The organism is Pedobacter jeongneungensis, assembly GCF_000633455.1.
Taxonomy (GTDB): Bacteria; Bacteroidota; Bacteroidia; order Sphingobacteriales; family Sphingobacteriaceae; genus Pedobacter; species Pedobacter jeongneungensis_A.
On record NZ_AYMG01000007.1, the window covers coordinates 1 to 57,671 of the forward strand.

The 57,671-nt window shown below is 39.5% G+C and carries 39 protein-coding genes, 1 tRNA gene and 1 pseudogene (1 of these 41 running past the window's edge); 27 read left to right on the forward strand and 14 right to left on the reverse strand.

Translation table 11 applies throughout. From position 1 onward, the window contains the following. Nucleotides 1-72: 72 nt before the first annotated feature. From U859_RS0105800 to U859_RS0105810, 3 genes are all read right to left on the reverse strand, one after another. Nucleotides 73-1,257, reverse strand: coding sequence for an MFS transporter (locus U859_RS0105800; protein ID WP_025142481.1), 1,185 nt, complete (start codon nucleotides 1,255-1,257; stop codon nucleotides 73-75). A 350-nt stretch (nucleotides 1,258-1,607) separates the two neighbouring features. Beyond that, nucleotides 1,608-1,802 (reverse strand): hypothetical protein, encoded by a 195-nt coding sequence (locus U859_RS0105805; protein ID WP_025142482.1) that lies wholly within the window; start codon nucleotides 1,800-1,802, stop codon nucleotides 1,608-1,610. An 88-nt stretch (nucleotides 1,803-1,890) separates the two neighbouring features. Next, on the reverse strand, nucleotides 1,891-2,475 hold the full coding sequence (locus tag U859_RS0105810) for an RNA polymerase sigma factor (protein ID WP_025142483.1): 585 nt from the start codon (nucleotides 2,473-2,475) through the stop codon (nucleotides 1,891-1,893). Nucleotides 2,476-2,733: 258 nt separating this feature from the next. Between U859_RS0105810 and uvrA the strand changes: the two genes are divergently transcribed. Continuing rightward, nucleotides 2,734-5,547, forward strand: a complete 2,814-nt coding sequence (gene uvrA, locus U859_RS0105815) for an excinuclease ABC subunit UvrA (RefSeq protein WP_025142484.1) — start codon at nucleotides 2,734-2,736, stop codon at nucleotides 5,545-5,547. A gap of 8 nt (nucleotides 5,548-5,555) precedes the next feature. Then, a complete protein-coding gene (locus tag U859_RS0105820; RefSeq protein ID WP_025142485.1) occupies nucleotides 5,556-6,209 on the forward strand; it encodes a LysE family transporter in 654 nt (217 codons plus the stop codon). On the opposite strand, the gene U859_RS0105825 is transcribed toward U859_RS0105820, so the two are convergent. Together U859_RS0105825 and U859_RS0105830 are read right to left on the reverse strand one after the other, a co-directional pair. Beyond that, on the reverse strand, nucleotides 6,199-7,521 hold the full coding sequence (locus tag U859_RS0105825) for a peptidoglycan DD-metalloendopeptidase family protein (protein ID WP_025142486.1): 1,323 nt from the start codon (nucleotides 7,519-7,521) through the stop codon (nucleotides 6,199-6,201). The genes U859_RS0105820 and U859_RS0105825 overlap by 11 nt on opposite strands. A 4-nt stretch (nucleotides 7,522-7,525) precedes the next feature. Beyond that, nucleotides 7,526-7,966, reverse strand: a complete 441-nt coding sequence (locus U859_RS0105830; RefSeq protein ID WP_025142487.1) for a hypothetical protein — start codon at nucleotides 7,964-7,966, stop codon at nucleotides 7,526-7,528. 190 nt (nucleotides 7,967-8,156) lie between these two features. Here U859_RS0105830 and U859_RS0105835 point away from each other — a divergent pair, with 190 nt between their 5' ends. Beyond that, on the forward strand, nucleotides 8,157-9,002 hold the full coding sequence (locus tag U859_RS0105835; protein ID WP_025142488.1) for a metallophosphoesterase family protein: 846 nt from the start codon (nucleotides 8,157-8,159) through the stop codon (nucleotides 9,000-9,002). Between the two features lie 13 nt (nucleotides 9,003-9,015). After that, nucleotides 9,016-11,457 (forward strand): bifunctional YncE family protein/alkaline phosphatase family protein, encoded by a 2,442-nt coding sequence (locus U859_RS0105840; RefSeq protein ID WP_025142489.1) that lies wholly within the window; start codon nucleotides 9,016-9,018, stop codon nucleotides 11,455-11,457. A gap of 461 nt (nucleotides 11,458-11,918) precedes the next feature. Here the strand turns inward: U859_RS0105840 and msrA are convergent, their stop codons facing one another. Beyond that, the gene (gene msrA / locus U859_RS0105850; protein ID WP_025142491.1) at nucleotides 11,919-12,407 is read right to left on the reverse strand and encodes a peptide-methionine (S)-S-oxide reductase MsrA; all 489 of its coding nucleotides are present in this window, start codon (nucleotides 12,405-12,407) and stop codon (nucleotides 11,919-11,921) included. Between the two features lie 509 nt (nucleotides 12,408-12,916). After that, nucleotides 12,917-13,288, reverse strand: a complete 372-nt coding sequence (locus U859_RS0105855; RefSeq protein WP_025142492.1) for a hypothetical protein — start codon at nucleotides 13,286-13,288, stop codon at nucleotides 12,917-12,919. Nucleotides 13,289-13,613: 325 nt separating this feature from the next. Between U859_RS0105855 and U859_RS0105860 the strand changes: the two genes are divergently transcribed. Continuing rightward, on the forward strand, nucleotides 13,614-16,886 hold the full coding sequence (locus U859_RS0105860; RefSeq protein ID WP_025142493.1) for a SusC/RagA family TonB-linked outer membrane protein: 3,273 nt from the start codon (nucleotides 13,614-13,616) through the stop codon (nucleotides 16,884-16,886). Between the two features lie 32 nt (nucleotides 16,887-16,918). Beyond that, entirely contained in the window at nucleotides 16,919-18,442 is a 1,524-nt protein-coding gene (locus tag U859_RS0105865; RefSeq protein ID WP_025142494.1) for a RagB/SusD family nutrient uptake outer membrane protein, read from the forward strand. 111 nt (nucleotides 18,443-18,553) lie between these two features. Here U859_RS0105865 and U859_RS0105870 read toward each other — a convergent pair whose 3' ends face one another. After that, nucleotides 18,554-19,201, reverse strand: a complete 648-nt coding sequence (locus tag U859_RS0105870) for a helix-turn-helix transcriptional regulator (RefSeq protein ID WP_025142495.1) — start codon at nucleotides 19,199-19,201, stop codon at nucleotides 18,554-18,556. Nucleotides 19,202-19,299: 98 nt separating this feature from the next. On the opposite strand from U859_RS0105870, the gene U859_RS0105880 reads away from it, so the two are divergent. Beyond that, nucleotides 19,300-20,460: a hypothetical protein gene (locus tag U859_RS0105880; RefSeq protein WP_025142496.1), complete on the forward strand. Its 1,161-nt coding sequence runs from the start codon at nucleotides 19,300-19,302 to the stop codon at nucleotides 20,458-20,460. A 16-nt stretch (nucleotides 20,461-20,476) separates the two neighbouring features. Here U859_RS0105880 and U859_RS0105885 read toward each other — a convergent pair whose 3' ends face one another. Then, nucleotides 20,477-24,520, reverse strand: a complete 4,044-nt coding sequence (locus U859_RS0105885) for a hybrid sensor histidine kinase/response regulator transcription factor (protein WP_025142497.1) — start codon at nucleotides 24,518-24,520, stop codon at nucleotides 20,477-20,479. 351 nt (nucleotides 24,521-24,871) lie between these two features. Here U859_RS0105885 and U859_RS0105890 point away from each other — a divergent pair, with 351 nt between their 5' ends. The 7 genes from U859_RS0105890 to U859_RS0105920 all read left to right on the forward strand — a co-directional run bounded on the left by U859_RS0105890 (nucleotide 24,872) and on the right by U859_RS0105920 (nucleotide 36,472). Next, on the forward strand, nucleotides 24,872-28,189 hold the full coding sequence (locus U859_RS0105890; protein WP_025142498.1) for a SusC/RagA family TonB-linked outer membrane protein: 3,318 nt from the start codon (nucleotides 24,872-24,874) through the stop codon (nucleotides 28,187-28,189). A 10-nt stretch (nucleotides 28,190-28,199) separates the two neighbouring features. Continuing rightward, nucleotides 28,200-29,960: a RagB/SusD family nutrient uptake outer membrane protein gene (locus U859_RS0105895; protein WP_025142499.1), complete on the forward strand. Its 1,761-nt coding sequence runs from the start codon at nucleotides 28,200-28,202 to the stop codon at nucleotides 29,958-29,960. Nucleotides 29,961-30,086: 126 nt separating this feature from the next. Next, complete coding sequence (locus U859_RS0105900; protein ID WP_025142500.1) at nucleotides 30,087-32,033, forward strand: heparinase II/III family protein; 1,947 nt, start codon at nucleotides 30,087-30,089, stop codon at nucleotides 32,031-32,033. A gap of 132 nt (nucleotides 32,034-32,165) precedes the next feature. Further along, nucleotides 32,166-33,272, forward strand: coding sequence for a glycoside hydrolase family 88 protein (locus U859_RS0105905; RefSeq protein ID WP_240183018.1), 1,107 nt, complete (start codon nucleotides 32,166-32,168; stop codon nucleotides 33,270-33,272). Between the two features lie 210 nt (nucleotides 33,273-33,482). Continuing rightward, complete coding sequence (locus tag U859_RS0105910; RefSeq protein ID WP_029985502.1) at nucleotides 33,483-34,706, forward strand: DUF2264 domain-containing protein; 1,224 nt, start codon at nucleotides 33,483-33,485, stop codon at nucleotides 34,704-34,706. An 89-nt stretch (nucleotides 34,707-34,795) separates the two neighbouring features. Further along, nucleotides 34,796-35,635, forward strand: coding sequence for a 5-dehydro-4-deoxy-D-glucuronate isomerase (kduI, locus tag U859_RS0105915; RefSeq protein ID WP_025142502.1), 840 nt, complete (start codon nucleotides 34,796-34,798; stop codon nucleotides 35,633-35,635). Nucleotides 35,636-35,707: 72 nt separating this feature from the next. Then, nucleotides 35,708-36,472: an SDR family NAD(P)-dependent oxidoreductase gene (locus U859_RS0105920; protein ID WP_025142503.1), complete on the forward strand. Its 765-nt coding sequence runs from the start codon at nucleotides 35,708-35,710 to the stop codon at nucleotides 36,470-36,472. Nucleotides 36,473-36,728: 256 nt separating this feature from the next. Here U859_RS0105920 and U859_RS0105925 read toward each other — a convergent pair whose 3' ends face one another. From U859_RS0105925 to U859_RS0105940, 4 genes are all read right to left on the reverse strand, one after another. Continuing rightward, entirely contained in the window at nucleotides 36,729-37,355 is a 627-nt protein-coding gene (locus U859_RS0105925; protein ID WP_025142504.1) for a carbonic anhydrase, read from the reverse strand. Between the two features lie 59 nt (nucleotides 37,356-37,414). Beyond that, nucleotides 37,415-37,924: a flavodoxin family protein gene (locus tag U859_RS0105930; RefSeq protein ID WP_025142505.1), complete on the reverse strand. Its 510-nt coding sequence runs from the start codon at nucleotides 37,922-37,924 to the stop codon at nucleotides 37,415-37,417. A 164-nt stretch (nucleotides 37,925-38,088) separates the two neighbouring features. After that, the gene (locus U859_RS0105935; RefSeq protein ID WP_025142506.1) at nucleotides 38,089-38,697 is read right to left on the reverse strand and encodes a hypothetical protein; all 609 of its coding nucleotides are present in this window, start codon (nucleotides 38,695-38,697) and stop codon (nucleotides 38,089-38,091) included. A gap of 303 nt (nucleotides 38,698-39,000) precedes the next feature. Further along, on the reverse strand, nucleotides 39,001-39,645 hold the full coding sequence (locus U859_RS0105940; RefSeq protein ID WP_025142507.1) for a Crp/Fnr family transcriptional regulator: 645 nt from the start codon (nucleotides 39,643-39,645) through the stop codon (nucleotides 39,001-39,003). 78 nt (nucleotides 39,646-39,723) lie between these two features. On the opposite strand from U859_RS0105940, the gene U859_RS0105945 reads away from it, so the two are divergent. From U859_RS0105945 to katG, 8 genes are all read left to right on the forward strand, one after another. Then, nucleotides 39,724-40,419: an HAD family hydrolase gene (locus U859_RS0105945; RefSeq protein ID WP_025142508.1), complete on the forward strand. Its 696-nt coding sequence runs from the start codon at nucleotides 39,724-39,726 to the stop codon at nucleotides 40,417-40,419. Then, nucleotides 40,416-41,060, forward strand: coding sequence for a chloramphenicol acetyltransferase (locus tag U859_RS0105950; protein ID WP_025142509.1), 645 nt, complete (start codon nucleotides 40,416-40,418; stop codon nucleotides 41,058-41,060). The genes U859_RS0105945 and U859_RS0105950 overlap by 4 nt, the downstream gene beginning before the upstream one ends. A gap of 71 nt (nucleotides 41,061-41,131) precedes the next feature. Then, nucleotides 41,132-41,338 (forward strand): hypothetical protein, encoded by a 207-nt coding sequence (locus U859_RS0105955; RefSeq protein WP_025142510.1) that lies wholly within the window; start codon nucleotides 41,132-41,134, stop codon nucleotides 41,336-41,338. 125 nt (nucleotides 41,339-41,463) lie between these two features. After that, nucleotides 41,464-41,537 (forward strand) — tRNA-Ala (locus U859_RS0105960). Nucleotides 41,538-41,617: 80 nt separating this feature from the next. Further along, nucleotides 41,618-42,130 (forward strand): hypothetical protein, encoded by a 513-nt coding sequence (locus U859_RS0105965; RefSeq protein ID WP_025142511.1) that lies wholly within the window; start codon nucleotides 41,618-41,620, stop codon nucleotides 42,128-42,130. Nucleotides 42,131-42,572: 442 nt separating this feature from the next. Beyond that, on the forward strand, nucleotides 42,573-42,800 hold the full coding sequence (locus U859_RS0105970; RefSeq protein WP_025142512.1) for a hypothetical protein: 228 nt from the start codon (nucleotides 42,573-42,575) through the stop codon (nucleotides 42,798-42,800). A 28-nt stretch (nucleotides 42,801-42,828) separates the two neighbouring features. Then, a complete protein-coding gene (locus U859_RS30915; protein ID WP_025142513.1) occupies nucleotides 42,829-43,875 on the forward strand; it encodes a M12 family metallopeptidase in 1,047 nt (348 codons plus the stop codon). Nucleotides 43,876-44,119: 244 nt separating this feature from the next. Further along, on the forward strand, nucleotides 44,120-46,387 hold the full coding sequence (gene katG / locus U859_RS0105980) for a catalase/peroxidase HPI (RefSeq protein WP_025142514.1): 2,268 nt from the start codon (nucleotides 44,120-44,122) through the stop codon (nucleotides 46,385-46,387). Between the two features lie 296 nt (nucleotides 46,388-46,683). Here the strand turns inward: katG and U859_RS32350 are convergent. Then, a pseudogene (locus U859_RS32350) lies at nucleotides 46,684-48,162 on the reverse strand (serine hydrolase domain-containing protein). Nucleotides 48,163-48,632: 470 nt separating this feature from the next. On the opposite strand from U859_RS32350, the gene U859_RS0105995 reads away from it, so the two are divergent. The 5 genes from U859_RS0105995 to U859_RS0106015 all read left to right on the forward strand — a co-directional run. Beyond that, a complete protein-coding gene (locus U859_RS0105995) occupies nucleotides 48,633-49,226 on the forward strand; it encodes an RNA polymerase sigma factor (RefSeq protein WP_029985506.1) in 594 nt (197 codons plus the stop codon). A 68-nt stretch (nucleotides 49,227-49,294) separates the two neighbouring features. Then, on the forward strand, nucleotides 49,295-50,425 hold the full coding sequence (locus U859_RS0106000; RefSeq protein WP_025142518.1) for a FecR family protein: 1,131 nt from the start codon (nucleotides 49,295-49,297) through the stop codon (nucleotides 50,423-50,425). Between the two features lie 106 nt (nucleotides 50,426-50,531). Continuing rightward, the gene (locus U859_RS0106005) at nucleotides 50,532-53,879 is read left to right on the forward strand and encodes a TonB-dependent receptor (RefSeq protein WP_025142519.1); all 3,348 of its coding nucleotides are present in this window, start codon (nucleotides 50,532-50,534) and stop codon (nucleotides 53,877-53,879) included. Between the two features lie 12 nt (nucleotides 53,880-53,891). Continuing rightward, the gene (locus tag U859_RS0106010; protein ID WP_025142520.1) at nucleotides 53,892-55,307 is read left to right on the forward strand and encodes a RagB/SusD family nutrient uptake outer membrane protein; all 1,416 of its coding nucleotides are present in this window, start codon (nucleotides 53,892-53,894) and stop codon (nucleotides 55,305-55,307) included. Between the two features lie 8 nt (nucleotides 55,308-55,315). After that, nucleotides 55,316-57,671, forward strand: the 5' portion of a protein-coding gene (locus U859_RS0106015; RefSeq protein WP_051584659.1) for a zinc-dependent metalloprotease. The gene runs 200 nt beyond the window's last position; 2,356 of the gene's 2,556 nt are visible here — the first part of the coding sequence; its start codon is at nucleotides 55,316-55,318; its stop codon lies off the right edge, out of view.

Below are 57,671 nucleotides of genomic sequence, written 5' to 3' on the forward strand. Positions count from 1 at the left end.
ATATAAAGATATGAGCAGGACTGCACATTTTTACCTGCACTTACCTTGGTTTTTCAAAAAAATAAAAGGGAATTAATGAAAGGAAGTAACCGACACTTTAACTTCTTCCGTTACGCCTTGATTGCTTTTAATTAACCAAAATGCAAAGAAAGCACCAACCAATGCCATTGCTGCACCCACGTAAGCCGGAGAAGTATAATCAAAACCGTAAACCAATGGAAGTCCGCCGAAGAAAGCACCTAAAGCATTACCGATATTAAAACTCGCCTGACTTGCTGAGGCTGCCAGCATTTCGGAGCCTTTGGCACTCTGAATCATCAACATCTGGATAGGGGCAGCCAAAGAGAATGCGACCGCGCCGGTAATAAAAGTCATAATTAAAGCCAGCGGCTGACTTGCAGATACGAAGTGTACGATGGTTAGGGTAACTACCATGGTGAGCAATAATGCTGCAGATGCTTTTGCTGGTGAGAATTTATCTGCCAAACGTCCGCCGATGTAATTGCCGAACATCATGCCCATACCTGCCAACATTAAAATATAGGTTACAGCATTTGACGAAAAACCTGCAACTTCTGTCATTAGCGGGGCGATATAGCTATACCAGGTGAACAATCCGCCAGTTCCGATGGAGATCATAAAAATGATGATCCAGGCGTCACGTTTTTTGAAGAAACTTAATTCGGCTTTTAAATCACGGTTTTTTGTCGCTTCTAAAGCGGGCAGCCATAATTTTAAACTTAATAAGGTTACCAGACCCACAAATACCACCACAGCAAATGATATACGCCATGAGAAATTGTGACCAATAAAAGTGCCCAATGGTACGCCTACAATATTGGCAATGGTTAAACCCATAAACATTAATGACACAGCTTGTGCAGCTTTACCCTTTTCGGCGATTCTACTGGCTACTACCGAACCTACACCAAAAAATGCACCATGCGGTAAACCTGAAAGCAATCTGGCGATAAACAAAGTATTAAAAGTTGGGGCAAAAGCAGAGAAAGCATTGAAAACGGTAAACATGATCATTAAAGCGATCAATATCATTTTTGGTGGATATTTACCTGCAATCATAATCAACAAAGGAGCACCGATTACCACGCCCAATGCATAAGCTGAAATTAAATGACCGGCTTGTGGGATGGTTACTGCTAAATCTTTCGAGATATCAGGCAATAGGCCCATCATCACAAATTCTGTGATCCCGATGCCTAAACCGCCTAAAGTGAGTGGAAGTAAGTTCTTGTTCATAGCGCCCTTAGTGTTAAAATTACACTATGCAAAGGTAGGGCTTTTTGTTATAGGTGATTGTAAAAATTAGGACATTTATAGGAGGGGAGATGTTGGATGGAAGATGGGTGAGGGCAGCGATAAATTGTTAGATGCTTGTTTATTGTTGAATTGTTTGATGGTTGGATTGTTCAGGGCTGATGGCTAAATAATCATGTCTTTATTGCTTAGGTAATTTGCAATGAAAGTAATGAACCATCTGGTCTGCCATTTTGCAAAAACAAATGAACCAATTGCTAATGAACTTTTTGTACAAAAAAAAAGCTTGTCCCACCTCGTGAAACAAGCTTTTTTGGCTCGTGTAAAATTTACTACTTTGCTCTGCTGTAAGCTAAAATCTTGTTGATGGTTTCATCTTGAGGATTTGTAGCCAGTCTATCTAACTTACCTTTTATTTGATCATAAAATAAGTCGATTTCTGCGTCAGATTCAATATCAGTTTTAAGCTGAAACATGTTAGGTGTAGGTAAATTTACATTGTTTTTTGATGTAGAGGTTTTTGTCATAAGCAACTGAATGTGATAAGTTTTATAAACTTAACGATTGTTCAGATGCTTTATTTCAACCCCTAAAAAAAAATATGTAACATTTTTGCTACCCTTTATAGGTCATCTCCTTCGTCTTGAGCATTTTACGAAGATTGCTCAATGCATAACGCATACGGCCCAAGGCAGTATTGATGCTCACATCGGTTAAATCAGCAATCTCTTTAAAGCTTAAATCGGCATAATGACGCATTAGAAGCACTTCTTTCTGCTCATCAGGCAACAAATGAATCATTGCTTTTAAATCTTTATGGGTCTGGTCGCGGAGCATTCTGTCTTCCGCGCTCTCATCATAAAACTGTAGCATATTGAAGACATCCATTCCATCAGAACTGGTGATGATGGGAGTTCTTTTTTCTTTTCTGAAATAATCTATAACCAAATTATGCGCAATACGCATTACCCAAGGTAAAAACTTACCTTCTTCGTTATATCTTCCTGATCGCAGGGTATTAATTACTTTTATAAAAGCATCCTGAAAAATATCCTCCGCCAGATATTGGTCCTTAACCAATAAGTAGATAGAGGTATAAATTTTACTTTTATGTCTTCTTAAAAGTTCCTGCAATCCATTCTCGTTCCCGGTAATATATACCTTTACCAGGTCCTGATCGTTATATGATTGTAAATTCATAGGTTTACCTACACTAAATCCCTTACTATTTGCCAAAAATTAATTTGTAGATGTTTAATTTCTATAGCTCTTCTCCTATGTTTTTTGAATGTGTTAGTTTGGTTTTGAGGTTGTTAATATTCAAAGAAAGTTATTTTTTTATCAAAAAACAAAAAATAAAATGTTAAAAAATAAATTAACCGTCTCAGTACCCTATTTTTGTATGTTCTTAAAACCCTAACAACATTCTGGGGTTATACATTATATTCTTTACGATACATGAGCAAAAAAGAGGCCGAAAAAGATCCGCATAAAAATATTATCATAAAAGGTGCCCGCGTGCACAACCTAAAAAACATCGATGTTGCCATTCCAAAGAATAAGCTTGTGGTGGTTACGGGTATGTCTGGTTCAGGCAAATCTTCGCTTGCGTTTGATACTTTATATGCAGAGGGGCAACGCAGGTATGTAGAAAGTTTATCTTCTTATGCCCGCCAGTTTATGGGCAGGATGAATAAGCCTGATGTTGATTATATTAAAGGTATTGCCCCGGCAATTGCCATCGAACAAAAGGTAATTACTTCCAACCCACGCTCAACTGTTGGTACTTCTACCGAAATTTACGATTACCTGAAATTGCTTTTTTCGCGTATAGGGAAAACCATTTCGCCGATCTCGGGCAAAGAGGTAAAAAAGGATTCAGTAAGCACAGTGGTTGATTATGTAAATGCGATGCCTGAAGATACCACGGTAACGATTTTTTGTCCCCTGTACCCGCACAATAACCGTACAATTAAGGAAGAACTGGCCATTTTATTACAAAAAGGCTTTTTACGGGTATTGATTAACGATAAAATAGAAAAAATTGAATCTGTTCTGGATGATGCTGATTTTAAAGATGCAGAACTTACAGATGATAAAACCGTTCAGATCCTGATTGACCGTATTGTAACCAACCAGGAAGAAGAAACCTTAAGCCGCCTGGCCGATTCGGCACAGACCGCTTTTTTTGAAGGTAAAGGCGATTGTTATGTAGAGGCACAAGGTACTACGAAACATTTTAGCGACCGTTTTGAGCTGGATGGGATTAAATTTGAAGAACCTACACCAAACTTTTTCTCTTTCAATAATCCTTATGGTGCCTGTAAACGTTGTGAGGGTTACGGAAATGTAATTGGGATTGACGAAGATCTTGTGATTCCTGATAAGAGCAAAAGTGTTTACGATAATGCCATTGCACCGTGGCGAGGTGAAAAAATGAATGTATGGTTGCAGAATTTTATCAAAGCTGCTCCGAAATTCGAATTTCCGATCCACCGTCCATATAGCGCCCTAACAGAAAAGGAACAACAGTTACTATGGACAGGAAATAAATATTTTGCCGGACTAGATGCTTTTTTTAAAGAACTGGAAGAGCAAACCTATAAAATACAGTACCGTGTAATGTTATCGCGTTACCGTGGAAAAACCACCTGCCCGGATTGTAAAGGTTCGCGTTTGCGTAAAGATGCTTCTTATGTTAAAATAGCTGAAAAATCCATTATTGACGTAGTTTTAATGCCATTATCGAAAGCTTTGGTTTTCTTTAATGAGCTGAAATTAAATGCAAACGATACCAAAATTGCCAAACGTTTATTGGCCGAAATTGATAACCGTTTCCTTTATTTAAATAATGTGGGTTTGGGTTATCTTACGCTCAACCGTTTATCAAATACTTTATCTGGTGGAGAATCGCAAAGGATCAATTTGGCTACCTCTTTGGGAAGTAGCCTGGTAGGTTCCATTTACGTACTGGATGAACCAAGTATCGGTTTACACCCACGCGATACAAATAAATTGATCGAGGTATTGGTTTCGCTCCGTAATGTAGGCAATACGGTTATTGTGGTAGAGCATGAAGAAGAAATGATGCGTGCCGCCGATTATATTATTGATATCGGTCCGGAAGCAGGTACACATGGTGGAAACCTGGTTTTCAGTGGTAATTACGAAGAAATTTTAAAAGATAAAAATAGTTTAACTGGTCGTTACTTGTCTGGAGAGGAAAAAATTTCCATACCAGAGCAACGCCGTAAATGGAAAGACCATATCCTGATTAAAGGTGCCAGGGAAAATAACCTGCAGAATATCGATGTGAAATTCCCGCTTGGTGTTTTTACTGCGGTAAGTGGTGTTTCTGGTTCCGGAAAAACGAGTCTGGTTAAAAAAATCCTGTATCCTGCATTACAAAAAGCGATAGGAAACTATGCTGGTGAGCAAACAGGAGCTTACGATGGTATTTTTGGTAATTACGATCTGGTAAGTGCGGTAGAAATGGTCGATCAGAATCCTATCGGACGTTCGAGCCGTTCTAATCCGGTTACCTATGTAAAAGCCTGGGATGATATCCGTGCCTTGTTTTCAGGACTGGCATCGGCAAAAGCTGCGGGATTAAAACCAGCTGCTTTCTCTTTTAACGTAGAGGGTGGCCGCTGCGATGTTTGCCAGGGCGAGGGTGAAGTGAAAATTGAAATGCAGTTTATGGCCGATATTTACCTGCCATGCGAAGCCTGTAATGGTAAACGTTTTAAACAGCAGGTATTAGATGTTACCTATAAAGAGAAAAACGTATCCGAAATTCTGGATATGACCATTGAAGAGGCGGTAGAGTTTTTTAAGGATGAGCAAAAAATCCTCAACAAATTAAACCCTTTGGTTGATGTTGGTTTGGGCTACGTGCATTTAGGTCAATCTTCCAACACATTATCGGGTGGTGAGGCGCAGCGTATTAAACTGGCTTCTTTCCTGATTAAAGGTAACAATGCCAATAAAACGCTGTTTATTTTTGATGAACCTACTACAGGTTTGCACTTCCACGATATTAAAAAACTGTTAAAGGCGCTAAATACCTTAATCGAACAGGGAAATACGATTTTAGTGATTGAACACAATATGGACATGATCAAATGTGCTGATTGGGTAATCGATATCGGCCCGGAAGGTGGCGATGGTGGCGGTCAGATGGTGTTTGAAGGGATACCCGAAGACCTGGCTAAGGTAGAAAAATCGTACACCGGAAAATATTTAGCATCGCATTTAAATTTAAATCCATAATTTCGGCAATGCTTTTTCTAACGTTTTTCATCGGCATCGTTCTCAATGCCATGGGGTATATTCCCCCGGGCAACATCAATTTAACTGTTGCGCAGCTGGCCATTAATAAGGGCATGCGCCAGGTTTGGTATTTTATCCTATCGTTCTCTTGCGTAGAAGTCTTTTTCACTTTCGGGATGATGCGTTTCGCGAGGTGGGCCATGAGCGATATCAATCCAAACGAAGCGGTAAGCGAAGTGCGATTGAGCACACTGGTTGACTGCTTTATGATTGTGATGTTTTTGGTGATGGGTACCATTACCTGGAGAAACCGTAAAAAAGTACCTAAAACAAGTGGTAAAAAAGATGATAAACGCAGTGGAAGCGTTTTGTATGGATTAATTTTAGGGGTGTTAAACCCTGTTCAGATCCCATTCTGGTTGTTTTTTGGTAACTATGTGATTTTGCACCAATGGATTCAAACGGATTATCTTTCTCTAGTAATATTTAGTTTGGGCTCGGGTGTAGGTTCTTCTTTAGCACTTTATGTTTATGCCCATTTTGCAACTTATATCCAGGAGAAATTTGCACTGAGCAGTTTGATCATCAATAAATCAATAGCGATATTTTTATACGCACTGGCTGCATATATGGTGGTAAAACAGTTGATTATTATTTTGTAATCCAGCCGGTTTCTACACCAGCGCTGCCGATGAGTTGATAATTGCCAAAAGTACCTAAAAGGCTTACAGTTTGCCCATCGTTTAAAGTCGTTTTAATCGCTGCTAAACTATCGGGTTTATCATAAACTTTTTGCTGGAGTGTATTTATTTTAAGCTTTTTTATTGGCTCAGTTACGGGTACAAGTTTGTTGCTTTGAATAAAACCGATACTTCCATCCGGCAGCTCTGCCTTGTAATAACTTCCTGTTGCAGCATTTGCCTGTACAACTGTGCCCATACTTAGCGTTGCCAAAACAGTTGCTTCACTTTGTGGCGAAGAAAACATTTTAACGGCAGATGTGGTCCTTAATGTTTTATTTAACCTGGTACCTGGAGCCGTAACAGCACCTGGGTTTTTGGTTACGGGATCTATAAAAGGCAGTGGGTTAACCGCCCCATTAAAGGCATAAATACCGAAATGTAAGTGGGTAGGTGTATTGCGGGCATTGCCCGTGTTTCCCATAAGGCCCAAAGTATCTCCAATTTTTACTTTCTGTCCTTCAATGGCGATCTGTTTATCCAGATGGGCATAATACAAAGTGTAATTTTTACCTTTTGGGCGCATCCACATCACTTTTCCTCCCAGGTTATTTTCATTTACCCGCGTTACCATTCCTTCCGAAACCGCGAGAACGGGTGTTCTGAAATTGTCGAAAATGTCTACACCTTCATGTTTCCTCGCATTGTTATCCCTGCCATCTCCCCAATAACTTTTTATACTGCTGGTGTTTTTTGATTTTATAGGGAAAGCAAGAGATGGGCCGGTGGTAATTTCTAATTCGTAAGCCACATTTTGCAACAGTTCTGGCTGAAGCCTGATCAGGTAGGTGCCCGTTTCATCAACATCGAAAACAATTGGATTATTTAAAGTATCTGCTGAGGCAATAAGTTTTTGAGTTTGACCTGTGCTATACCATACATCGATATATATCAAGGCACCAACCGAAGGAGTTTTGTTCAGCTTTATATTCAATTTTTGCCCTTTGGTTAAATTGAATTTATAAGCAGTCGCCGGAACCTTGTCCGCAGCAAAATAACCGTTCTCTCTGTATGGAATATTAATGTTTAATGCTTTTTGCGTACTAATCGTAGCAGCATTTAGCCATGCTGAACCCATTGCTGTTTTATCCAGACCTGCATTCACTAACTTTTTTTGATATTGCTCATGTGGACTAGCAGCCTTAAACAGGTTAACAGATCCTGTTTTGCAGGAAAGTATACCCGTAGCAAATGCAATGGAAAAAAGCCATAGAATGGATCTCGAAGTTTTCATTATTTTAAACCCTTTTTAAGCGGTTAAATACTGCTGCCGTTACCAGTCCGCCTACAATGTACCAGGCCACCGTGAGTACCTTTGTTTTATCTGTTTTAGTAACCGGGGTATCATCTAATCCAACTTTTTCTGGGATGCTTATTGCACCCAAACCAGCGGTAAGGCCTGCAATTGCACCTTTCAAATAAATATTTTTTTTGTCCCCTAAACCGATGGCACTATAATATAAACCATTACTTATAATATCACCTGCGAGTGTAGCCAGATAGAGATTATTGCCATCAGGAGCTTCCAGGTTTAAACTGTTCATCGATTTCGACAGGGCCTGTTCGCCCAAAAGATCAATTCTGGGTGCATCAGGATCAAGCCGCTTAACACTTTCATGCAATATATTAAGGGCTGCAGCACCTGCAAAGCCAGCGAGTAACGATTTAAGTAGTTTCATAATAGAATAATCCCTTCAAGAGGTAAATTGTTTTACTGGGGTAGATATTCTGCCTTTTTCAGTATTGCACATTTGTTATAAAATTGATACATAGATAAGGTTCTGTTAACCTAATCATAACATTAAATTTATATTTAAGAAGCTTGATCACCCTAATATTGGACTTTGATATCAAACATATTTTATCCTTATGTCTAACAGACGATTTTTCCTGAAAAATAGTTTGGCTGCTGCGGTTGTGGCCAGTATTTCGCCCGTTCTATCCTCATTTGCCGATGAACAGCATCCTGTTTCTGCTAAATCTGGTAAAGCTGCCAAATTGCGTTTCGCCATTGCATCTGATGGTCATTACGGGCAACCTGGAACAGAATATAAACTTAACCATACGAATATCGTAAAGTGGTTAAACGAAGCACATGATAACAATCCGCTAAACTTTGTCATCATAAATGGCGATCTGGTTCATGATCGTCCTGATTTATTGCCCGAAGTGAAAAAGGATTATTACGACAAACTCAAAGTTCCTTTTTACGCCATTCCAGGCAACCACGATCACGCGGACACCAGGATTTGGAAATCGGTTTTTGGTTATGAGGATAATTTTTCTTTCGAAAAAAATGGGGTAGGTTTTGTTCTGGCCAATACTTCTGATACCAAAGGAACCTATTTATGTCCGAACAACGATTTTTTAAAGCAGGAACTTGACAAATTTAAAAATCTGAAAACTGTTTTTGTTGTGTTACATATTCCACCTCATTCTTGGGTTCCCGAGAGCCCCTTTGTTGAATGTCCGGATACAATTAAGCTCTTGCATAGTTATCCGAATGTAAAGGCGGTTTTTCATGGTCACGACCATAGCCTTGATGCTGTTTTTTATACCGATAAACTACCGCATTTTTTCGATGCACACATTGGCGGAAACTGGGGTACGGCTTATAAAGGTTACCGGATTGTAGAAGTGGATGAAAACGATAAAATCCAGACTTATCAGGTAAATGCAAGCGGCTCGCCGTTGTTAAACGAAACGAAATTTTAATGGTAGTTTAGAAATGAAAAAAATATACTTCTTAATATTCCTGTGTTTCCTTTTTATTCAAAAAGGATTTACACAGCTGCCTGGTAAAAACGAAGCCACCCAACAGATTTTATTACCAAATGGGTGGAAACTGAGTCCGGCGGGTCACTCCTTACAATTGGGCGATCTGCCTTTAAATATGCAGTTAAGCGCATCGGGCAAATACCTGGCCATTACCAATAACGGACAAAGTACCCAATCGCTTCAATTGCTTGATGCCAAAACCGAAAAAATCATCGATGAAAAAGTTTTGAGCAAATCGTGGTATGGTATTGCTTTTAGTAAAGATGAAAAACACCTTTATGCCTCAGGTGGTAACGATAACTGGATTTTGGATTTTAACATCCAGAACAACAAACTGGGCAAAAGCGATACCATTAAACTGGGGCCGATCTGGCCAAAAGGAAAAATCAGTCCGGCGGGGATTGTGGTCAATAAAAACAATAATAAATTATTTACCGTAACTAAAGAAGATAGTAGTTTATACATTATCAACCCTGTTGAAAAGAAAATCCTAAAAAAAATACAATTACCTGCAATTGCGTATAGTTGTGTTTTAGCCGCAGATGAAAGTAAACTGTATGTTTCCCTCTGGGGCGGAAAATCGGTTGCAGTGATCAATCTCGCTGCTGAAAACATTGAAAGGCTCATCCCTGTAGGCGATCATCCAAACGAACTTTTACTCAATAAAAAAGGGAATACTTTGTTTGTGGCCAATGCAAATGATAATACCGTTTCGGTAATTAATACACTAAACAATAAGGTGATTGAAACCATTGCCACTACGCTTTATGCCACGCAGTTAACGGGTTCTACCACCAATGGTTTGGCTTTGAGTGCCAATGAGAAAACCTTGTACATTGCCAATGCGGATAATAACTGTTTGGCTGTTTTTGATGTAAGCAAGCCCGGGGTAAGCCAGAGCCAGGGTTTTATTCCGGTAGGTTGGTACCCAACGAGTGTTAAGGTATTGGGTTCGAAAATTTTGGTTACCAATGGCAAAGGCAATACTTCTATGGCCAATCCACAGGGGCCACAACCAATTTCTAAGGTAGATAACAGTGGTTACCAGATGGGAAGTACGGCTAATAGCAGGTTGCAATATATAGCAGGATTGTTTAAAGGGACATTATCTTTTATAGATGCGCCAAAACCAGAGCAATTAAAAATATACACTAAACAGGTTTATGCCAATACACCTTTTACTGATAAACGTACGGTTACTGCTGATGGTGAAGCCGGAAACCCTATTCCGCGCAAACAAGGAGAAAAATCACCTATGAAACATGTTTTTTATATCATCAAAGAAAACAGAACTTACGACCAGGTACTTGGCGATATTTCAAAAGGGAACGGCGACTCTACTTTAACGCTATTTGGAAGAAAAATCACTCCTAACCAGCACGCTTTTGCCGAAAACTATGTGCTGCTCGATAATTTTTATGTGGATGCAGAAGTAAGTGCTGATGGGCACAATTGGAGTATGGCCGCTTATGCCACCGATGTAGTGGAAAAAACCTGGCCAACCAGTTATGGTGCACGCGGTGGCAGCACAACTTTCGAAGGGGGCCGGCCGGTTACCTATCCAAAAGGAGGTTTTATCTGGGATTACTGTCAGCGGGCAGGCGTAAGCTACCGCAGTTATGGTGAGTTTGGCGATTATGGTAAAGCGAATATCAAATTGCTGCAGGGCCATATGTGTGCGGCTTCACCGGGTTTCGATATGGACATTAAAGATCAGGTGAGGGTAGATGCCTGGCAGCACGATTTCGATTCGCTACTGGTGGCCGGTGTTGTGCCTCAGTTTAGCACTTTAAGAATTTCGAACGACCATACCAGCGGGCAAAAAAAAGGAAAATATTCGCCGCAGGCTGCGGTTGCTGATAACGATTTAGCCGTAGGCCGCATTTTGGAACATTTATCACATAGTAAAATCTGGAAAGAGTCGGTTGTGTTTATTCTGGAAGATGATGCACAAAATGGTCCTGACCATGTTGATGCACACCGTTCGCCAGCGTATGTGGTTGGTCCTTATGTAAAAAGGAATACCCCTGTTCATACCATGTATTCTACTTCAGGGTTTCTGAGAACGATGGAACTTATTTTGGGCCTGCCGCCCATGAGCCAGTATGATGCTGCTGCAATGCCTTTATACGAATGTTTTACCGCTACGCCCGATTTTACACCTTATTCTGTGTTGCAGCCTCTTATCGATTTGGATACGCGGAATGTAGCAGTGAACGAGAGCAGTAAACGTTCTGAACTGTTCAACTTTGTTAAAGAAGATGCAGCTCCGGATTTAGATCTGAATGAGGTAGTCTGGAAGTCGGTTAAAGGCGAACAATCGGTAATGCCTGCGCCTAAGCGAAGCGCATTCGTAATTTTAGAAAAAAAGAAAAAGGATGATGATGATTAATTGTCAATCATTTCCCACACTAACTATAAACAACAAAGAGGCAATTTTCGGTTAGAAAATTGCCTCTTTGTTTATCATTATTAATCGGGCGGTATATTGCCGTTTTTTAGAAAAGCAATTCCTGTGCTTATTTTTATGTTAGTCCTGCTTTTTGCTTGTAGTCCCGATTAGAAAAAAATCGGGAGCTACCGCTGCATCCGATAGCTATCGGATCAGGTTTAAAATGGGTAATATCTTGCTACTATTCAGGGCTGATCAGCATGATGCAGAGATATCGTATTTCAACATCCTGCAGCCCCGGATAGCATTACTTGCCGTGCCACCTAAACCTGATGGCAGCGGTCCCGATTTCATCGGAATTAAGCGAACAGCAGGACAGGATGAACAGAAATGCTACTGTATCTGATTTCCAGAAAATGAAAATGATTCTCCTGATTTTTACGCAGTAATAACGATTTTACTTACAATTTCCAGTCTGGTCTTTCGAAATGGCAGGTATAACCGTAAGGGTTTTTCTGTAAATAATCCTGGTGTTCTTCTTCGGCGTTCCAGAAATCAGTTTCAGGAACTACCTCTGTAACAATTTTTCCGGGCCATTTGCCTGATTCATCTAACTCTGTAATTAATGAGTTTGCCGTTTCTTTTTGTTCTTCGCTATTGTAAAAAATGGCAGAACGGTAAGAGGTGCCGATATCATTTCCCTGTCTGTTGCGGGTGCTTGGATCGTGGATCTGGAAAAAATATTCAAGTAATTTACGGTATGATAAAATAGTGGGGTCAAAAACAACTTCTATGCCTTCAGCATGTGTACCATGGTTCCGGTAGGTTGCATGAGGTACATCACCACCAGTATATCCCACAACAGTAGAGATTACTCCAGGGTAATGACGGAGCAACTCTTCTACTCCCCAAAAACAACCGCCTGCAAGAATGGCTTTTTCAGTATTCATATATCTTTCCTTTTTTTGATTAATAAAGATACGGCGAAGATGTGTAAAAGGAAAGTAAAGAAGGATGCTGTTTAGTTGTATAAGTTAAGCAAAATAAATACATAGCTGATATTTGGATCGCAAGGCCTGTGCTAAACAAGAATTTTCTTCCCGTTTTTCGCTTTACGCTTTCCCGAAAGTTCGGGATACCTCGTTGCTGTCCCGAAACTTCGGGATAACGCTTCAACCGGGGCTAGGTGGCCACAGCAGCATTACATTTGTAGGGTTGTAAGGTGCACAAACTTTTGTCCTTAAAATCCGATAAGAGCGAACACCGATCCTTTATTTGAATTAGCGAATGGCGGTACTAATAACGGCCAAGAACCACAGGTCGCTCATTTCATAATTTTAACAAATGTTCTATTTCGATCGGTGAGACACCGACCGATAGATTGAATTTAGATATTCCCTGAGTTATGGCGTCATTGTGAAATTGTTTTATTGTTGGGATGATCGCCACACGCATGGCGCTAGCCGCCAAACTCAAATTTTCCCAACGGATTATTTTCGGAATAAATGGCTGCCATTCGGTTACTAATATTTGCGATTTCTGCTGTAGAAAATTTTAACGCTTTAGCATAACAAGGAATTTCGGTCCTACAGTTTTTTAAGGATTCATTTACCTGTCTTGTTTTTGATTTCAACATATTTTGTAATGCCGTATCGGGTGCAAGCATTTTACGCAACTCGGGCAGCTGCTGAAATAGGGTAAGCAGGTAATAATTTTTGTATTGTACCTCATTTCTGGTCTTGATTAACTGGTAAGACTGACAAGGTAAATTCTGTGCAGATATGCCTTTACAACACAGGCAGAGTAAAAGGCAATAATAAAGGGGTTTCATTGAAAAATTTTAGCAGCAAATTTTAAGTTCAACCGTTAAAGAAACATTAACAGGTTGTTATGTTTTAAAAGTTATTAAATCGATTTAGCTTATATATAAAATTGGTTAATGTTAATTTAAAGTATCTGCAATTATTAGTATATAGAGTTAACATTATGGATACATAGTGTTAAAAGTACACTTATACTTTTGTCGCCGTAGAGCGCTCCATAAATTAACCTGTTAACCTTAAAAAAGGATAAGCCTATGTAAATGTGAAATCTACGTTTCTACTTAAAAAAACAAATCCCAATTATATTTCAAAACCATTACTAAGAACAAAAAGATGACATCATTTTTTTTAGCCACAGGTATAAAAAATACCTGCAGGAAATTGCTTTTGCCTTTAGGGTTACTGGTCATCTGTAATTCAGAAGCAATAGCAATAAACCACGGTGTGTTTACTCCGGGGTCGCACCATAAAGCATTTGCTTCGGTAAGTGGAACGGTTACCGACCAAAATAACCAACCTTTACCGGGTGTAAGTGTATTTGACAAAAAGACCAAAAAAACAACGGTTACCGATATAAATGGTAAATATTCGATCAGTGTTGATGAAGGCACTGTTCTGGTATTTTCGTACATCGGTTACGATAACCAGGAAGTGGTGGTTAATGGCCGCCAAAATATCAATATCATTTTAAAAGAAAGCAGCAATACTTTAAATGAGGTGGTGGCTATTGGTTACCAGAAAATCAGGAAATCTGATGTAACGGGTGCCATCAGCAGCGTTAAGGCCAGTGAAATGAATTTAAGCTCGCCAACGGTTGGCCAGGCTTTGGTTGGTAAGGTTGCGGGTGTGCAGGTTTCGCAAACTACAGGTGCGCCTTATGCAAGTACAAAAATACGTGTTAGGGGTGTAGGCTCGATTAATGCCAGTTCCGACCCTCTTTATGTAATTGATGGCTATCCTTCAGGAAACAACGTCTTTATCAATCCTGAGGACATAGAAACCATCGACATTTTAAAAGATGCGGCTTCAGCGGCCATTTATGGGTCAAGGGCATCGGGTGGTGTGGTAATGATTACTACCAAAAAAGGTAAAGACGGAAAAGGACGTTTTGAATATGATGTTCAGGCGGGTATGACACAACTGGCCAAAAAAGTAAAATTATTAGATGCGGGACAGTTTATTCAGTTGATGATTGACGGACGTAATAATGCTTATAAAGATTTAGTGGTTAACGGCGGCAAAATAACCTGGAACGACTCCATGTTTTCGGATAATAATGCTACCCGTACAAAAAATGTAGGTAATGGTTCATCGGTAAGTATTCCGACCGATATTTACAATTTTGCCACACAAACAGCTATTGCTCCTGCAAATAATACCGATTGGCAGGATGTACTGTACAGAAATGCATTTTTTCAACGCCACAACCTTTCATTCTCTGGCGGAAATAAAGATATTAAATACTTTGTAAGCGGCGGGTATCAGGATCAGGACGGTATTGTAACCAATACAGCCATGAGATCTTTAAACTTCCGTACAAATATTGAAGGACAGGTGAGCAAACGTTTAAAAGTGGGTGCAAATATTGCTTTAACGCAAACCAATAATAAAGAAGTTGGCGAAGGCCGTTTCAGTCCGATGATGTCGGCACTGCTTTATTTGCCTTATCTCCCTGCTTATGATGCCAATGGCAATCCGGCTAAATATGGCATGTCTGCATTGGCTAACGAGTTTGGTTACCAGGGATTGGAAAATCCATTGGCTACCGTAACCGAAATGAAAATTAACCGTTTGGGTAACCGCAACAACTACAATGCTTATGCTACCTATGATATTTTAGATGGTTTAACATTTAAGGCTAATCTGGGGGCGCAAAACTATAGTGAAAAATACGATTATTACCGTCCTGGTAGTTTAAGTAACGGTGGTGGTAACGCGCCATATTCGGCTTCATCATTGGCTGCGGCAAATGCAGTGGCACAGAACTATACAACAGTTGATAAGCTTGCCGAATTTACCTTAAATTATAATAAAAAAATTGGCAAACACAGCCTGGATGTATTGGGTGGATATTCTGCACAGCAAACCAATACCGATCTGGTAAGGGTAACAGCAACCGGATTTACCAGCGACAGGATTGGTGAAATATCTGATAAAGGCGCATTAAATACCGATTTTGTATTAAACTCAGCAGTTAAAACAGTTACTACGCTTCTTTCTTATTTTGGCCGTTTAAGCTATAATTACGATGGAAAATATTTCTTAACCGGATCGTTCCGAACCGATGGATCGTCGAGGTTTGGCCCTAAAAACAAATGGGGCGTTTTCCCATCCGTTGCTGCAGGCTGGAATTTATCGCAGGAAGACTGGTATAACGAATTTTTAGGAAAAGGTTCTGCTGTTAAATTAAGGGCAAGCTGGGGACTAAGCGGAAATAACAACATTGGCGATTACAACCATACCCAAACCATGAGCACACCTGGTGGAACTATTTTTGGTCCGGGCAACTCTATCTCCACTGCAGTTTGGGCAGGTAACATCAAAGACCAGAGCCTGGGATGGGAATCTACTTCACAATATAATCTTGGTACTGATTTAAGTTTCTTTAACGGACGTTTATCGGTAATTGCCAATTATTACTACAGTTTATCGTACAATTTATTGTTTAATCAGCCAATTTCGGCCATTTCAGGTACTTCTACCATCTTAACTAACTTAAAAAACAGTAAAGTAAGAAATACAGGTTTCGATTTACAATTGGATGGCCGCATTATCAACACTAATGATTTCACTTTAGGCTTGAGCGGTAACATTGCCTTAAACAAAAATAAAGTACTCGATCTGGGTGGTAACAGTACCATTTACAGTTTTGGTGCAGAAAGGCAGTACATTACGCACGTTACTCAGGAAGGACAGCCTATCGGTATGTTTTACGGGTTTAAAGTTTTGGGCAGGGTAACACCAGAGCTGGTGGGTAAAGTAGCCCCTTCGGCAGCACAATCGAACAGTCAGAAAGTGGGTGATCTTTATTTCGAAGATACCAATGGTGATGGAATTGTAAACGATGCAGACAAAAAAATCATCGGAAGCCCGTATCCTGATTTTACCTATGGTTTCGCAGTAAATGCAAGTTATAAGGCTTTCGATATCAGGGCTTCTTTTAACGGATCATATGGAAATCAGGTATTAGACGGACAAGATTACTACCTGTACAATTTTGAGGGATCGGGTAACCAGTACGTAGAAGTAGCCGACCGATATAGAAACGAGGCCAACCCGGGTAGTGGTTTAAATTACCGTGCATCTCGAGCAGGTACACAAAGCAACAGTACACGTTTATCGTCATTCTATCTTCAGGATGGTTCTTATTTAAGGTGTACCAATATCACTTTGGGCTATAACTTCCCTAAAACCTTAGCTAAGCACCTGCATGTAGAAAATATCAGGGTTTTTGGTAGCGTAGACAATGCATTTACGATTACCGATTATAAAGGATATAACCCGGAGGTTGATTACAACGGTGGTGCAAACTTAACCCCTGGTGTTGATTATGGCAATTATCCATTGGCCAGAGCGTACAATTTAGGTGTTAAATTAACTTTTTAATCCACCTTAAATCATCATTAAAATATATCAAAATGAGAAAAAATATATTCATAGTTTTTGTAGGCCTGATTTCACTGTCGGCCTGTAAAAAAGATTTTCTTGATCAAAAAAGTCCCAATGCAGTAACTGTTGATCAGTTTTTTGCTTCACCTAACGATGTACAGCTTGCCGTTAACGGTATTTACCAATCGCTAAGGAGTGGGAGTAATATTGGCGAAGGCAGTGGCCTGTATACCGATCAGCGTTCGGATGATACAGGTACCAACGATAACCAGTCGAATGCCGGAGAGCCTTTCCAGTTTGGGAATTTTAGCATTCTGCCGAGTAACAGTTATTTAAAAGGCCATTGGGGAAGTTTGTACCAAACCATTAGCAGGTGTAATGTAGTTACTTCTAATATTGATAAAGTAAGTTTCCCAAGCCAGGATGTAAAAGGGCAATATTTGGCCGAAGCCAAATTTATCAGGGCTTTAATGTACTTTCATTTGGTTAGGAAATGGGGCGATGTGCCTTTGGTAACCAAACAGTTAACCAGTAGCGAAGAAGTATTGGCTAATACGTCACGCCAACCGCAGGCAACAGTCTATGCCCAGATTGTTGCTGATTTGAAAGATGCCTTAAGCAGCACATTGCCTAACCTTCAAACAGGAGCGGGTTTGGGCCGGGTATCAAAAGCTGCTATAAACGGCTTATTAGGACAGGTGTATTTAACCATGGCCACTACTTTCGAAAATGGAAAAGCAGATAACCTTGGCAATGCGAATACGTATTTAATGGCAGCTTACAACATGAAAAATTTTGGTACATTGGCGAGCATACCTTATGCCGATGTGTTCGATGTGGCAAAGAAAAGCAGCAATCCGGAAGTTATATTTGAAATTGTAAACTATCAGGGCAATATAAACTATGCATCGAGCATTGCGGCTGATAACCAACCTTTTGGCGAAACCATTAACTCAAAAAAAGCACCTACTGGCGTTGTAGGCAATGTAACGCCCGATTTGGTACTGGATTATGAAACCGGCGACCCAAGAAAAGATTTTTCCATTAAATATGCAGCCGATAACAGGGTGTTGGACTGGTTTGTAACCAAATACCGCGATGCAAGTGATGCTGCCGGAGTTAATGGTTATGGTGGCAATAACTGCCCGCTGATGCGTTATGCCGATATTATTTTAATGCTTGCTGAAGTAAATATGCTGCAGGGCAATGATGGGGTGGCGATTCAGTATTTAGATATGGTGAGGGCGAGGGCCGGTGTACCTTTGTATGCTGTTGCACGTACAGATGCCAATTACAATACAAAATACCCAACACTTAAACTGGCTATTTTGCACGAACGTAGGGTAGAACTTGCCTTTGAGCACCAAAGATGGTTCGATTTGTTGCGTTTTTTTACTACCGATGAGCTTGTAGCCTATTTCCGCACTAAATCTCAATCTAATTTTGGTAACGCAAAGTTGAGCAATTTTACCACTAAAGACAGGTATTTTCCAATTCCTTTTGATGAAGTAAAATTAGATCCGGTTAAAATGTACCAGAATCCGGGGTATTAATAATTTAAAGAAGCCAGTTTTTCAAAACCTGGCTTCTTTTTTATAAAAGTAATTTTCAATTGGCAGTTTGCGATTAACAATTAACCAGTTTCAACAATTAACCCAAATTCATTAAATAATATTCCGGGTAATTTTCCCTTTGATAATGTAAAGCGATTCTATGTTTTTCTTGCTGATCACCGTATCGCCGGTAAAATTAGGGTTTGATGAACGCAGGATTAGTTTGGAATGATCAGGATGCTGAAAAATCAGTTTTATGGTGCGCAAACTATTGCTTTCCTCATCTGTCATAACCACATAAGCTTCACCCCATTGCAGGATTTCTAAATTGATAATTTCTTTAATGGCAATAATTTCACCCGCTGCATATTTCGGGTACATACTGTCGCCATAAACAGGTAAATAGGCCGTACAATCGTTAAAAGGAAGGTAATTTACCAGGTACTCTGCCCGATCTTCCTGTACAATCAGATCTTTAGCATCCGATAAACTCATATCGAAATATGGAACCCCCTCCTTGCTTTCGCTAACGCCCGGTTTCTTTTTAAAGAACGGCTCACCCGTTCCGTTTTCAAACCATATTAAATTTACGTCGAATTTAAGTTCCAGTTTATCTTTAATGGCATTGGATACTTTGATTCTTTCTCTTAAAATATCCGACAAAGAGCCCTGTTTGATATTCAACGCCACCGCAAAATCTTTTTGGGATTTAAATCCCAATAAATCCATTAGTTTTTTTAAGCGTTGATTTTCGTTCATAAAATAAAATGTTAGTAAGTTATATGTAAAATATTTAGTTTAACTTAATTTTTTTTGCTAAATTCGTTAGCTAATATAATCATTTAAAAATATAAGCAATGGAAGGAGTATATCATTTTAAAAAAGAAACCGTGAGTTTCATTAATGCCATTGAAAGCTTTTTTACTTTGGGTAGTATCAACAGCAATTTACAGTTTTTAAAAAACTGGTTAAATCCACCACAGAACGAATATGATTATTCGCCTCAGAAGCATCCGGCACAGCTGTTACGTTTTTACGAAAAACTATTGCCGCTTTTCGAATATTCTGACCTGATTTTTAACCATAGCGAAGCAGATACTGATTTTGTAAAGGCCATTACTGCCGATGAAAGCAGTTTGGAACGGGAATCGGTTCTACTTGATTATAGTCCGAAATTGTTGAGCAAAGGGGAGATGCAAAATCCTAAACTGATTTTTCTGGAGATGTTTTTATTCTTTCAATCACATAGTTATAAAATTGCCTATAAAGAATGGTTGCTTGCAGGTTTAGAAAATACACTCGATCAGGAATGGGATGCCTATATTTATGAGGTATACGGCAATACAAAGAAAATGCTGGAAGCCTGTTGGTTAATCCATGAAAGGATCATTACTAAAAACAGTTTTAAAAGTATTGACCGGTATTATCATTTAGCGGTGTTTGAAAGTACATCACCTCTGGCTTTTGATCATGATCTTTTCCAAAATCCATTTGCAGTAATTGAGCATTTTTTTACCTTGGATAATCTTGCCGGGCACAAAACTTATCTTAAAAACTGGTATAAAATCGCCCTGGCAAAAGAAAGCCATGTAAATAATGGTTCGAATTACTTTTTCTTTTATAACCAGTTTACGCAATTGCTTAATGCGGGTTATATTATTGCAGCAAAAAAACTGATCTATAAAAAATATATCGTCGAAACGTCTGATTATGCTGCTGTTCAAGCCTATGAAACCCAAATATGCGAGGTGAATACTTTGCCACCACATCATGTTAAAAATCCTTATTTGTTTATCGAAGGGTTTTTTGTGCCCGAAAAAATTAAACAATTACGTTTGGGCCTTTTAGAGTGGCTGTACGCTGCCTTTAGCGCCAAAACCAGCATCAAATTAATGGATAAGGAATACCTTTTTGAACAATATGAAAATATGCAGATGATTATGGAAGCATTTTTTCTGGTTGTTAATGATTCTCATTTGGAGGAGGAAGAGGAGAACTGGATTGTTTACACAGAGTAGCCACTACCGCGACTTATTAACCATCACCCATAAACTCGCTTGGTGTTTTACCAAAGTGCTTTTTAAACTCCGAGCTAAAATATTTCCTATCGCTAAAACCTACCGCATAAGCAATTTCGGCAATATTACCCGTTCCCTGTTTAAGCAGTTGTGCAGCCCTTTTTATCCGGAGCGATTTAATGAAATCGTTTACTGAAAGATCAGTTAATGCCCTGATTTTTTTATAAAGCACAGGCTGGCTCATCCCGATCTCTGCCGATAGGGTGGGTACATCAAAATCTGGATCGGCGATACGGTCTTCAATTACCTGTATAATTTTATTCAGGAAGTTTTGCTCGGTGGTATTGATCACCAGGTTTTTAGGTTCTAATGTAATTACCTGCGCAAATTTTTGTTTAATGGTTTCGCGTGCGCTTAACAAGTTCTGGATGTTCAGTTCGAGAATTTTCAGGTTAAAAGGTTTCATGATGTAGGCATCGGCACCATTTTCAAAACCATTAATCTGATGTACATAAGCCGATCGGGCGGTTAACAACACAACCGGAATATGGCTCGTACTTTCATCTGTTTTCAATTTCCGGCATAATTCAAGGCCATCCATTACGGGCATCATTACATCACTGATAATCAGGTCGGGAATGAGTTCCAATGCACTGGCTAAACCGGTAGCGCCGTTTTCACTTTCATAAATACTGTATTGATCATTCAAGGCATTTTTAATAAAAGCCCTTACATCTTCATTATCTTCTACCAATAAAATGCTTTTTTTCTCTTTTTTTGTTGTTAACGGCTGTTCGTATTCTTCAGTTGGGGGGGCGGCAACTGCTGTAGGGCGAATATTATAATTGGCTGCATCGTCGTAATAAACATAATCGGAGATTAAATCTGAGGGATTGAAATGCGCTTTTCCGGTTTTAAGGCTTACCGTAAAGCTGGTTGCGCCAACTGTTCCTTCGTTTTGTGGTATACTGCTGAAAGCGATTTCACCATGGTGCAGTTCGACAATACTTTTCGACAGGGATAATCCTAAACCCGTGCCGATGGTTGAGCCTGCATTGGCCTGGTAAAAATTGGTAAATAGGTTGGCCTGGTTTTCTAAAGGAATCCCTTTTCCATTATCGCTGATCTGGATGTTAATGTTTTGATTTTCTGCGTAGATTTTTAAACTTATTTTTCCATGATTAGGGGTAAACTTGAATGCATTTGATAACAAATTAAACAATACTTTTTCCATCTGTACTTTATCAAAATAAAGTTCGATTTCGGGCTGTACGGTTTCGAAAACATAATTAATGTTTTTGGAGATCGCCATGTTCTGAAAGGCCAGAAATATTTCCCTGCAGAATTTTATAATATCACCCGGACTTACGTGTAAAGTCATTTTGCCACTTTCGGCTTTTCTAAAATCAAGCAGTTCGGTAACGAGATTCATTAACCGATCGGCATTATTTTTAATAGGTTGTAGGTCTCTGTTCAGCGCTGGATCGTCTTTTGCATTTTCGATCAGTTTATCCAAAGGACCAACAATCAGTGTTAAAGGAGTACGGATTTCGTGTGAAATATTAGTGAAAAACTCAAGTTTGTGCTCGTTAACTTCTTTTTCTGTTTTGAGTACAACCCTGATCAATAAATAACGGACAAATACAATGGATATGCCTGCAAAAACACAGAAATAGACGAGGTATGCCCACCAGGTTCTGTAAAATGGCGGTAATACCTTAATCTGTATGGTACTGGCGGTATCTGTCCAAAGCCCATCATTATTGGTGCCTTTAACCATTAAGGTATAATTCCCAGGAGAAAGGTTGGTATAGCTGGCAGAAGGAACATCCACATAGTTCCAGTTTTTTTCGAAGCCATCAAGCTTGTAGGCATAATGATTTTTATCTGCTTTAATGAAGTTTAGTAAGGTAAAATCAATTGAAAATACGTTTTGGTCGGCTGCAAATGTGATCGATTTAAGGGTGCTGATGTTCTGCTTAAGTGGGCTATCTTCATCATTTAAGTTTACAGTTTTATTAAATAGCTTTAACCCGGTAAATATAACGGGAGGGGTGTTTTTATTTTCTTTGATTTCATTTGGGAAAAAGCTCACCATTCCACTTAGTCCGCCAAAGAAAAAAGCTCCCTTACTATCTTTCAGGAACGATTTATAATTAAATTCATTTCCGGGCAGACCATCTTTGGTGTTGTAGGTTTTAAAGGTTTTCTGTTTCGGGTTATACTTGCACAAACCTTTATCGGTTGTAATCCACAGGTTCCTGAAATCGTCTTCCAAAATTCCCATAATGTTGTTGCTGGGTAAGCCATCTGCCGCAGTGGTTCTCATGTAACGATGGTGCGCTGCATCAAATCTAAATAACCCATTGCGCAGGGTACCGATTAATAAATATCCATCTTTATCTTCGGCTAAACAGCTGATCTCGTTATATTTTAAAATTTCAGGCGCTGCGGCCACACGACCAATAAATCTGGACGAATCTTTTTTAAGTTGGTACAGTCCTGAATTGGTGGCCACCCATAGATTTCTTTTTGTGTCTTCGAAAATGTTCAGTACAGCGTCAGTAAGTCCGTTTAAGCGATTGCGGATAAATTTCCCTGTTGATGGATTAAAGCTGTTAAGCCCACCGTTGGTCCCTACCCAAAAACGGCCGTAACTGTCTTCAAAAACAGAGGTAATTTCGTCACTACTTAGTGAGGAGGTGTCGTTTTTACTACTCGTGTACCTTACAAAAGTTTTCGTTTCTGGTTGAAAAAGATTCAGCCCTCCATAATGGGTACCCACCCAAATCCTGTTTTTTTTATCTCTTATTACGGCTTTAACCAGGTTTGCACTTAAGCTTTTCGGGTTGTTAGGGTTATATTTGTAGCGGATGAAGGTATTGTTTTTCCTGTCGTAATAATTCAGCCCCTCGCCTTCAGTACCGATCCACAGATTTTGATCCTGATCTTCCATAATCGAGCTGATTACGTTGCTGCTTAAACCATTTGCTGAAGTAGTGCTCCGGTAAACTTTAAATGGCGTATAATTTGGATAAACCATGTTGATGGCTCCATAATAGGTACCCACCCAGATAATTCCCTGCCGGTCCTGATAGATATCGTAAACAGAGTTCTGGCTTAAACTGGAAGGGATTTCAGGTTCATTTTGTAAGGTGCTGAAGCTTTTGGTAGCGGGATCGTAAATGTTAATGCCATGTAAACTTCCGATCCACAGTTTTCCCTCCCGGTCGAGTATAATTTTCCGGATGTTATTGCTACTGATTCCACTTGGGTTAAGGCTTGAATATTTATAGGTCGTAATGTTTTTGGTACTTAGGTTTAGTTTACTTACACCGGTTTGTTTGGTGGCAATCCAAAGGTTGTTTTCGCGATCTTCTACCATGCTGGTAATGTGGTTATCAATCGCTTTATTAAGTGCCTCACTAAACTGCTTAAAATAAGTTAAGTAGTTTTTTCCAGCTTTAAAAACCATGCGCATTAAGCCGTTAGAGGTGCTTAACCACAATGCCCCGTAATGATCTTCAGTAATCGTATAGATTTTAAGAGGTCGCTTTTTCTGATAGAAAAAACGTTTAAATGTATATTTTTCTTTTTTGGAGAGAAGATTTAGACCATTGTTGGTACCTACCCAAACACGGTTTTGTTTGTCCTGAAAAATGCAGTTTATTACAGAGGCACTAATGCTGTTAGGCGCTTTGTCGTTATGCCTGTAACAGTCAAAATTATCGCCGGCTTCATTGTATTTATTTAGGCCATCCGATGTTCCTATTAGCAAAGTACCATCCTTTAAGGCTAAAATTGTTGAAAGGTATGATGAAAAGCTGATGCTTTTTGGGTTGCCGTTTTGATGGTTATATACCTTAAAAAATTGCGAATCGTATTTGTTTAACCCAAAACGCGTACCAAACCACATAAAGCCTTTACCATCCTGGGCAATTGATAATACCGAACTTTGAGAGAGCCCGTTTTCAACATTAAGATGTTTAAAAGCGTATTTATTCTGGGCATGACATAAAGCGATAAAAAATACTAATGTACATGTGAGCAGGGATTTCATGTTGGTGAAAAATGGGGAATGGTTAGCTTCTACCTATTAAAAGTACAAAATGTTTCCGTTATAAGAACCAGATGCCTTTAATGCTGGCAATTTTAACATTTTATCTTCTTATTTGCCCATTTTAATACTGTTTTATGGCTTTATTTAGAATTTTACCCCTATTTATTTAGGATTTTACCCCCTCTGTTTGCTTCTAATACAACAATTTTGAATAGCCAAATATTAAAGGAAAACCAAACCGTTTAAGCTGATTCCCTTTTTTAGTAGATAGTTTTAAACTATATGCAGCCACGGGTTATGCCAATAATTTTTTGCGATTAAGAAAAACAATGTTAATCAACTAAACAAAAAATGGATAAACTTTACAAACATTTCAAAATTGGAGAAGCAAAACCGAGCCGTTTTTACTGGCCGGTGAAATTATTTTCGCTGCTTGTTTTTTTGAGTTTTATGGCATTTACAGCCTATGCTCAATCCATAAAAATTTCAGGAACGGTAAAAGATAACTTAGGAGGTCCGCTACCAGGAGTAAGTGTTAAATTAAAAGGTGGAACAGCTGCAGTGGTTACTAACGGCGAAGGTAAATTTAACCTTGAAGTACCTTCAGTACAAAGCATACTTGTATTCACTTATATCGGTTACGATGTACGCGAGGTTACCGTTGGCTCATCAACAACATTGAACATTGTTTTACTCGAACAAAACAATAGCCTAAATGATGTAGTGGTGGTTGGTTATGGCGTACAAAAAAAGGTTAATGTTATAGGTTCTGTGTCAACCATTGATGCAAAATCTATCGAAAACAGGCCAGTTACCAACCTGTCTTCTTCATTAGGTGGTTTAAGCTCGGGTGTATTTGTTCGCCAGTCATCAGGCAAACCAGGATCTGATGGGGCTACCATTAGAATCCGTGGTACAGGAACATTAAACAGTAATAACGCTTTAATCATAGTAGATGGCATCATTGGCAGCATGGATGCTGTTAATCCAAATGACGTAGAAAGTGTATCAATCTTAAAAGATGCAGCAGCAGCTTCTATTTATGGATCATTGGCTGCAAACGGAGTTATTTTAATTACCACTAAAAAAGGTAATAAAGGAAAAACAACAGTGAGCTACAGTGGTTTGGCCTCAATTGCCAGACCTGCGAATTTGCCAACTTTTGTTTCTGATTATATAACACATATGCAACTGGTTAATGAAGGTTATCGTAATTTGGGTCAAACACCTATTTATACAGATGCCACAATTGCTCAATGGGCAGCTGCAAATGCCGATCCTGATGGATTAACAGCGCAAGGGGTGCCAAATTACATTGCATATCCCAATACAGATTGGGGTAATGTTATTTTTGAGAATAATGTAGTTCAGCAACATAACCTTTCTCTAAATGGCGGTTCGGAGAATACGCAATACCTATTATCTGCATTGTATCTGAATAATCCGGGTACAATGGCAAACACAGGATCAGATAAATATAGTTTGCGTATAAATTTGCAATCTAAAGTGGCTAAGTTTTTAACTGTAGGCACGCAAACTTTTGCTTCGATGCAAACGTATGGTTTAGCAAATACCGATAATGCATTCAACTTTTTACGTCAAACTACGCCAGGAGTTTACCCGATCTGGGATGGAAAATATGGTTTCCCGGCAGCAGCCGAAGAATCGTCTACCGCTAATAATATTTCTTCTTATCTGTATAGCACAGGTGGTGATGATAAAGAAACCCGGATTAATACTACAGTTTTTGCAAAGGTTGATATTTTAAAGGGTTTGGATTTCGAAACCAGGTTTAACTTTCAATCACGCCAGGAAGAATTTAATAACCATAGCATTACCAACGAACGCTGGAACTTTGCGACTAACACCTTAAAATCTGCAAAAACAACACCAGATCAGTTAAGTACCAACTATGGTTTCAATAAAAACTATGGTTTTACCATAGATAATATTTTAAAATACACCACAACTATTGCTAAAGACCACGACATTAGCGTGCTGGCAGGGTATAACCAATATTATTATAACTATTATAATTTTGGAGCTTCGAAAAAAGGTTTAATTGACGAAACCATTACTACACTGTCATCAGCTACGGCCGTAACTTCGGCAACAGGTGGTGAGTATGATTATGCCATGCGTTCAGTTTTCGGGCGGTTAAATTATGCTTACAAAAGCAGGTATTTATTAGAAGGTGTATTTAGATACGATGGCTCTTCAAAATTTGCTGAAAGCCGTCGCTGGGGCTTTTTCCCTGCCTTCTCTGCCGGATGGCGCATTTCTCAGGAGCCATTTATGAAAGGGCTTGATCAATACATCAGCAACCTGAAACTCCGTGCTTCATGGGGTAAAACTGGTAACAATGTTATGAATACCGATGCTTCATTGGGTAATTACGATTATCAGGCGGTTTACGGATCTACCAATTATTCTTATAACGGCATTCAGTCTAATGGTTTAGTATCTACCAAATTTGCAAATGCAAACCTGGTTTGGGAAAGTACAACCACAACCAATATTGGTTTGGATGGTAACTTGTTTCATGGGGCCATTAATTTTGAAATTGATCTGTATAGAAAATATACAAATGGCATTTTATTTACACCAACCATTCCATTAACCACGGGAACAGCTACAGCTGCTACTCAAAATATAGCAGAAGTATCTAATAAAGGCTTAGAGTTTACCCTGGGATATAATGGTAAAATAGGCGAATTTAAATATGGAGTTTCGGGCAATTTTGCCTACAACTTTAATCGTGTAACAAAGTACAAGGGCACTCTACAGGCGGGTTATACAACTGATGCATTGGGCAACAGGGTGTATAAAACCAATCTGGGCAGTGTTTCAAGCGGAGGTACAAATCGTGTTTTAGAAGGGCACGAAATTAATGAATATTACTTGCAGAAAGTTTATAAAGGCGATGGAAACTATTTTACAGACGGTAAAGTAAACATTAACGGCGGGCCGAAAGATGGTATGATCCGTACTACTGATGATATGGCCTGGTTAAATGCCATGATTGCTGCCGGTTATACTTTCCAACCAACAGGTGGAGTAGGCAAAACCAAAATTTATTATGGCGATTTAATCTATGCGGATAATAATGGCGATGGCCTTTATGGCAATGATGTTGATGCACAGTTCATGAATAAATCTTCAACACCAAGGTATAATTATGGCTTTAGCTTAAACTTATCTTATAAAAATATAGATCTTTCTATGCTTTGGTCTGGAAGTGCAGGGATGTGGTATTATTGGAATGCAACGGGTTACAATAACTCTATTGTATCATTAGGTAACTCGGTGAGTACCTTAATTGCCAATGATCATTACTATTACAATGAGTCAAATCCAAATGATCCGGCCAATAACATCACCGCAAAATATCCGAGGCTTAAAAATACTACCGATGCACAAAATGCGGCGGTAGCCAGCGATTTTTATTTATATAATGCCTCTTACTTAAAATTAAAAAACTTGCAGATTGGTTATACACTGCCTGAAAAAATCTCTAAAAAAGCAGCCATGAGCAGGGCAAGGATTTTCCTTTCAGGAGAAAACCTGCTTACCATTACAAACTATCCTGGCTTAGACCCCGAAATTGGTGCAGGGGTATCTTATCCAACCATGCGTCAGTATTCTTTAGGTTTAAATGTTACTTTTTAACGGAAACACAATGAAAAAATTTTTAACCATAATATTTACAATTGCTGTATTTACAGGCTGTAAAAAAGATTTATTAAATACTACCCCACCTTCGCAAATTGCATCAGAAACGATGTGGACCAGCGATAATTTAACCGATCAGGGGATGACGGGGGTGTATGCCGCTATGAGGTATGGTATGGCCACAGGTGGCGCATCAGGATTGGAACTTTATCAAATGGATTGTTTAGGCTTAACGGGACAGACCTCTGGAGCAGAATCGTTACTTTCAGGAACCATAACTGCCAGCAATGGATACTTCAGCTCGCATTGGCAAAACCTTTATGAAGGCATTCAAAGGGCAAATGATGCGTTAAAGAATATTCCTTTAAAATCACCTTCTTCAGCAGAGAAAAAAGCCAGATACATTGCTGAAAGTAAATTTTTAAGGGCCTATTTTTATCTAAGGCTTAACCAATTGTATAAGGGTGTTCCTATTTACCTTGAGCCTTTTACAGCAGAACAAGCCATTAAACCCCGTTCTACCGAAGCCGAAGTTTGGGCATTGGTGATCAGTGATTTAAGTGCCGCAATTGCAGAACCAAATTTACCTGATCGTTACGCAAGCGGTAATGGCGCTTATGGGCATGTAACTAAAGGTGCTGCTTATGCTTTACGCGGCAAAGCCTATATGTATACGCAAAAATGGGACCTCGCTGCAGCCGACTTTCAAAAAGTTAAAGATGCAGGATATGGCTTGTTTGCCAATTATAGTAACCTGTTTAAAACAGCAAATGAGCAGTCAAATGAAATGATTTTCTCTATTCAGAACATCGGTATTACAGGATTTGGATCTACCACTCAGTTTTATTGTGGTACACGCTCATCTTTTGGTTCCTGCTGGAATACTTATCATGTATCGCCTAACCTGGTTGATCTTTATGAGAATGCAGATGGTTCTAAATTTAACTGGGATGCTGTTCTCCCTGGTTATTCAACACTTAGCGTAGCCGAAAGGGAAGTTTTCTTTCTCCGAAATAATTTAACAGCGGCAGAAATTACAGCCGCAACAAGCAGGGGAGCTAAAATGAGCCTTTATCTTCCTACAGGAAACGAGGCCCGTATTCAACAAGCTTACGCAAACCGCGATCCACGTTTAGCAGCCAATGTGATTACGCCTTACTCAACTTATGTAGGCGTTTTTAACGGTGCAAATGCTATAGTTACCTCAAGATGGCCTTATCGTGCTGAAGGTGCTGTAAATGGCGATTTACGTACTGATACCCAAAGTTTATTTTACTATCTGTATCGTAAATATGTTTATGAAGGTACAACTGAAACACCGGCGAGAGATTACGGGCCAACAGATTTTGTATTAATCAGATATGCAGATGTACTCTTAATGTGGGCCGAGGCGCTAAACGAACAGGGCTTAACATCTGAAGCAATTGCCAAAGTAAACGAAGTAAGAGCGCGAGCTGGTGTAGCTATACTTCAAAATACAAATGGTGCATTACCAACATTTGTATCTGGTCAGACTGATTTAAGAGAACGGATCCGTAACGAAAGAAGGGTAGAATTTCCAAATGAGGGAATTAATTTCTTTGATGAGATGAGGTGGAAAAGCTGGAAAGACAAAGTTTTTTATGCCGGTAACGGGGTGAAACAGGCATGGGGTAAAGTAGTATATGCTTATTCGTTTAAAGGTGATTACTTGTATAATTGGGCAATTCCTGCAGTAGAAATAGAAAGAAATCCAAACCTGACCCAAAATCCTGGCTGGATAAATTAAATAAATAATTGGTTAGTTTTAGGCTGCCATTGCGGTGGCGGCCTGTTTTAATTTAAACAACTTGTAAAATCCCTACTTTTTATTTGTTTTTTTTATCCCACAAAATAAAAAAAAACCATTCCAACCATGAAGATTTCAAGAAACAAAAGTATTTGGCTTCTAACCTCCGTCATTTTACTATCTCTAAATGCTGCTGCTCAAAACACGGTAAAAAGAGATTGGCTAGCTACGGCTTACAATAAGGTTTATCCGGCAGGAAGTGCATTCCCAAACTTACAGCCCTGGCAAAACGATCAACGTGTAAATTCGCTAAAAGCTATACAGGATTTGCCGGATAGCACGAAACAAAAACTTTTAAAACAAGCCGAAAAAGCATTTAATTATAACTGGCCATCCTTACCTGCTTCTTTATATCTTGATTATAGACTAACGGGAACGAGGGTTAATTATGAGAACCTGCAGGGTGAACGCAGAAAAGTGTTAGCACACCTTGTTGCGGGAGAACTTATTGAAAACAAAGGAAAATATATCCCTCAGATTGTAAATGGACTCTGGCTTATTTTAGAAGAAAGTAGCTGGGTAGCACCAGCACATATTGTTGTGCAAAAAGAAGGTGCAGATCTGGCAAATATCGAAAATCCTTATATTGATTTAAATGCATCGAGAACAGGTTTAACTGTTGCAACTATTTATAATATGCTTGCACCAAAACTTGCAGATTATTCGAAAGTAATTAATGGCAGAATCCTTTATGAACTGAACCGTAGAATTTTTGACCCATATTTAAAATTTGATCATTTCTGGTGGATGGGTTTTAAGGGGAATGCTGTTAATAACTGGAATACCTATATAAATGCAAATAGCTTGCAGGCTGCATTATTGGTGCTTGAGCCGGGCAAACAGCTTGATGCTTTAACTGCGAAATTTTTAAAAAGTACAGATAATTTTATTAACCAATATCCAGAGGATGGTGGTTGTGATGAAGGCCCTTCGTATTGGGATATGGCCGGCGGTAGGCTTATCCGTTTAATAACAATACTTAATCAGGCATCTGAAAATAAACTGAATTGGAGCGATAAGGAGCTGCTCCATAAAATTGGCTCTTATACTTACAATATGCAAATAGCCGACAAGTATGTGGTTAATTTTGCAGATGCTTTTTCAAAATACGGGCAAAATCCGGAAAGTGTTTACCAATACGGTGTAATGTTCAAGGATGAAAAACTTAAAAATTACGCTTCTTTCCTTTTTAACTCTGGAAACAGGCAGGTTTCAGCTGATGATGTCAGCGACTTTCTGGCCATTTCAAATGTATATCAGGCATTAAAATTAACGCCGGCCAAAGCTCCTTATCCACTTTATGCCATATTGCCCGATCTGCAGGTTTTTAATGCGAGGCAAAAAGCGGGTAGTACACAGGGGTTATTTTTTGCGGCAAAAGGAGGTACTAATGCAGAAAGCCATAATCATAATGATATAGGGAATTTCATTGTCTATAGTGAAGGTAAGCCGGTGCTTATCGATGTTGGCGTGGGCGTTTACACCAGCAAAACTTTCAGTAGCAAACGTTACGAACTTTGGAATGTGCAATCGCAATGGCATAACTGCCCAAGCATAAATGGTGTTCAACAGCACGATGGCAAACAATATGCGGCAACTGATTTTAAATATAACAATACGAATAATCTGGCCACTGTTTCGATGAATATCGCCAATGCTTATCCTGCGGCTGCGGCAGTTGAAAAGTGGAACCGAACAATCTCGCTTAACAGGGCGAAAAATGAAATAAGCCTTGTTGATCAAGCTGTGCTTAAAGAATATAAGGCGCCAACCGAGCTGAACTTTTTAACGCCCTTAACTGTAGAAATAAAAAAAGGTAAACTTATATTGGAAACAGGTTTAACAATTGCTTTTGATGAAAAAAAGTTTGAAGCGAAAATTGATGAACAGCAAATTGATGACAACAGGTTAGCTGCCGCATGGGGATCTAAAATTTATCGGATCCGTTTAATAACCAGGCTTAAAGAGCAATTATTAGACTCCCGGATACTAATTATACAAGCTAATAACTAAACATAATAAATAATCACTACCTAAGTAAACATTAAACAGATATTACAAATGATTTTAAAAAGAATTAAAATTCTGAGTTTTTTAATTATAGTTAGCAGTTCATACTGTTTAGCACAAACGACCAGAAAACCAATGAACCAGCTGATAACAGATGAATTTAAATTTGCGGCCGATCAATATCAAGTGCTGGCTAAAAATATTCCGGTAGGTAAAACACCACAAAGTTTCGATAAAGGCAAGTCTATAAACTACGATATTAAATGGTGGTGCAGCGGTTTTTATTCGGGAAGTTTATGGTACATCTACGAACAGACCAAAGATGTGGGTATAAAACAGGAAGCCGAAGCGGCCTTAAAAGTAATAGAGCCCAACCAAACTTATACCGGAAACCACGATCTGGGTTTTATGATGTACTGCAGTTTCGGTAACGCTTACCGTTTAACCGGTAAACCAGAATATAAAGCGGTTATCCAGCATTCTGCCGAATCCTTAGCTACCCGATATCGCCCGGCTGTAAAATCAATTCAATCGTGGAACAAGAGTAAATTATGGGAATGCCCTGTAATTATCGATAATATGATGAACCTGGAAATGATGAACTGGGTGAGTGATAACGGAGGGGACAAAAAATATAAAGAAATTTCGGTTACACATGCCAACACCACATTAAAAAACCATTTCCGCCCCGATTTTAGTTCTTACCATGTGGTTGATTATAATCCGGAAACAGGAGAGGTGATTAGAAAAGCCACCTGGCAGGGTGCTGCAAACTGTTCGGCATGGTCGCGTGGACAGGGTTGGGCTTTATATGGCTATACCATGATGTACCGTTTTACCAAAGATGAAACCTATTTAAGACAGGCTAAAGGCATTGCACATTTTATCCTCAACCATCCAAACCTTCCCGCTGATAAAATACCTTTCTGGGATTTTGATGCACAGGGTATTCCTTTTGCCAAACGCGACGCCTCTGCGGGTGCACTGATGGCTTCGGCATTGTTAGAGCTTGGTCAATATACTTCAGGCATTGAAAAAACCGAATTCAAATCCGCAGCTGAAACCATGATTTATTCGCTTTCGAGCAGTGCTTACCATGCAAAATTAGGTGAAAATGGCGGCTTTTTATTGATGCACAGTACAGGTGCCTACCCATTGAACAGTGAAATAGACGTACCGCTTATTTATGCCGATTACTATTATTTAGAGGCTTTGGCCAGGTATAAAAAATGGTATTTGTAGAATTGATAAACGATAGGTGTAAATAAAAAGATTCGTCATTGCGAGGAGGAACGACGAAGCAATCTTTCATGCTAGTGGTTCTTGCTATAAAGATTGCTTCGTCGGCTGAAAAAGCCTTCTCGCAATGACGACTTTTGGCAGCTTGTCATCGCCAGATCATTGTATATTAATGGAAATCGAATTATTATAAAATAGATTAAAACAAAATTGATGAAATATAAACTAATTTTTTCTGCCATGCTGATTATTTCGCAGTTGGCATATGCACAAAAGAAACCCACAACCGGCGCCGAAGACCGTGCTTTTTGGGTAAAAACCTTAAACCGCATTGCTTACCCGGTGATCCATAACCTCGCCAACGAAACTTTAAAAAAGAATATGCCCTTAGAAAAAGCTCCTGGCTATGGCTTAAACGTCGCTAAAGTCACTTATTTAGAGGCTTTGGGGCGAACCATTGCTGGTGTGGCACCCTGGTTAGCCCTGCCTGATGATGATACTGCAGAGGGTAAACTCCGGAAAACCATGCGCACCGAACTTTTAAAAGCCCTGGCCAATTCAGTAAATCCAGATAGTCCCGATTATATTAGTTACCGCTCAGAAAGTCAGCCGATTGTTGATGCCGCTTATGTGGCACATTCTTTTTTGCGTGCGCCAAAAGCACTGTGGGAACCGCTTGATGAAGTAACTAAAAAGAGGTTTATCGAAGAATTTAAATCCTTGCGTACCCGTAGCGGTGCCTATAATAACTGGTTATTGTTTTCTGGTCTTACGGAAGGTTTTTTATTGAGTATAGGCGAACAGTACGATCCTGCACGTGTGCAGTTTTCGATCAATAAAATGAAAGAATGGTATGTTGGCGACAGCTGGTACAGTGATGGCGAAAAATTTAGCATGGATTATTACAATTCTTATGTAATCCACCCGATGCTGGTTGATCTGCTAAAAGTTTTGGTAGATAAGAAAAAGGCACAACAGGCAGATTACGATCTGGCATTAAAAAGAATGGTGCGTTACTCCGAATACCTGGAAAGGATTATTTCGCCTGAAGGTACTTATCCTGCTTATGGGCGCTCAATTACCTACCGCACGGCGGCATTTCAGGCTTTGGCGCAAACAGCTTTAATGGAAAAACTACCCGAATATGTAAAGCCTGCACAGGTGCGCGGTGCATTAACCAAAGTAATGCACAATCTTTACGATGGCAACCAGAATTTTGATGGCAAAGGATGGTTGGTGCTGGGCTTTAACGGCCATCAGCCGGAAGTAGCTGATACCTATACCTCTACAGGAAGTTTATATATGGCTAGTCTTGGCTTTTTAACCTTAGGACTGCCTGCCGATAATAAATTCTGGACAGATGCACCAGCACCGTGGACAAGTTTAAAAGCCTGGGGTGGAGAAACCATAAAAAAGGACTATAAAGTTGAGTATTAATACTAATAATAAATATCGTATAAATATATTTGCGGATAAGATCTGTGATATGAGTTCAGGTCCTAATCTCAAAACTCAATTTTTAACCAATGAATAAATTCGAAAGCCGTTACGCTCAAAGCCCTAAAGAAGTTAAACAAATGGATACCGCAGCTTTGCGGGAAAATTTCCTGATCGAAAACGTGTTTGAGGCAAACCAGGTAAATTTAACCTTATCTCATTTTGATAGATATATTGTTGGTGGTGCAATGCCTGTTGATCAGAAAATAGCACTTCCAAACCCGGATGATTTAAAAGCAACCTACTTTTTAGAACGCAGGGAACTGGGTATCATCAATGTTGGTGGAAAGGCAATTGTAACAGCCGATGGCGAAAAATATGAATTGGACTATAAAGAAGCATTGTATATTGGTAAAGGGACAAAAGAAGTGTTTTTTGAATCTGCTACCCCTGGCGAAGCCGCTAAATTATACATCAATTCTGCACCTGCACACCATACTTACCCAACCAAAAAGGTAAGTAAAGCCGAAGCGGAAATTGTAGAGTTGGGGACGCCAGAAACCGCTAACCACAGGATTATTAATAAATTGTTGGTAAACAGTGTTTTGCCAACCTGCCAGTTGCAAATGGGTATGACCGAATTAAAATCGGGCAGTGTATGGAATACCATGCCGGCACATACACACGATAGAAGGATGGAAGCTTATTTCTATTTCGAAGTTCCTAAAGGGCAGAGCGTTTGCCATTTCATGGGGCAGCCTCAAGAAACCCGTCACATCTGGATGCAGAATGATCAGGCGGTAATTTCACCAAACTGGTCTATCCATTCAGGGGCCGGCACTAGCAATTATACTTTTATTTGGGGTATGGCTGGTGAAAACCTTGATTATGGAGATATGGATCATTGTGCCATTACCGAACTGAAATAATAATTTCTTACCGTCATCTCGACTGAAGCGTAGCGGAATGGAGAGATCTTAAAAATAGAACTTTAAAAAATCATGTCGAACATATTTAATTTAGCAGGTAAAACTGCATTAGTTACCGGCTGTAAAAGAGGTATTGGAAAAGCAATGGCTTTAGCACTCGCCGAAGCAGGTGCAGATATTATCGGTGTTTCTGCCAGTTTAGAATTAGAGGGAAGTGCCGTAGAAAAAGAAGTAACCGCATTAGGCAGAAAATTTTATGCCTATCAGTGCGATTTCGGTAAACGCGAAAATACCCTGGCTTTTGCTGCGAAGGTAAAAGCCGATCATCCGGTTATCGATATCCTGGTAAATAATGCCGGAACTATTTTGCGCAAGCCGATTGCCGAACATCCGGATGAGTATTGGGATGAGGTAATTGCGGTAAACCAAACTGCTCCGTTTATTTTAACACGCGAAATTGGCCGCGAAATGATTGCAAGAGGTAGTGGAAAAGTAATTTTCACTGCATCTTTACTTTCATTCCAGGGTGGTATAACTGTGCCAGGTTATGCCGCTAGTAAAGGCGCAATTGCTTCTTTAACCAAAGCTTTTGCTAACGAGTGGGCTTCAAAAGGTGTAAATGTAAATGCCATTGCGCCAGGTTACATTGCTACAGATAATACTTCGGCATTACGCGAAGATCAGGACAGGAGCACTTCAATTTTATCGCGTATCCCTGCCGGAAGATGGGGAACACCTGAAGATTTTAAGGGGCCAACATTATTCTTAGCCTCGCAAGCCAGCGATTACGTACATGGAACAATTTTAACCGTTGATGGCGGTTGGATGGGACGGTAAGTCAGTCTGGAGTCTTTAGTCCTGAAACGATGATTCGGGATATTCAAACCTCGCAGGTTTCTGATACCTGCGAGGTTTTTTAAGCTATTCAGCTAACGCTCGTTTCTAACGAGCATTGAATAATTTATCGTTTACAAACGATAGAATCGTAAAGCAATTTATGCACTCGTTCGGAAACGAGCGCAAACTTTTCTCATTTAAACACCGTAGGTTTTTTATGCAATCAGGACTCTAAACTCCCAATGCTAAGCCCCAACTAATAGAGGTTATAAATCTCCTTAATATCCTTCAAAATAGCTTCAAAATCGATTTTAAGGTCAATTAAACGGCCGGTATGGATGTCGAAAACCCAACCATGAACGGTTATTCCACGTTTAGTAATCGCTTCCTGCACTGCTGCGGTTTTTAACAGGTTTACGCATTGCTCCTGAACATTGAGTTCTACCAATCTGTTGTAGCGGGCGCCCTCATCTTCAATTGCATTTAATTCATCTCTGTGGATGCGATAAACATCGCGGATGTTTCTCAACCATGGGTTTAATATACCCATATCGGCAGGCTGCATGGCAGCTTTAACCCCGCCACAGTTGTAGTGACCGCAAACCACGATATGGTTTACTTTTAAATGGCGTACGGCGTAATTTAAAACCGTCATCACGTTTAAATCTACATTATTTACCAGGTTGGCTACATTGCGGTGTACAAAAGCCTGACCAGGCTGTATGCCCATTAAATCTTCTGCCGTAACGCGACTATCTGAGCATCCGATATACAAAAATTCCGGACTTTGCCCTTTCGATAATTCGGTAAAATAATTAGGATCGATGGCCAGTTTATCGGCAATCCATTTTTCATTGTTCTTAAAAACGTCTTCTACATTCATGTTTGTGCTTTAAATAGCGTTTTTGGATTTGTAAATTGTGATAAGCGTTATTTGGAATTTTATGTAGTTATAAAACTAAAAAAAGATTTTCTGATTTCTGCAAGTTTTTCATCGGTAGGCGTGTCGTCCGAATTAATATAAACATATCCTTTATAATCCATTTCCATATAGTTGGCCGTCATAAAAAAGGGTGTGGTAAATCCATCAGGGAGATCAGCATCTGTACCTACGGCAATTAAATGTAGCGTTTTCCCTTTCAGGTTCCGGCCAACTTCTTTGTTTAAAGTTACCCAATCCGTTAAGCGGTCGAAAAGATTTTTCATTCTTCCGCTCATGGCGTACCAATAAACCGGGGTGGCTAAAATAATATGTTTGTGATAAAGGATTTCCTTAGCAAAGGTTTCAAAACGATCTTCAGCTGGATAGTGGTTTTCGTAATTGTAAGGGAGAAAATAATGCTCCAGCAAATTCAACTGATCAAAAGCAATTTCTTCGGTGAGTTTTCCGATAAATTTCTGGGTATTCCCATTTAACCTTGCGCTTCCATTTATAATCAAGATATCGGACATCCTTGTTTTTTTATTAAATAACAAGTTTTGCGCTTAAATGTTTAATGTTTTAAGCGTAATGGAGGTAAGAAATCCAATAAGATGTTCATTATGGTAACAAAATAAAAAGGCCAATATCAATAACCCTTAAAATTCAAAAGGCATCAATATTGGCTTAAATTTTTTTAGCTGGCAACAGCTACCGCATTTTTATTAATATGATTTGGAAGCTCTTCGAGGGTATATAAGTTAACCAACGATTCTCTCAATACGTTGTTTGCATTGTACCAGGTATTTTCTTTGGTGAAGTGACAAGTACCATTGCTTAGTTCGGTAATAATTGCACCGATCAATGTAGCAAAATGGTTTTCGAAAACATCGCCAGGATGGTATTTTATAGAAAAAACCTTGCTGTAATTTTGAAGCTGTGATTCAACCTCTGCACTCAGTTTTACAGGTTTGGCAACTTTTCTTTTTTTCTTTTTAAATAATCCTAATATCTTTTGGACAAAGCTCTGTTTAATGATTTTCTCCTTAAAAAGCTTTTTCTTGTATTCCTTAAGATCGAAAGATTTAAGTGATACACTAAAATTCAGTTTTAGATTATTTTCGTTGAATATTTCAAGACTTGGTTTATCCCATTTAAAAACAATTGGCAGGTTACCGTTTGTATTTCTGAATGAAAATGAAGAATTAAGGTCCAGCACATTTTCGTGTTCGTTTAACCGCTTTAAAATGTTTGGAATAAGGTCGTCTGTTAAAGAGTTGGTGTAGATGTTAATATAAGCACTCATGTTAGATTAAGATTAGCTGAAATCGATGTAAATAGCGATAAGCCTTAGCCTTACGCCTTATTTAAATGATAATTAAGGATATATCATTGTATTATGAGCAAAGTGCCCTTAATACCGATTAACTTGGAGATCTTAATGAGAATTGGTGGTTGTAGTTTTTCATTTGTATAATATGGTTTTTTTGTGTGTCTGTTTAGTAAAATGGCTGCAAATTTAATTTATTACCTAAACGGACCAAATTGCCGAAACGTTACAATTAATTTGCAAATATCTTTTAAGCAATAATTATACCATAATACTATTTTATTGCTTCAACCGTTCCAGCAGTTTTTTCATGTTGCTTAGCTGTAAAATATTTTTAAATTCAGGAGTATCGAAACCACCTTTATCGATCACTTGCTTTAAGCTTCTGTTAAAGCTTCTTACAGATATGCCTAAGTAGGCGGCCATGTCTTCTTTCGAGATGGAAATGTGTTCGTCGGCCTGAAGTTTAAGCAATTTTAAAAGTGCATATTCTAATGTATATAGCTGCTGGAATGATGCCCGTGTACTGGTTTGTATAATTCTGGTAGACAGCTCCTGGAGTAAGATTGTAGTAAATTCACTACTCTTACTGATCAGAGAATGGAAAAGATGATCAGGGATTACATAAGCCGTAACTTCGCTTATTGCCGCCACATTACACAAACAATCCATCTTTTTTATCGCCTCGAGTTCGCCTACAACTTCACCTTTGCCCAAAAATTCGATAATAAAATCCTTCCCGTTCTCCTCAGAAATAAAACACTTACTGATCCCGTCTTTAATCACGTAAATATTGCTGATTTTTTCGCCCTGTTCGATAAAGCGATAGCCTGCTTTAAAGCTTTTGAGCGTAATTTTTGCTTCATCATTTTCTGCACAGAAACGTTCGATAAAGGATAAGAAGGTAAGATTGGTACGTAACATATTCTATCAATCGAGACAAATGTCCTTTTTTAAAGGATTGTGTCGCGCTATTTTTGTGCCACTAAAGTAAGCATAACAATGAAAAATAAGATTACCGTAATTGCTTTTGATGCCGATGATACCCTTTGGGTAAACGAACCTTATTTCCGTGAAACCGAAGAGCAGTTTGCCGACCTTTTAGAAGATTTTGTGCCCCGCCATAGCATTATGGCTGAACTGTATAAAACCGAAATGGCCAATTTACCGCTTTATGGTTATGGAATTAAAGGTTTTATGCTGAGTATGACTGAGACTGCGATGCGGATTACTATGGGGAAAATTGACCCCATTATTGTAGAAAAAGTACTCGAATTGGGGAAAGAAATGCTAAATAAACCTGTGGAATTGCTTGATGGTGTAGAAGAAGTATTGAAAGCTTTACACGGAAAATATAGATTGGTAGTGGCCACCAAGGGCGATCTGCTCGATCAACAGCGTAAACTTACCAAATCGGGGCTCGACCATTATTTTCACCACATCGAGATCATGAGCGATAAACAGGAAAAGGATTACCAAAAACTGATCAGGCACCTGGATTGTAAAGCAGAAGAATTTTTGATGTTGGGCAACTCTTTAAAATCGGATATTTTACCCGTGCTGAACATTGGCGGCCATGCAGCCCATATTCCCTATCACACTACCTGGGTACACGAAAGTATCGATCATACCATCGAACATCCCAACTTTTACGAAATGGAAAGTTTGGCCGAAGTTTTACCAAAATTAATAGAATGAAAGAAAAAATAGATATAAATACCTGGATCAGAAAAGATCATTTTAAATTTTTTAGCGCTTTTGAAGAACCTTTCTTCGGCGTTACCGTAGATGTAGATTGTACTGCTACCTACGAAGAAGCAAAAGAAAACAATGTTTCGTTCTTTTTGCTTTACCTGCACAAATCGCTGGTTGCCGTAAACCGGGTAGAACCTTTTAGTTACCGCATTATAGATGGCGAAGTTTGGAAATACGATACCGTAAATGCTGCGGCTACCATAAACCGGCCAAACGGCACCTTCGGGTTTGGTTATATGGATTTCTATAATGACTTTGAAGAATTTAAAACCGAAGCCAATAAAGAAATCGAAAAAGTACAGGCTACTACCGGTTTAATCCCTGCTTCATCAGGAGAAAACGTGATCCATTATTCGGCCTTGCCCTGGTTAAATTTCACTTCCTTATCGCATGCCCGTAATTACTCTTATCAGGACAGCTGTCCGAAAATATCTTTTGGCAAGGTTCGCGATGAAAACGGAAAAAAAATAATGCCGGTTTCTATACACGTAAACCATGCACTGATGGATGGCTATAGCGTTGGTCAGTTTGCAGAGGCCTATCAGGATTTATTAAACAAAAAGGAGGTTAGCGCCTATATTTAGTTTGGTTCTTTAAGAAATTAAACCTAAAAAATATTTAATACGAGGTTAATATTGGGAATTTATTTTCGGCAATGTTTATAGCTGCCGTTATTATTCCTTTTTACCTCCTGGCCATGGTAGGCATGTGTTACATGGATACTGTATACAAGGCTATTATGTTTTTGGTGATGTTATTGATTGCTACATTTATACTGTTCCTGTTCATCAATTATCCACTGCAATCGGCAATTACGGTAATCTGTTTTATGATCATGTTTGCTTTTAAACAGAAAGATTAATGAAAAAGATGAATTATCATTTGCAATCGAGAAAGTATTTACTATTTTTGCTGCACAAGCAGGAAAGCTTGTTTTTAATAATCCTTTGCACATTCTTGCTTTGGTTATTGAACATTCAAAAATTTGGGGGATTAGCTCATTTGGCTAGAGCGCTTCGCTGGCAGTGAAGAGGTGATCGGTTCGAATCCGATATTCTCCACCCGTATTTAACCTTCTAAATTAACTTTTAGAAGGTTTTTTTATGCTAAAAAGCGATCACCAAGCCTGCGTGTCTTATCTATGATCAAGTCAAAATTTACTACATACCAGTTTATTGGTCAGTTTGTACTGACTGCATTTTTAATTGTATGTGTCTTCGCGTCTTATGGGAATCTTTGTGCTGATAAACCAGTTCCATTATTTTCGGGATTTGGTTTATTTGTTATCTTCGTTACCATGGTGCTGCCGGTTTACATTCTAGCACAAATGAAGTTAAACTATAAGGTCACCACCATCGATACAGATTTAAAAACGATTTCTTTTAAAATGTTCTTATTGCCAATAACCAGAACCTATCCCCTTGATCGTTTTGACGGTTATATCAATACGGTTGTAAAAGATAAGTATGGCGAATACAAATGTTTTTATCTGGTAAAAAACGGAAAGTTAATGTATAAAATGTCGGGCCGGTTTTATAGCAATATAGACGAAATTTATGAGGGTTTATCTTCCTTAAAAGATCTGGGCTTTATAAAATTATCAACTTCCTTGTCTATAAAAATAGCTTTTAGAAAGCAGATTTTAACAATGTAAAACGCTGCAATGTGTTTATATCATAAATTTATTGGTATTGTAATCCAATAGAGATTATGGAGACACACACTAATCTAAGTGTAAGCATTTTAATCAAAGGCCTAAAAAAATCCAAAATTTCAATCTGTCTTCTTAATAATGTAGTAAATACTCATTTGTTTGTATTTTTATGTCAAAATCCAGTGTAATCTGGTTAATAAATGGCTGTTTTTAAGTTTAGTATTTATTAACTTCGTTTATGTTATTCTGTAAGTTGCTGTAGGGTAGGTGGTTTTGTGAGTGATGGGCTCAGTGGATATAGGTTTGCTTTTAAGGTAATTACTTTCTTTAAAACACCATCTGGGAAGGAGGTAAATCTTGTTTTTCGGCTTAACGCTAATGGAGAGGTTAAGCAAAATATGTTATTGAAACTTTAATCATCTCTAACCATAAAACAAAACTAATGAAAACAAACAAAAAAAATTACCTGGGAGCATTTTGGGCTATCCTGCTTTGTATTTCAATTTTTAGCTGTAAAAAGCAAAGTATTGAAGGTAATGTTGAGTCCACTGCAAAAAAGCTGGATCAAATGCACGAGTTTAATTTCGGCGGAAACAAAATCCTGATCAAAGAAGATAAGGGCATCTATTACCTCTCAGATGATATAATCTTAACCGAGCAAACAATTTAACCTGTTAAAAGCCAATAATAATGCGGCAATGTCGACCACGGCGAGGGCGTTGATTATGAATTCGCTGGTTAAACGGTGGACAAATTCCATTGTGTATTACAGCCTCAGTAATCTCGGTGCAGATACCGCTTCTTCGCTAAAAGCCATGCAGTACATTGCGAGGGTATCGCCGCTTAGCTTTGTTCAACGAACATCTCAGGCCAATTACATCAATTTTGTAAAATCTACCGGCAATAGTTCTTCAGTAGGGATGGTTGGAGGCGCCCAGAACCTCAATTTATATAATTATAATACGCCTGGGATTATTATACACGAGTTATTCCATGCTTTGGGCGTAATGCACGAGCAATGCCGTACCGATCAAAGCAGCAACGTGGTTATCCATCCCGAAAATATTCCGGATGATAAAGAATTCAATTTTAATCAGGTTTCGGTGAGCAGTTATACCAATTACGGTAACTTCGATTTTGAGTCGATTATGATGTACGAGCCTTATGCCTTTTCAAGCAATGGCCAGCCTACCATTACCAGGCTTGATGGTTCAACCTATCAAACCAGTTATCCGGCAGCCAACATGTCGCCTACCGATATTGCAGGCATCAACCAACTATATACCGGTTTTACTTATACAGGCTTAGCGGCAAACACCAATTATGAAATTGCGTCGGCGTTGGATAATACCAAATTGCTAAATGTACCCAATAGTGCTACGGCCGATGGTACACAGGTGATTATTTATACCGATGGAAATTCGAACAATGCCAGGTGGAATGTAACCAAAAATGCAGATGGCTATTATACCTTGTCGCCTTTACATGCGTTAAGCAAAGCGCTTACGGTAGTTGGGAGTGGCATTGCAAATGGAACAAAACTCGAAATCAGGACCAATACCGGTGATCCTTCGCAACAGTTCAACATCACACCTGAAGCCAACGGATATTATATTATTTCGCCGCGTAATGTACCCTCAAAAAATGTTGATGTTCCGGGTAGCAATACAGCCAATGGTACGCTGCTTAATATCTGGAGTTACGGAGGCGCAAATAACCAGAAATTTAAATTTAATACTTTTTAAAAATCATCTCTACACAAACCTGTTTCATGATGCCCCAAAAAGTTTAATGCTTGATGGGGCATTTTATTTTTTCGTACGCTGAGCATTTAAATGCTCCTAAAAACCTGATATAGAATCATAATAGATTCTAACTATTTCATTATAGAATTAAATGATTGGGATTAGTTATTCCGATTCTCTAAATTTATATTATTCCTGTTCAATAGCAGGATGTTTAGCTGTTTATTAACAAAACATTATACATATGGAAAAAGAATCGAACGAGATCAGCAAATGCCCGTTTCATAACGGTAGCATGAAGAGCAACGTAGGTGGCGGTGGAACCAGAAATAACGATTGGTGGCCAAAACAGTTAAAACTGAGTATTTTGCGTCAGCATTCTACTTTATCCAACCCAATGGATGAAGAATTTAATTACGCAGAAGCATTTAAAAGCCTTGATCTGGATGCTTTAAAAGCCGATCTTCATGCATTGATGACCGATTCGCAGGATTGGTGGCCGGCAGATTTTGGTCACTATGGTGGCTTATTTATCCGTATGGCCTGGCACAGTGCAGGTACTTACCGCGTTGGCGATGGCCGTGGCGGGGCGGGAGCTGGTTTACAGCGTTTTGCACCATTAAATAGCTGGCCTGATAATGTGAGCCTTGATAAAGCGCGCCGTTTGCTTTGGCCGATTAAACAAAAATATGGGCGCAAAATTTCGTGGGCGGATTTATTGATCCTTACAGGAAATATCGCTTTAGAATCAATGGGTTTTAAAACCTTTGGTTTTGCCGGCGGAAGGGAAGACGTTTGGGAAGCAGACGAATCGGTATATTGGGGTTCGGAAACCACCTGGTTAGGTGGCGATCTTCGTTATGCTCACGGTTCTGATGGTGCAGATAAAGCGCATGGAGTGGTGGTAACCGATGATGATGCCGATGGCGATGTGCACTCGCGTAACCTCGAAAAGCCTCTTGCTGCAGTACAGATGGGCTTAATTTATGTAAATCCCGAAGGACCGGACGGAAATCCGGATCCGATTCTTGCCGCTAAAGATATCCGCGATACTTTTGGCCGCATGGCAATGGATGACGAAGAAACCGTCGCGCTGATTGCAGGTGGACATACTTTTGGTAAAACGCATGGTGCGGCTTCGGCAGATCATGTTGGTAAAGAACCTGAAGCTGCAGGCATAGAAAGCCAGGGTTTGGGCTGGAGCAACAGTTACGCTTCTGGTAAAGGAACTGATGCCATTACCAGTGGACTGGAAGTAACCTGGACTACAACACCAACCCAATGGAGCAATAATTTTTTCGAAAACCTTTTTGCTTTTGAATGGGAATTAAGTAAAAGCCCGGCCGGCGCGCACCAGTGGGTAGCTAAAAATGCAGAAGCGATTATCCCTGATGCCTTTGATAGTTCGAAAAAACATTTGCCAACCATGCTTACCACCGATCTTTCTTTGAGACTGGATCCGGCTTACGAAAAAATATCCAGACGTTTCTTAGAAAATCCCGATCAGTTTGCTGATGCCTTTGCACGTGCCTGGTATAAATTAACGCATCGTGATATGGGGCCAATTGCCCGTTATCTTGGCCCTGATGTTCCAAAGGAAGAATTGCTTTGGCAAGATCCAATCCCTGCAGTTAACCATGCATTGATTAATGAAGGTGATATTACTGGTTTAAAAGAAAAGGTCCTTTCGAGTGGTTTAAGCATCTCCGAATTGGTTTCTACCGCATGGGCTTCTGCTTCTACTTTCCGCGGTTCCGATAAACGTGGCGGAGCCAATGGTGCACGTATTCGTTTACTTCCACAGAAAGACTGGGCAGTAAATAATCCTGCTCAACTGCAAAAAGTATTAAATGTGCTGGAAAAAATTCAACAGGAATTTAACGCTGCACAGTTTGATGGCAAAAAAGTTTCACTGGCCGATTTAATTGTATTGGCTGGTACTGCTGCGGTAGAAAAAGCTGCCGGACATGCCATTACTGTTCCTTTTACACCAGGTAGGGCAGATGCCTCACAAGAGCAAACTGACATAGAATCGTTTGGTTATTTAGAACCAGTTGTTGATGGTTTCCGCAATTACCGTAAATCTAAATCTCCGGTTTCTACAGAAGAATTTTTAATTGACAGGGCACAGTTACTTAATTTAACAGCACCAGAATTAACGGTATTGGTAGGTGGTTTAAGAGCACTCGACACCAATTTTGATGGTTCAAAAAACGGGATCTTAACAGATAAACCAGGCCAGCTGACTAACGATTTCTTTGCAAACCTGCTGGATATGGAAACACAGTGGAAAGCCATTGCTGATGACAAAGAACTGTATATCGGTAGCAGCCGTTCAACTGGTCAGCCAAAATGGACCGCTACACGGGCAGATCTTGTTTTCGGTTCTAATTCAGAATTAAGGGCAATTGCCGAAGTATATGCCAGCTCAGATGCACAACAGAAATTTGTAAAAGATTTTGTGTCTGCATGGAATAAAGTAATGAATGCAGATCGTTTTGATCTGAAATAATTTTAGCATAAATTATTATCGTCATTCCCGCGCAGGCGGGAATCTTAATGCATTATCTATTAATTTATAAGCATTAAATTCCCATTGATAGATCTAAAGTAAAAAGGTCGTCATTGCGAGGCACGAAGCAATCTTAAAGCGTACGCTGGCAGCGACCGTTGTAAGATTGCTTCGTAGGCTGAAAAAGCCTTCTCGCAATGACGATTTCTCTAAACGTATCCTCTACAATCAACCTCAGCGCTTAAAATATCGTTCATTCGAATAAACTCCGGCAATACTACCATTGCTTTCCCTTTTTACAGAAAAGAACGTAACATGGTTTGAAAATTGATCAATCCGGTACTATCCGTTAATAAATGTAATTTTCCTTTTAGGTTCCCCCATGAAACCTTTCCTCCAGTAGTAATTTGCATACTCCCTGATTTTTCACCACCATCATAGCTACCTATAAGCACTTGATCCATTACGATTTTAGTGTTTTTAGCTTCATTCACTTCTTTCGTTTCCTGAAGGTCGGAGTCAAAATTCCGCTTCAGCGATTTCAGATTTTCTTCCAGGATACTGTTTTTATTTGATTTATTCAGCATCGTGTTGTAGAGGTAATTGGCAACCAGGTGAGGTAAAGCCTCCATTCCTTTTTTATTGCTCAATACCACAATGCCAATCTTATGATCTTTAAGGTATGATAGATGACAGGAAATACCACTATAACCGCCCATTCGGGAGGTTAAACTTTCACCGTTAAATTTTGATTGTTCCCAGCCTAATCCATAGCCATATCTTTCATAACTCTGGTAGCGGTTCTGTTGCGGAACAATTGCCGAGGTAGCAAAATTTATCTCCTGCTTGGTCAGGATGCCTTTAACTGAATTCCCTTCGCTGATAAAAAAGTTGAGGTATTTCAAAAGGTCATTTATTGTACTGAAATGTCCGCCTGCAGCCGACATCGAATTGTCTGCCTTATCCAATACCGCTGCTGTTTTACCTTATGATTCATCAATCACGTAACTCGCATACCTGGGATCAACTTTTGAAAAATAAGCAGTGGTAGAGCGCATACTCAATGGCCGGAAAAGGTGTTCGTTCATTACATCCTGCCAGGGTTTGCCCATTTCTTTTTCTACGATTAAGGAATATATTACAGGGCCTAAATTAGAATAATTGAAGTTTTGATTGGGTAAAGCCGTGCTATACTTTTTTAGTAAGCTGAGGATTTGTGCAGCACCCTTATGACCGATAAAAGCGGTCCACACTACGGCATCGTTATTTTTAATTCCGTGGGTGTGGGTCATTAACGATTGTATGGTAATTTTTTCCGTATGAATGTTTTTATCATCAAAAGTAAGCTCAGGGAGATAATCGGCAATGCTTTTGTTAAGTTTAATAATCCCCTTTTGATCCAAAATTGCAGCCAGGGTTCCTGTTAATGATTTAGAGGTAGAGGCCAGGTAAATCTGCGTGCGATCTGAAAATAATGTTTTTGTTTCCGGATTGGAGTAACCATAATTCTTTTTTAAAAAAACCTGACCATCTTTTATTACGCCTAGCGTTAAATTGATATCGGTAATGCCCAGCGATTGTTCCACTTTTTTTAATGCCAGATCGAGTGAATCACCCAACTTTTCGGCAGCCTTATTTTCATAATAATCGTTTCTGCGATTAGGATCCACCCTTTGGAAAGGATAGGTGAGCGCTGCGCTAATGGTAATGATGCTGAAACTGAGAAAGCAGAAGCAAACAGATTTTAAAAACTTGTTTTGGAAATATAGAATCATGAGATGATGGTTTTAATCTTTAGACCACCAAATCAAAAATCAGGTTACAGTTAATCGAATCCATAAAAGCTCAGGGAAGAAGAAAATGGATATAACATTCTGAATGGCTAGCGGGAGTATGTTCATGAAATGCTTATGTGAGCTAAGGTGTCTAAGGTGGTCACAAAATAAAATTGCGCTGTTAAATTAACCACCTTAGCCACTTGAGAACATCTTAGTTGATTGCTATTATTGTAAATTTTGTCGATTTTCATCAGAAAAGACGTTATATAGGTTGTTATTTTGCAGTAGTTGTTAGCTTTTTTAGTTTGTTAAAGCACTATTTGCTCATTTTTTTAAGGGTTTTAGTTAATTTGCTCCTGTTTTTTGTCTTTATTGATCATGTACTTGATGTTTTTGGGAAAATATACTATTTTTGGTTTCTCTCCTGCCTTACCCGAAAAACAAAATAATTATCCCTTATAAATGGAATGAGTGTCACGGGCATTATCTACACGGAATTAACTGACGATGATCTTTTACATCATTTAAAAAATGATGATCATTTGGCCTTTACCGAAGTATTTAATAGGTATAGCCCGTTACTTTATGGCCATGCCTATAACAAGCTCCGTAGCGAAAGCGATGCAAGGGACGTGGTGCAGGAAATGTTAATGAAACTTTGGGATAAGCGCGAATCGATCGAAATTGGAAATAATTTAGGAGGTTACCTCTTTATAGCTTTGAGGAATACGATTTTTAACCAGATTAAACACAAGAATCTGGTACACGCTTACGCCGATACTTTTACAAAAGCCAATGCAGACAGTGGTATTTATGCTGATACACTAATTCGCGAGAAACAATTTGCAGCCATGATAGAAGCCGAGATTGCCAGTTTACCACCACGCATGAGAGCTGTTTTTGAGCTGAGAAGAAAAGAAAACCTGTCTAATAAAGAGGTAGCGGCACAATTGGGCATTACCGAATCTACCGCTGCGGATCAGATGAAAAAAGCACTGCGTATCCTTAGAACCCGGATTGGGTTGATCTTGATTGTTGTACATTACCTTAATGTAAAATAATTTTTAATTCTATATCCCCAATCTGCTTTTCATAATTGTATTACTGATATCAAGCCTATAATACAAGAATGGAAGAAGAAAAATTCAGACAGATTTTAGACCGGTATATTGCAGGTGAGGCCACGCCAGAAGAAGAGGCCTGGCTTGAATCTGCCTATATCAACTGGAACAGTAAGGAACAAAACACTTATTCCGAATCATTTTTAAAAGCTGGTAAAGATCAGATCTGGGAAACAGTTTCGAAACATACCAAGCCCTCCAGAAAGATCTCGAAATTGCTTTTTCCGTTATTATCTGCTGCTGCCTTGATTATTATCTCTATGGTGGGCATTGTGATTTACAAACAAAACCAAAGGAAAACTGATCTGACCAATATTCCGGCTTTTAAAGATATTAAACCTGGTAAGGATAGGGCAGTTTTGGTGCTGGCTAACGGAACAAAAATAAATTTAGACGAGATCAATAGTGGTCACCTGGCTGATCAGACCGGGGTTTCCATTTCAAAAACTGCCGACGGACAGATTGTTTACACGGTTCCGGCTCAGGAAAATGAGGCTGCTGAAATGCAGTACAATACCATTGTTACCCCTGCCGGTGGCCAATACCAGGTAAACCTGCCTGATGGTACAAAGGTTTGGTTAAATGCCTCATCATCATTAACCTTTCCAACTTCTTTTGCTGCTGAAAGATCAGTGACTTTAAAAGGAGAGGCTTATTTCGAAGTCAGCAAAATTTCGGCAGGAGGTAAAAGGATCCCTTTCTACGTTGAAAGTACCAATCAAAAAATAGAGGTTTTGGGTACACATTTTAATGTGAATGCTTATGCTGATGAAAGCTCCACAAAAACAACTTTACTGGAAGGCAGTGTGCAGATTAATGGTAAGGTATTGCTGAAACCCGGCGAGCAATCGCGTTTACAAGGCGAATCGATCAAGGTAACAGTCGTAAATGCCGAAGATTATATCGACTGGAAAAACGGTGATTTTATTCTGGAACATAACGATTTTAGGTCGGTGATGCGAAAAATAGCCCGTTGGTACGATGTAGAAGTAATTTATGGCGATGATGCCCCTAAAAAATTAAATCTTGGCGGCTGGATTTCCAGATCAAAAAATATATCATCCGTTTTGCAGTTAATGGAACAAACCGGAAAAGTTCACTTTAAAATTGAAGGAAGGAGGATCACGGTAACCAAATAAAACAACGTGGTTCTTAGAAAAAAACCAGAAGTGCGGGAACACCTCTGGCAGCGGTTTCTAAAGCCATAAATCAATCGACTGACTATTCAACTTAAAAACCAAACAAATGTACAAATTTTACCCAAACAAACCGGGTAGGCCGTCTGGTCCTGTCCAAAAAATCCTGCTGATTATGCGTGTAACTACGTTCTTATTATTGGCTATTATGATGCAGGTAAGTGCAACCACACTCGCCCAGCGGGTTACAATCAATCAAAAAAATGCAAATCTTACCGATGTGTTCAAAATTATCAGGATACAAACCGGTTACGATTTTATATACGATCAGGATTTACTTGCCAAATCGGCACCTATCAATATCAACGTCAATAATGCAGCGCTAAGCGAAGTGTTAAAACGTTGCCTGGCCAATCAGTCACTGAGTTTTATTATCGAGGATAAAACCATTATTATTAAAGAAGAAGGACTTTTAGATAAGGTTAAAAGCTATTTTGATAACATTACGGTTACGGGTGTAGTGCTTGATGAGCGCGGACAGCCGTTTCCTGGCGTAAGCATAAAACTAAAGGGAACCAACCGGTACACGGTAAGTGGTAATGGGGGGAAGTTTTATATTGCAGCAAACGACGAGTATCCCACACTTGTTTTGTCGTACCTGGGATATAAAACCATCGAAGTTACCGCTACTTCTACACTTACCGTAAAAATGATCCTCGATCCGGCCAAACTGGATGAGATAATGGTGATCGGTTACGGTACTACTACCAGAAGGTTAAATACAGGTTCGCAGGCCGGAATAAGTGCGAAAGAACTGGAAGACCAACCAGTAACCAATGTACTACAGGCATTACAAGGTCGTTTGCCGGGTGTTACCGTTACGCAGACTAATGGATTGCCGGGAGCTGGTATCAATGTTCAAATCAGGGGTGCAAATGCCATTGGCGTAAATGGAGTAAAAGCAAACCGTCCTTTATATATCATTGATGGGGTTCCTTTTCTTTCTGAGCCGATTAATACCGCTGCTTTGGGTTCTGCATTGCCATCTGCAGAGGGGAATACCAGTCCAATGAATAGTATAAATCCTGATGATATTGATAATATTGAAGTTTTAAAAGACGCAGATGCTACAGCAATTTACGGATCAAGGGGTGGCAATGGGGTAATATTAATCACCACAAAAAAAGGGAAAGCCGGCGCTACCAAGTTCAATTTAAATGCTTCTACAGGCGTTTCAAACGTATCTCATTTTGTAGAAACCGTGGGTACCGAACAATACCTGGCCTTAAGAAGGAAAGCTTTTGCCAACAATACCACCAACCCGGCCACACCGAGCGTAACTACTGCTCCCGATTTATTGGTTTGGGACCAGAATGGTTATACCGATTTTCAAAGGTACATGTTAGGCAATACCGCCAAAACCCACGATGTTAATGCGAGTTTGTCTGGTGGCGATAACCAGAATAATTTCTACCTGAGTGGTACCTACCATAAAGAAAACAATGTTTACCCGGGTGCACAGGGGTACCAAAGAGGTGGTGCGAAATTTAATTTAAACCATACTTCGTTTAACCAACGGTTTAACCTGTCGCTATCGGCCATGTATTCTACTGATAAGAACAATATTTCTACTACCGATTTAGCGAGCTGGGCCTATTCACTTCCACCGAATTTTCCATTGTACAAAGCAGACGGTAGTTTTAACTGGGATGGTGGCATCAGTAATCCGTTAGCCTACCTCAACCAAACCAACGATAACCGTACATCTAATTTACTGAGTAGTTTAGCCCTTAGGTATAACATTTTAAAAGGATTTGATTTCAAGACCAATTTAGGTTACAGTAAAACAGATATGACCCAGATTGCTTTGAGGCCATTAACTTCGCTTAATCCAAACTTTAATCCAACTTCAGGTACGGCCAGTTATGTTTATAATTTTACCAATAACTACATTGTTGAGCCACAGTTAACCTACACCAGAAAAATCTGGAAAGGTACCTTAAATGCACTGGTTGGGGGATCTTATCAGTTTAAGCAATCTAAAATGCCTTACAGCACATCGGCTACAGGTTTTTCTTCTGATGATTTTTTAAGAACCTCAACTGCAGCAAGTACCGTGAGTACCACCAGCAGTTCTGTCGATTATAAATATGCATCCCTATTTGGACGTGTAAATTATAACATTGAGAACAAATATATCCTGAATGCAAATTTTAGAAGAGATGGTTCTTCGAGATTCGGCCCAAATAACAAATTTGGCAATTTTGGTTCGGTAGGTGCAGCCTGGTTGTTCTCTGAAGAAAAATTAGTTAAAGATAACCTGAACTGGTTCAGCTTTGGTAAACTCCGTGGTAGTTATGGTATTGTGGGGAGCGATGACATTGGCGATTACGGATACTTCGATTCATATACGGCCTCTACCTATGTTTATGCCGGATCTACAGGTTTAAACCCTTCGAGGTTGGCCAACCCTAATTTTAAATGGGAAGAAACTAAAAAACTGGATATCGGTTTAGATTTAGCCTTTTTTAAAGATCGTTTGTCGCTTAGTGCTTCCTACTACCGTAACAGAACCAGCAACCAGCTGATTACCCAAACTGTAAGTACGCAGACCGGTTTCTCAGGTTACCAAAGTAACTTGCCGGCAACGGTTCAAAATTCTGGCTGGGAACTATCTTTAACCAGTACCAATATCAAAATTAAAGATTTTAGCTGGACAAGCTCTTTCAATATCAGTCAGAACCACAATAAATTGTTATCGTTCCCTGATATTGAAAAGTCATCTTACTATACTACTTACCTGGTGGGTAATCCCATTAGTTCTTATTATGTATATCAATATGCAGGTATTAATCCGGCAACTAACCTGCCATCATTTACCGATTTTAATGGTGTTGGGGGTATAAACAGTCCTACAACTGGTTTTGCGGCAACGGGCCGTGGCGACCGTTATTTTGCAGGTACTTCTTATCCTAAATTTTACGGTGGTTTAACCAATAACGTCTCTTACAAAAAGTTTACACTCGATTTTACTTTCCAGTTTGTTAAGCAACAGGGCAGAAGTTTATTAACTTCTTCATTCTATCCTCCAGGATATTTCAGCAATGCGGCTTTAAGTGTAGTGAATGATTATCTGGCACTGGGCTCGCAGGATTATCTCGTTTCTGCCGGTACCCGTGGTGCCGCCGGATCTGCCGCTTATCTGGCTTATTCCTATTATTCAGGGTCTGATGCTTCTGTAGTAGACGCTTCATTTATCCGCCTGAAAAATGTGAGTTTATCATACACCTTACCAACCAAATGGATCTCAAAAACCGGAGGAACAAATATCAGGGTATACGCTCAGGGACAGAATTTATTTACCATTACGAATTATGAAGGCTTTGATCCCGAATCGCAGGGCGTTGTTACACCACCGTTACGCACCATAACTGCCGGTTTACAATTCACCTTTTAAATCTTAAATATCATGTCAAAATCGATATATAAAATACTGGCCGTTATAATGGGCCTTACTGTGGTGATTAGCACAGGTTGCGAAAAACTGATTGCTATTGATCCGCCGCTGAACCAGGTGACTACCGATCAGGTATTTGCTTCTGATAAACTGGCTACAAGTGCGAGATCGGCCATGTTCAGTACTTTAGCGCAAACCACTACACAATCTTCAAACCTCACCATTTACAGTGCCCTGGAGGCAGATGATCTGCTTTATTTATCTAATGTTGGGGGTATTCAGGAATTTAATAATAATACTTATTCAGTACTTAGCACTAATCCTCCGACTTTGTTTTCGGAGTGGTATACCGTTATTTACCGCGCCAATGCCATTATATTAGGCTTGCAAAATTCTACTGGTGCATCCGAACAGATTAAAAAACAATATACAGCCGAAGCTAAATTTATACGTGCCTATTGCTATTTCAACCTAATTAATAGCTTCGGCGATGTGCCTTTAGTTTTGGTTACCGATCCAAACATTACTGCTTTTTTACCAAGAGAAACTACGGCTAATATTTATACACAGATTATTGCTGATTTAACCGATGCAAAAGCAAACTTATTAAGTGATTATTCTGCCACGGTCAGCGATCGCATAGGCGTTAATAAATTTACGGCAACTGCATTGCTGGCAAGGGTGTATCTTTTTACCAATAATTACGCTGCCGCCGAAAGTAATGCATCAGAAGTAATTGCTTCATCCCTTTATAGTTTAATACCAAAGGCTACAGTGGGAACAGCATTGTTTGTTAAAAACAGTGCAGAAAGTATCTGGCAAACAACACCACCGGTGGCGGTTACCAGCCAGTATACCAACGAAGCCGCTACCTTGCTACCTTCATCAGCCACTACATTAACTACCTATTTTTATAGAATAGATCCGCGTTTGGTACAGTTATTTGCCACAACCGATCAGCGCAGGGTAAGCTGGATGACCAATGCCACATTTGCAGGTGATGTTTATACGCTTCCGTTCAAATATAAATACCGTACACAAGCACTTGCCGTGGCAGCTGGCATTACCGAATACCAGGTAGTATTGCGTTTGGCCGAGCAATACCTCATCCGTGCTGAAGCCAGGGCAAGAACGGGTGCTAATTTATCCGGCGCACTGAGCGATTTAAATGCCATTCAAGCCAGGGCTGGGGCAACCCTGACAACAGCTACCGATGCTGCTACTCTGATTAACGACATTGCATTGGAAAACCGCAAAGAATTTTTCTGCGAACAGGCTTTCCGTTGGTATAATTTAAAACGTACCGGCCAGGCAGATGCCGTTATTGGCGCCATAAAAACAAGTTACACCCCAAAATCAAAGTTGTTGCCTATTCCGCAGGCTGCTATTGATGCAAATTATAATCTTACTCAAAATCCAGGTTACTAAATAAGAAAATGAACAACAAAAATCAATTTAAAGTCAGGTATTTTTACCTGGCTTTAGCCATCGGCATGCTCGGAACTTCCGTACAATCGTGCAGTGTATTCAGAAAGAAAAAGGTTCCGGCAAAAGCGGCAACTGCTGCTACAGCCCCAAAAACCAAAGCCGATTCGCTTAAAAGCATAATTAAACCTTACGGTGAAGTGATTACCGCCAAAGCGGTTAGCCAAAAAGGTTTGTTTACGGTACATAAACTGAATGACAGGTACTTTTTCGAAATCCCGAACCAGCTGTTAAACAAAGAAATACTTTCGGTAAACCGTTTGAGTAAATCGACCCCTGGTGCAGGAAATTATGGAGGTGAACAGGTAAGTGCGCGCATTGTGTATTGGGAATTAGGACCAAGCAATAAATTGTTTTTAAAAGTATCGGCCACGGTGAGTATTGCCGATTCAACCGATATGATTTCTAAAGCAGTTGCCAGTTCGAATTTAAACCCGATTATGGCTGCTTTCCCGATCAAGGCAAAAAGCAAGGATTCATCTTCTGTAGTAATCGATGTAACCGATTTTTTAATCAGCGAAACGCCATTGTTATCATTTGATGCCGAAAATAAAAAAGCTTATGGTTTAGGCATGCAAATGGCCGATCGTTCCTATATCGAAAGTGTTAAAAGCTTCCCGATCAATACCGAGGTAAAAAGCATCCGTACCTACACGGCTACCGGGCGTTTACCAGCCGCGAGCGAAGCTGGTGCAGTTACTTTGGGTATGAATACCTCTTTTGTGATGCTTCCTGAAAACAGGATGAGAAAAAGAATGTACGATGCCCGTGTTGGCTTTTTTGCCAGTGCAAACATCAGGTATAAGGATGATCAGCAAAAAGTAGAGCAGGAAGCTTTTATCCACCGCTGGAGATTAGAACCCAAAGAAGAGGATATCGAAAAGTTTAAAAGAGGCGAACTGGTAGAACCAAAAAAACAGATTGTGTATTACATCGATCCGGCGACACCCAAAAAATGGCGTCCGTTTTTAATTGCCGGTGTAAACGATTGGCAAAAAGCATTTGAGCAGGCAGGTTTCAAAAATGCCATTGTAGGTAAAGAATGGCCTGAAGCCGATACCACGATGAGTTTAGATGATGCCCGTTTCTCAGTAATCCGTTACTTTGCTTCGCCGCAACAAAATGCTTACGGGCCAAACATTGCCGATCCACGTACCGGTGAAATTTTAGAAAGCCATATTGGCTGGTACCATAACGTAATGAACCTGGTGCACCGCTGGTATATGATCCAGGCGGGTGCAATTGATCCAAAAGCCCGCAAAAACAAATTCGACGATGAATTAATGGGGCAGCTGATCAGGTTTGTTTCTTCGCACGAAATTGGTCACACTTTGGGTTTACGCCATAACATGGGCGCCAGCAGCACTGTTCCGGTAGAAAAACTGAGGGATAAAAAATGGGTGGAAGCGCATGGGCACACCCCATCTATTATGGATTATGCACGTTTCAATTATGTGGCACAGCCTGAAGACCATGTTAGTGAAGCAGGAATTTTTCCACGCATTAATGATTACGATAAATGGGCCATCCAATGGGGATATAAACCAATTTATGGTACTGCCAGTGCCGAAGCAGATAAAAAGATCTTAAATAAAATGACCATCGACAGTTTGGCTGCTAATAAAAGGCTTTGGTTTGGCGGAGAAGGCAAGGATTACGATCCACGTTCTCAGGCGGAAGATTTAGGTGATGATGCCATGAAAGCAAGCGAATACGGAATTAAAAACCTAAAACGCATTGTTCCGCAATTAATTAACTGGACAAGAGAAGATGGCGAAGATTATACCGATCTGAAAGAAATGTATAAAGAAGCTGTGGGGCAACTTAGCCGCTACTCGTACCATGTAATCAAAAATTTGGGTGGGGTAATGACTACTGAAAAAACCTACGATCAGCCTGGTGCAGTGTATCAGCCTGTAAGTTTAGCAAAACAAAAAGAGGCGATCAAATTTATCAACGATCAGATTTTCACTACACCTAAATGGTTATTAAATGAGCAGATCCTGAATAAAATCGATCCGAAATATGGTTTTGGAGAAGTTGAGGTAATGCAGCAGGGCATTATTGCTTCGGTAACCTCACAAAGCCGTCTTTACCGTTTGATGATCAATCAGCGCGATTATGGTAAAGGTACCTACTCACCGCAACAATGGTTAAATGACCTGAAAAACGGCATTTTTTCTGAGATAAAAACAGGCAAACCGATCGATTCGTACCGCCGTACCCTGCAAAAAATGTATGTGGGCAGTATTATCACCATGTATAATAAACGTTTTGCACTACAGGGCTCCCTTGATAACATCCTGG

Coding starts and splice junctions, on each gene's coding strand:
- U859_RS0105900 (WP_025142500.1), top strand. CDS start 30,087: ATGAAGATTTCAAGAAACAAAAGTATTTGGCTTCTAACCTCCGTCATT.
- U859_RS0105870 (WP_025142495.1), bottom strand. CDS start 19,201: ATGAACGAAAATCAACGCTTAAAAAAACTAATGGATTTATTGGGATTT.
- U859_RS0105950 (WP_025142509.1), top strand. CDS start 40,416: ATGAAAGAAAAAATAGATATAAATACCTGGATCAGAAAAGATCATTTT.
- U859_RS0105820 (WP_025142485.1), top strand. CDS start 5,556: ATGCTTTTTCTAACGTTTTTCATCGGCATCGTTCTCAATGCCATGGGG.
- kduI (WP_025142502.1), top strand. CDS start 34,796: ATGAATAAATTCGAAAGCCGTTACGCTCAAAGCCCTAAAGAAGTTAAA.
- U859_RS0105920 (WP_025142503.1), top strand. CDS start 35,708: ATGTCGAACATATTTAATTTAGCAGGTAAAACTGCATTAGTTACCGGC.
- U859_RS0105855 (WP_025142492.1), bottom strand. CDS start 13,288: ATGAAACCCCTTTATTATTGCCTTTTACTCTGCCTGTGTTGTAAAGGC.
- U859_RS0106010 (WP_025142520.1), top strand. CDS start 53,892: ATGTCAAAATCGATATATAAAATACTGGCCGTTATAATGGGCCTTACT.
- uvrA (WP_025142484.1), top strand. CDS start 2,734: ATGAGCAAAAAAGAGGCCGAAAAAGATCCGCATAAAAATATTATCATA.
- U859_RS0105890 (WP_025142498.1), top strand. CDS start 24,872: ATGGATAAACTTTACAAACATTTCAAAATTGGAGAAGCAAAACCGAGC.
- U859_RS0105805 (WP_025142482.1), bottom strand. CDS start 1,802: ATGACAAAAACCTCTACATCAAAAAACAATGTAAATTTACCTACACCT.
- U859_RS0105925 (WP_025142504.1), bottom strand. CDS start 37,355: ATGAATGTAGAAGACGTTTTTAAGAACAATGAAAAATGGATTGCCGAT.
- U859_RS0105955 (WP_025142510.1), top strand. CDS start 41,132: ATGTTTATAGCTGCCGTTATTATTCCTTTTTACCTCCTGGCCATGGTA.
- U859_RS0105995 (WP_029985506.1), top strand. CDS start 48,633: ATGAGTGTCACGGGCATTATCTACACGGAATTAACTGACGATGATCTT.
- U859_RS0105835 (WP_025142488.1), top strand. CDS start 8,157: ATGTCTAACAGACGATTTTTCCTGAAAAATAGTTTGGCTGCTGCGGTT.
- msrA (WP_025142491.1), bottom strand. CDS start 12,407: ATGAATACTGAAAAAGCCATTCTTGCAGGCGGTTGTTTTTGGGGAGTA.
- U859_RS0105905 (WP_240183018.1), top strand. CDS start 32,166: ATGAACCAGCTGATAACAGATGAATTTAAATTTGCGGCCGATCAATAT.
- U859_RS0105935 (WP_025142506.1), bottom strand. CDS start 38,697: ATGAGTGCTTATATTAACATCTACACCAACTCTTTAACAGACGACCTT.
- U859_RS0105880 (WP_025142496.1), top strand. CDS start 19,300: ATGGAAGGAGTATATCATTTTAAAAAAGAAACCGTGAGTTTCATTAAT.
- U859_RS0105825 (WP_025142486.1), bottom strand. CDS start 7,521: ATGAAAACTTCGAGATCCATTCTATGGCTTTTTTCCATTGCATTTGCT.
- U859_RS0105830 (WP_025142487.1), bottom strand. CDS start 7,966: ATGAAACTACTTAAATCGTTACTCGCTGGCTTTGCAGGTGCTGCAGCC.
- U859_RS0105840 (WP_025142489.1), top strand. CDS start 9,016: ATGAAAAAAATATACTTCTTAATATTCCTGTGTTTCCTTTTTATTCAA.
- U859_RS0105885 (WP_025142497.1), bottom strand. CDS start 24,520: ATGAAATCCCTGCTCACATGTACATTAGTATTTTTTATCGCTTTATGT.
- katG (WP_025142514.1), top strand. CDS start 44,120: ATGGAAAAAGAATCGAACGAGATCAGCAAATGCCCGTTTCATAACGGT.
- U859_RS0105930 (WP_025142505.1), bottom strand. CDS start 37,924: ATGTCCGATATCTTGATTATAAATGGAAGCGCAAGGTTAAATGGGAAT.
- U859_RS0105865 (WP_025142494.1), top strand. CDS start 16,919: ATGAGAAAAAATATATTCATAGTTTTTGTAGGCCTGATTTCACTGTCG.
- U859_RS0105945 (WP_025142508.1), top strand. CDS start 39,724: ATGAAAAATAAGATTACCGTAATTGCTTTTGATGCCGATGATACCCTT.
- U859_RS0105965 (WP_025142511.1), top strand. CDS start 41,618: ATGATCAAGTCAAAATTTACTACATACCAGTTTATTGGTCAGTTTGTA.
- U859_RS0105895 (WP_025142499.1), top strand. CDS start 28,200: ATGAAAAAATTTTTAACCATAATATTTACAATTGCTGTATTTACAGGC.
- U859_RS30915 (WP_025142513.1), top strand. CDS start 42,829: ATGTCGACCACGGCGAGGGCGTTGATTATGAATTCGCTGGTTAAACGG.
- U859_RS0106005 (WP_025142519.1), top strand. CDS start 50,532: ATGTACAAATTTTACCCAAACAAACCGGGTAGGCCGTCTGGTCCTGTC.
- U859_RS0105800 (WP_025142481.1), bottom strand. CDS start 1,257: ATGAACAAGAACTTACTTCCACTCACTTTAGGCGGTTTAGGCATCGGG.
- U859_RS0105940 (WP_025142507.1), bottom strand. CDS start 39,645: ATGTTACGTACCAATCTTACCTTCTTATCCTTTATCGAACGTTTCTGT.
- U859_RS0105970 (WP_025142512.1), top strand. CDS start 42,573: ATGAAAACAAACAAAAAAAATTACCTGGGAGCATTTTGGGCTATCCTG.
- U859_RS0105810 (WP_025142483.1), bottom strand. CDS start 2,475: ATGAATTTACAATCATATAACGATCAGGACCTGGTAAAGGTATATATT.
- U859_RS0105910 (WP_029985502.1), top strand. CDS start 33,483: ATGAAATATAAACTAATTTTTTCTGCCATGCTGATTATTTCGCAGTTG.
- U859_RS0105860 (WP_025142493.1), top strand. CDS start 13,614: ATGACATCATTTTTTTTAGCCACAGGTATAAAAAATACCTGCAGGAAA.
- U859_RS0106000 (WP_025142518.1), top strand. CDS start 49,295: ATGGAAGAAGAAAAATTCAGACAGATTTTAGACCGGTATATTGCAGGT.